This window comes from Kordia zhangzhouensis, assembly GCF_001005305.1.
GTDB classification, from domain to species: domain Bacteria; phylum Bacteroidota; class Bacteroidia; order Flavobacteriales; family Flavobacteriaceae; genus Kordia; species Kordia zhangzhouensis.
On the sequence record NZ_LBMH01000011.1, the window covers coordinates 57,672 to 115,342 of the forward strand.

Annotated in this window: 47 protein-coding genes and 1 other RNA gene (1 of these 48 only partly in view); 25 read left to right on the top strand and 23 right to left on the bottom strand. The window is 33.6% G+C overall.

Translation table 11 applies throughout. The features are described 5' to 3' along the window. Positions 1 to 1,014, top strand: the 3' end of a protein-coding gene (locus tag AA088_RS14715) for a glycoside hydrolase family 31 protein (protein WP_046745791.1). Its footprint begins 1,389 nt before the window's first position; the window shows 1,014 of its 2,403 coding nt (coding positions 1,390–2,403); the start codon falls outside the window, past its left edge; the stop codon is at positions 1,012 to 1,014. Between the two features lie 131 nt (positions 1,015 to 1,145). Here the strand turns inward: AA088_RS14715 and AA088_RS14720 are convergent, their stop codons facing one another. Then, positions 1,146 to 2,018 (bottom strand): alpha/beta hydrolase, encoded by an 873-nt coding sequence (locus tag AA088_RS14720; protein ID WP_046745792.1) that lies wholly within the window; start codon positions 2,016 to 2,018, stop codon positions 1,146 to 1,148. Between the two features lie 149 nt (positions 2,019 to 2,167). On the opposite strand from AA088_RS14720, the gene AA088_RS14725 reads away from it, so the two are divergent. After that, complete coding sequence (locus tag AA088_RS14725; RefSeq protein ID WP_046745844.1) at positions 2,168 to 2,989, top strand: M48 family metallopeptidase; 822 nt, start codon at positions 2,168 to 2,170, stop codon at positions 2,987 to 2,989. A 44-nt stretch (positions 2,990 to 3,033) separates the two neighbouring features. After that, positions 3,034 to 4,461, top strand: a complete 1,428-nt coding sequence (locus AA088_RS14730) for an MFS transporter (protein ID WP_241483426.1) — start codon at positions 3,034 to 3,036, stop codon at positions 4,459 to 4,461. A gap of 35 nt (positions 4,462 to 4,496) precedes the next feature. Here the strand turns inward: AA088_RS14730 and AA088_RS14735 are convergent, their stop codons facing one another. The 5 genes from AA088_RS14735 to AA088_RS14755 form a co-directional block, all read right to left on the bottom strand. Next, positions 4,497 to 5,048, bottom strand: a complete 552-nt coding sequence (locus AA088_RS14735) for a DUF2867 domain-containing protein (protein ID WP_046745794.1) — start codon at positions 5,046 to 5,048, stop codon at positions 4,497 to 4,499. Between the two features lie 525 nt (positions 5,049 to 5,573). Further along, positions 5,574 to 6,311, bottom strand: a complete 738-nt coding sequence (locus AA088_RS14740; protein WP_046745795.1) for a GIN domain-containing protein — start codon at positions 6,309 to 6,311, stop codon at positions 5,574 to 5,576. A gap of 45 nt (positions 6,312 to 6,356) precedes the next feature. Further along, positions 6,357 to 7,451 (bottom strand): hypothetical protein, encoded by a 1,095-nt coding sequence (locus AA088_RS14745; RefSeq protein WP_046745796.1) that lies wholly within the window; start codon positions 7,449 to 7,451, stop codon positions 6,357 to 6,359. Then, positions 7,432 to 7,995, bottom strand: a complete 564-nt coding sequence (locus AA088_RS14750) for a hypothetical protein (RefSeq protein WP_046745797.1) — start codon at positions 7,993 to 7,995, stop codon at positions 7,432 to 7,434. The genes AA088_RS14745 and AA088_RS14750 overlap by 20 nt, the downstream gene beginning before the upstream one ends. Next, positions 7,992 to 8,546 carry an RNA polymerase sigma factor gene (locus tag AA088_RS14755; RefSeq protein ID WP_046745798.1) on the bottom strand — a complete coding sequence of 185 codons (555 nt, stop codon included), beginning with the start codon at positions 8,544 to 8,546 and terminating at the stop codon, positions 7,992 to 7,994. Before AA088_RS14755 ends, AA088_RS14750 begins: the two co-directional genes overlap by 4 nt. Positions 8,547 to 8,794: 248 nt before the next feature. Here AA088_RS14755 and lon point away from each other — a divergent pair, with 248 nt between their 5' ends. The 3 genes from lon (at position 8,795) to cmk (ending at position 13,252) form a co-directional block, all read left to right on the top strand. Continuing rightward, entirely contained in the window at positions 8,795 to 11,248 is a 2,454-nt protein-coding gene (lon, locus tag AA088_RS14760) for an endopeptidase La (protein WP_046745799.1), read from the top strand. Between the two features lie 254 nt (positions 11,249 to 11,502). Next, positions 11,503 to 12,522 carry a type IX secretion system protein PorQ gene (porQ, locus tag AA088_RS14765; RefSeq protein WP_046745800.1) on the top strand — a complete coding sequence of 340 codons (1,020 nt, stop codon included), beginning with the start codon at positions 11,503 to 11,505 and terminating at the stop codon, positions 12,520 to 12,522. Between the two features lie 40 nt (positions 12,523 to 12,562). Next, entirely contained in the window at positions 12,563 to 13,252 is a 690-nt protein-coding gene (cmk, locus tag AA088_RS14770; protein WP_046745801.1) for a (d)CMP kinase, read from the top strand. Positions 13,253 to 13,294: 42 nt separating this feature from the next. Here the strand turns inward: cmk and AA088_RS14775 are convergent, their stop codons facing one another. Beyond that, positions 13,295 to 13,681, bottom strand: a complete 387-nt coding sequence (locus AA088_RS14775) for a LysM peptidoglycan-binding domain-containing protein (RefSeq protein WP_046745802.1) — start codon at positions 13,679 to 13,681, stop codon at positions 13,295 to 13,297. Positions 13,682 to 13,981: 300 nt separating this feature from the next. Between AA088_RS14775 and rpsA the strand changes: the two genes are divergently transcribed. The 13 genes from rpsA to AA088_RS14835 all read left to right on the top strand — a co-directional run bounded on the left by rpsA (position 13,982) and on the right by AA088_RS14835 (position 26,249). Then, positions 13,982 to 15,760 (top strand): 30S ribosomal protein S1, encoded by a 1,779-nt coding sequence (rpsA, locus tag AA088_RS14780; protein WP_046745803.1) that lies wholly within the window; start codon positions 13,982 to 13,984, stop codon positions 15,758 to 15,760. Between the two features lie 219 nt (positions 15,761 to 15,979). Continuing rightward, the gene (gene pyrR, locus AA088_RS14785) at positions 15,980 to 16,531 is read left to right on the top strand and encodes a bifunctional pyr operon transcriptional regulator/uracil phosphoribosyltransferase PyrR (RefSeq protein ID WP_046745804.1); all 552 of its coding nucleotides are present in this window, start codon (positions 15,980 to 15,982) and stop codon (positions 16,529 to 16,531) included. Between the two features lie 2 nt (positions 16,532 to 16,533). Continuing rightward, positions 16,534 to 17,463 carry an aspartate carbamoyltransferase catalytic subunit gene (locus tag AA088_RS14790; protein ID WP_046745805.1) on the top strand — a complete coding sequence of 310 codons (930 nt, stop codon included), beginning with the start codon at positions 16,534 to 16,536 and terminating at the stop codon, positions 17,461 to 17,463. A 138-nt stretch (positions 17,464 to 17,601) separates the two neighbouring features. Beyond that, positions 17,602 to 17,934 (top strand): hypothetical protein, encoded by a 333-nt coding sequence (locus tag AA088_RS14795; protein ID WP_046745806.1) that lies wholly within the window; start codon positions 17,602 to 17,604, stop codon positions 17,932 to 17,934. Between the two features lie 24 nt (positions 17,935 to 17,958). Next, positions 17,959 to 18,867 carry a ribonuclease Z gene (locus AA088_RS14800; protein WP_046745807.1) on the top strand — a complete coding sequence of 303 codons (909 nt, stop codon included), beginning with the start codon at positions 17,959 to 17,961 and terminating at the stop codon, positions 18,865 to 18,867. A 12-nt stretch (positions 18,868 to 18,879) separates the two neighbouring features. Then, positions 18,880 to 20,586, top strand: a complete 1,707-nt coding sequence (locus AA088_RS14805) for a tetratricopeptide repeat protein (RefSeq protein ID WP_046745808.1) — start codon at positions 18,880 to 18,882, stop codon at positions 20,584 to 20,586. Between the two features lie 121 nt (positions 20,587 to 20,707). Continuing rightward, complete coding sequence (locus AA088_RS18450) at positions 20,708 to 20,866, top strand: class I lanthipeptide (RefSeq protein ID WP_157547254.1); 159 nt, start codon at positions 20,708 to 20,710, stop codon at positions 20,864 to 20,866. 152 nt (positions 20,867 to 21,018) lie between these two features. Then, complete coding sequence (locus AA088_RS14810) at positions 21,019 to 21,228, top strand: hypothetical protein (protein ID WP_046745809.1); 210 nt, start codon at positions 21,019 to 21,021, stop codon at positions 21,226 to 21,228. Positions 21,229 to 21,396: 168 nt separating this feature from the next. After that, the gene (gene pdxH, locus AA088_RS14815) at positions 21,397 to 22,044 is read left to right on the top strand and encodes a pyridoxamine 5'-phosphate oxidase (protein ID WP_046745810.1); all 648 of its coding nucleotides are present in this window, start codon (positions 21,397 to 21,399) and stop codon (positions 22,042 to 22,044) included. Positions 22,045 to 22,058: 14 nt separating this feature from the next. After that, complete coding sequence (locus AA088_RS14820; protein WP_046745845.1) at positions 22,059 to 22,544, top strand: SixA phosphatase family protein; 486 nt, start codon at positions 22,059 to 22,061, stop codon at positions 22,542 to 22,544. After that, complete coding sequence (gene ppk1, locus AA088_RS14825) at positions 22,541 to 24,643, top strand: polyphosphate kinase 1 (protein WP_046745811.1); 2,103 nt, start codon at positions 22,541 to 22,543, stop codon at positions 24,641 to 24,643. The genes AA088_RS14820 and ppk1 overlap by 4 nt, the downstream gene beginning before the upstream one ends. A gap of 17 nt (positions 24,644 to 24,660) precedes the next feature. Further along, the gene (locus tag AA088_RS14830) at positions 24,661 to 25,587 is read left to right on the top strand and encodes a Ppx/GppA phosphatase family protein (RefSeq protein ID WP_046745812.1); all 927 of its coding nucleotides are present in this window, start codon (positions 24,661 to 24,663) and stop codon (positions 25,585 to 25,587) included. A 68-nt stretch (positions 25,588 to 25,655) separates the two neighbouring features. Then, entirely contained in the window at positions 25,656 to 26,249 is a 594-nt protein-coding gene (locus tag AA088_RS14835) for a porin family protein (RefSeq protein ID WP_046745813.1), read from the top strand. A gap of 130 nt (positions 26,250 to 26,379) precedes the next feature. On the opposite strand, the gene miaE is transcribed toward AA088_RS14835, so the two are convergent. Both miaE and AA088_RS14845 read right to left on the bottom strand, forming a co-directional pair. Then, the gene (miaE, locus tag AA088_RS14840) at positions 26,380 to 26,961 is read right to left on the bottom strand and encodes a tRNA-(ms[2]io[6]A)-hydroxylase (RefSeq protein ID WP_046745814.1); all 582 of its coding nucleotides are present in this window, start codon (positions 26,959 to 26,961) and stop codon (positions 26,380 to 26,382) included. An 11-nt stretch (positions 26,962 to 26,972) separates the two neighbouring features. Further along, a complete protein-coding gene (locus AA088_RS14845) occupies positions 26,973 to 28,727 on the bottom strand; it encodes a DNA polymerase III subunit gamma/tau (protein ID WP_046745815.1) in 1,755 nt (584 codons plus the stop codon). 173 nt (positions 28,728 to 28,900) lie between these two features. On the opposite strand from AA088_RS14845, the gene rnpB reads away from it, so the two are divergent. Further along, an RNA gene (gene rnpB / locus AA088_RS17780) (RNase P RNA component class A) lies at positions 28,901 to 29,196 on the top strand. A 692-nt stretch (positions 29,197 to 29,888) separates the two neighbouring features. On the opposite strand, the gene AA088_RS14850 is transcribed toward rnpB, so the two are convergent. The 8 genes from AA088_RS14850 to thrA form a co-directional block, all read right to left on the bottom strand. Further along, complete coding sequence (locus tag AA088_RS14850) at positions 29,889 to 30,599, bottom strand: YebC/PmpR family DNA-binding transcriptional regulator (RefSeq protein WP_046745816.1); 711 nt, start codon at positions 30,597 to 30,599, stop codon at positions 29,889 to 29,891. A gap of 42 nt (positions 30,600 to 30,641) precedes the next feature. Further along, positions 30,642 to 31,685 (bottom strand): LIC11966 family surface protein, encoded by a 1,044-nt coding sequence (locus AA088_RS14855; protein WP_046745817.1) that lies wholly within the window; start codon positions 31,683 to 31,685, stop codon positions 30,642 to 30,644. 3 nt (positions 31,686 to 31,688) lie between these two features. Then, positions 31,689 to 33,710, bottom strand: coding sequence for a S41 family peptidase (locus AA088_RS14860; protein ID WP_046745818.1), 2,022 nt, complete (start codon positions 33,708 to 33,710; stop codon positions 31,689 to 31,691). A gap of 109 nt (positions 33,711 to 33,819) precedes the next feature. Next, positions 33,820 to 34,641: a sugar nucleotide-binding protein gene (locus AA088_RS14865; protein ID WP_046745819.1), complete on the bottom strand. Its 822-nt coding sequence runs from the start codon at positions 34,639 to 34,641 to the stop codon at positions 33,820 to 33,822. Positions 34,642 to 34,646: 5 nt separating this feature from the next. Then, complete coding sequence (gcvT, locus tag AA088_RS14870) at positions 34,647 to 35,732, bottom strand: glycine cleavage system aminomethyltransferase GcvT (protein ID WP_046745820.1); 1,086 nt, start codon at positions 35,730 to 35,732, stop codon at positions 34,647 to 34,649. A 133-nt stretch (positions 35,733 to 35,865) separates the two neighbouring features. Continuing rightward, positions 35,866 to 37,146 carry a threonine synthase gene (gene thrC / locus AA088_RS14875; protein WP_046745821.1) on the bottom strand — a complete coding sequence of 427 codons (1,281 nt, stop codon included), beginning with the start codon at positions 37,144 to 37,146 and terminating at the stop codon, positions 35,866 to 35,868. A gap of 12 nt (positions 37,147 to 37,158) precedes the next feature. Further along, complete coding sequence (locus tag AA088_RS14880) at positions 37,159 to 38,079, bottom strand: homoserine kinase (protein WP_046745822.1); 921 nt, start codon at positions 38,077 to 38,079, stop codon at positions 37,159 to 37,161. A gap of 20 nt (positions 38,080 to 38,099) precedes the next feature. Further along, entirely contained in the window at positions 38,100 to 40,547 is a 2,448-nt protein-coding gene (thrA, locus tag AA088_RS14885) for a bifunctional aspartate kinase/homoserine dehydrogenase I (protein WP_046745823.1), read from the bottom strand. 367 nt (positions 40,548 to 40,914) lie between these two features. On the opposite strand from thrA, the gene AA088_RS14890 reads away from it, so the two are divergent. Then, positions 40,915 to 42,462: an NAD(P)H-hydrate dehydratase gene (locus AA088_RS14890; RefSeq protein WP_046745824.1), complete on the top strand. Its 1,548-nt coding sequence runs from the start codon at positions 40,915 to 40,917 to the stop codon at positions 42,460 to 42,462. A gap of 144 nt (positions 42,463 to 42,606) precedes the next feature. On the opposite strand, the gene AA088_RS14895 is transcribed toward AA088_RS14890, so the two are convergent. Further along, on the bottom strand, positions 42,607 to 43,947 hold the full coding sequence (locus AA088_RS14895; protein ID WP_046745825.1) for a TlpA family protein disulfide reductase: 1,341 nt from the start codon (positions 43,945 to 43,947) through the stop codon (positions 42,607 to 42,609). A gap of 122 nt (positions 43,948 to 44,069) precedes the next feature. Between AA088_RS14895 and hutH the strand changes: the two genes are divergently transcribed. Next, on the top strand, positions 44,070 to 45,575 hold the full coding sequence (gene hutH, locus AA088_RS14900) for a histidine ammonia-lyase (protein WP_046745826.1): 1,506 nt from the start codon (positions 44,070 to 44,072) through the stop codon (positions 45,573 to 45,575). 3 nt (positions 45,576 to 45,578) lie between these two features. Here hutH and AA088_RS14905 read toward each other — a convergent pair whose 3' ends face one another. From AA088_RS14905 to AA088_RS14915, 3 genes are all read right to left on the bottom strand, one after another. Next, positions 45,579 to 45,971 carry a hypothetical protein gene (locus tag AA088_RS14905; protein ID WP_046745827.1) on the bottom strand — a complete coding sequence of 131 codons (393 nt, stop codon included), beginning with the start codon at positions 45,969 to 45,971 and terminating at the stop codon, positions 45,579 to 45,581. Positions 45,972 to 46,094: 123 nt separating this feature from the next. Next, positions 46,095 to 46,520: an STAS/SEC14 domain-containing protein gene (locus AA088_RS14910; protein WP_052752923.1), complete on the bottom strand. Its 426-nt coding sequence runs from the start codon at positions 46,518 to 46,520 to the stop codon at positions 46,095 to 46,097. Between the two features lie 186 nt (positions 46,521 to 46,706). Next, on the bottom strand, positions 46,707 to 49,265 hold the full coding sequence (locus AA088_RS14915; RefSeq protein WP_046745828.1) for an ATP-dependent Clp protease ATP-binding subunit: 2,559 nt from the start codon (positions 49,263 to 49,265) through the stop codon (positions 46,707 to 46,709). Positions 49,266 to 49,526: 261 nt separating this feature from the next. Here AA088_RS14915 and gyrA point away from each other — a divergent pair, with 261 nt between their 5' ends. Both gyrA and AA088_RS14925 read left to right on the top strand, forming a co-directional pair. Beyond that, entirely contained in the window at positions 49,527 to 52,064 is a 2,538-nt protein-coding gene (gene gyrA, locus AA088_RS14920) for a DNA gyrase subunit A (protein WP_046745829.1), read from the top strand. A 38-nt stretch (positions 52,065 to 52,102) separates the two neighbouring features. After that, complete coding sequence (locus tag AA088_RS14925; protein WP_046745830.1) at positions 52,103 to 53,386, top strand: tetratricopeptide repeat protein; 1,284 nt, start codon at positions 52,103 to 52,105, stop codon at positions 53,384 to 53,386. A 78-nt stretch (positions 53,387 to 53,464) separates the two neighbouring features. On the opposite strand, the gene AA088_RS14930 is transcribed toward AA088_RS14925, so the two are convergent. Then, positions 53,465 to 54,211, bottom strand: a complete 747-nt coding sequence (locus AA088_RS14930) for a C40 family peptidase (protein ID WP_046745831.1) — start codon at positions 54,209 to 54,211, stop codon at positions 53,465 to 53,467. Positions 54,212 to 54,242: 31 nt separating this feature from the next. Then, positions 54,243 to 55,421 (bottom strand): acetyl-CoA C-acyltransferase, encoded by a 1,179-nt coding sequence (locus AA088_RS14935; RefSeq protein ID WP_046745832.1) that lies wholly within the window; start codon positions 55,419 to 55,421, stop codon positions 54,243 to 54,245. 131 nt (positions 55,422 to 55,552) lie between these two features. Between AA088_RS14935 and AA088_RS14940 the strand changes: the two genes are divergently transcribed. Continuing rightward, the gene (locus AA088_RS14940; protein ID WP_046745833.1) at positions 55,553 to 57,643 is read left to right on the top strand and encodes an HD family phosphohydrolase; all 2,091 of its coding nucleotides are present in this window, start codon (positions 55,553 to 55,555) and stop codon (positions 57,641 to 57,643) included. Positions 57,644 to 57,671 lie beyond the last annotated feature (28 nt).

Genomic DNA, 57,671 nt, shown 5'->3' on the forward strand with positions numbered 1-57,671 from the left:
CCATTTGTCATTACCAGAGCAGCATATTCGGGAACACAACGCTATACTTCAACATGGACAGGCGATAATGTAGCCACTTGGGAACATCTTTGGATAGCCAATGTGCAAGCACAACGCATGGCGATGTCTGGTTTCTCATTTGTAGGAAGTGATATTGGTGGGTTTGCCGAACAGCCTCAAGGGGAATTGTTTACACGCTGGATACAATTAGGCGTATTTCATCCGTTCTGTAGAGTACATTCTTCTGGAGATCATGGCGACCAAGAACCGTGGGCATTTGATGAAGATGTGACAGATGTCGTAAGAAAGTTTGTTGAATTGCGTTATCAATTATTACCGTATCTGTATACTGCATTTTGGAACTTGGTAGATCATGGAACACCATTACTGAAATCATTGGTAATGTTTGACCAAGAAGATCATCAAACGCATTATAGAACAGATGAATTTATTTTTGGAGATTCCATTTTGGTCTGCCCAATTCAAGAACCTAATGCCAAAGGACGTAGAATGTATATTCCGAGAGGAGAATGGTACAACTACTGGACAGATGAATTAGTAGAAGGAGGAAAAGAAAAATGGGTAGATGCTGAAATTGATAGTATGCCAATTTTTGTGAAAGCTGGTGCAATCATTCCAAAATATCCAATTCAACAATATGTAGGCGAAAAGAAGATTGAAGAAGTAACACTAGATGTGTATTATAAAGAAGGAAAAGAACTTTCTCAACTCTTTGATGATGCACACGATGGATATGATTATACAAAAGGGCGCTACAGTTTACGTACGTTCAAACTAACAGGAAAATCGAAAGAACTCATTATTCAACAGCACAAGGAAGGAAAGTACACTGCCGAATACGAAAAGTTCTGTATCAACTTGCATGGGTTGCCATTTGAAATTAAAGAGATTCAATTAGACAATGTGTCAGTTTCATTAGCAGACGTCAAAACAGCTTCTACAGGAGCTATGATTGTTGACAAAGATTTTTCGGAAATCCATATCATTGGATAGTTTATTAAAATCAAAATAATTAAGATATAAGAGTCATGACATATGTTGTGGCTCTTTTTTTTGAAAGTTTTTACAGCGACAATTTAAGATACAAAAATTCGTAATATCTGATTATCTACTGGTTCCACAGACTAATCTTCCAACAAGAACCGCTCAATTTTCTCAATTACTTTTTTATTTCCAAGAATTCTTCGGTGTCCCAACCCTTCTGTTATATGAATGGTCCCATTAGGCAAAGCGTCGTATATAGAATGGGCACAATTGATGTGTACATCCGCATCATTTTTATCGTGTACAACAAACGTTGGAATCTGTACATTTTTAGCTGAATAACTCGCAGATAGTGCATTAATATCACCTCCAAACTTTTCGTCTAAAATAGTTTTCATCTTTTTTGCAACAATGGGTTTAAGAGTCAATGCTTCAATAAAGTGTTGGATGATATCTGTAATAATATCTGCAGCGCCAATTGTGACCAATTTTTTCACATTCACACGTTCACTGATGGCATTTAGTAATGACATGCCGCCCAAACTATGACCAATTGCAAATTCGAAAGGTCCGAACTGTTGATCAATTTCATGAATAGCCGCAATAAACTCAAGTAATGACGTGGTACTTCCTTTTGCTTTTCCATGTGCAGGCGCATCAAAACTAATGGTTTGATATCCCAATTTCACAAAGTGGTCTGCAATTTTAACCAATTGGGTTCCGCGTCCACTCCAGCCGTGCGCTAATAAGATTTTCTTATCACTAGTTCCGTAGCTATATACAACTACTTCTTTGTTAATTTTTGGAATCAAAACACTATTTTGTTTAGATTCTATATCCATATGAAACTCACGCTTAGGCATTGTATGTTTAATAGGCGTAATAAATAAGCGTTGCGCATATTTGGCAGCAAGTGAGGTAGAAAAAGTTTGTAAAAAACGTCCTGTATATACAATTGGTTTTGGTACTTGTACACTAGGTTCAACAGGGAGATATTCTTTTTTAGAATTCATAAGTAGGATGCTATGGCTAAGATTTTTCAAAATTGCTATTTTTTTTTGAGTTAAAGAAATAGATGAATTGGTTTAAGAAGATGTTTGATAATTCCGTAAATTTGAGCAACAATAAATACTACAGAATAAAAACCCTTAAAAGTAAGTTTATGAAGAAAGCAATATTTCTGTCAATTTTTATATTGATATTGTCCTGTGCCACGAATCCTTTTACTGGAAAAAAGACTTTAGCTTTTGTCCCTAATTCTCAATTGTTTCCAACAGCTTTTGCGCAATACGACCAGTTTTTAAGTGAAAATAGTGTTGAAAAAGGAACGTCGAGAGCCGAAATGATTAAAAGAGTAGGTGAGCGTATAGCAGTTGCTGCCGAACGTTGGTTGGACGCTAATGGACAACAAGGTTATTTGAAAGATTACAAGTGGGAATACAACCTTGTAGTTGATGAAACCGTAAATGCTTGGTGTATGCCAGGAGGTAAAATCGTTTTTTATACAGGAATTTTAGATGTTGCACAAAATGAAACAGCAGTTGCTGCTATAATGGGGCACGAAGTGTCACATGCATTGGCTAATCACGGTCAGCAACGTATGAGTGCAGGAATGTTACAACAATTAGGAGCAGTAGGAGGTAATATTTTAATTAAAGACGACCAATCTAGAGCGGCTTTCAATCAATATTATGGAGTTGGATCGACTGTATTAGGCGTATTACCTTTTAGTAGAAAACATGAAAATGAAGCTGATAAGATTGGAATCTATTTAATGGCAATAGCGCGTTACAACCCTGATGAAGCTGCTGAACTATGGAAACGAATGGGAGCTAGAAGCAGTGGGCAAGCACCGCCAGAGTTTTTAAGTACGCATCCATCTAGTGAAACGAGAGTTAAAAATTTACAAGAAGAAGCTGCCAGAGCCAAAGAAGAAGCTAGAAAATTTGGTGTAACCTCATACAGACCGTTAGGTAAATTTTAATTTAACATACAATCAAAAATAAATCTGTATTTTAGAAGCCGTCCATGAAGGACGGCTTTTATTTTTATATTATGGGGAAAAAACGATTACAAAAAGGCGATATGAAACTTATCAATGCTTGGGCATTTTATGACTGGGCAAACTCTGTATATTCGCTTGTTATCAGTACAGCTGTATTTCCTATTTACTATGCAACAATTACAGGTAGTTTTGCGACACGAAGATTAAAAGAAAATCTTACTTCTTTAGATGCTGATTGGAATATGTTACAACTATATGATTATGCAACAGCTTTTTTCAATTATAAAATCTCTTTTTTAGGAACCGATTGGACACCTGCTACATTATACAACTATACGATTGCTTTTTTTATGGCAATCGTGGCTATTACATCGCCTATTCTGTCTGGTATTGCTGACTATTCTGGAAGTAAGCTCAAATTCTTAAAGTTCTTTTGTTTATTAGGCTCACTTTCTATCATGGGCTTGTTCTTTTTTGAGGACGAATCCACACTTTGGGTAGGTATTTTATTAACTATTACTTCTGGAATTGGCTTCTGGGGAAGTATAGTGTTTTACAATGCCTATTTGCCCGAGGTAGCACATCCTGAACAGCAAGATGCCGCTAGTGCCAAAGGATTCATTATGGGATATATTGGGTCAATCATTTTATTGGTACTTTGTTTAGTAATCATCATGAATCCAGGGTTGGTAGGTTTGGAAGAAGGTACGCTGCCAACGCGAATTTCTTTTGTAGTAGTAGGACTGTGGTGGTTAGGTTTTGCACAAATTACCTATCGCAGACTGCCAAATAATGTGCATCAGCGAACACCGCAAAAAGGATATTTAACAAGTGGGTTTAAGGAGTTGAGAAAAGTTTGGGACGAATTGATTGATTATCCGCAACTACGCACTTTTTTAATATCATTTTTCTTTTTCAGTGTGGGTGTACAAACCATTATTTACATGGCAGGAATCTTTGGGAGTTCAGAATTAGGACTGCCTACGACTAATTTGATTGGCGCTATATTGTTGGTGCAATTTGTGGCTATTTTTGGAGCTTATATTTTTTCGAGAGTTTCGAAGAACTATGGAAACCTTACAGCATTAAAAATAACGATTGTGATATGGGGATTGGTATGTTTTGTTGCGTTTTCGCTAGATAAATCTCAAGAAAATATAGAGCTTTATTTTTATGCATTGGGCGGATTGATAGGGTTGGTATTAGGAGCTATCCAATCTTTAGCACGTTCCACCTATTCTAAATTGTTGCCAGAAACAGAAGATACTGCAACGTATTTTAGTTTTTATGATGTTACTGAAAAAGTAGCCATAGTGTTAGGAATGGTCGTTTTTGGAGCTTTAAATGCTTTGACGGGCTCTATGCAATGGTCTGTACTATTTTTAGCAATCTTTTTCTTGATTTCGTTTATAGTATTGACTATGATTAAAAAAACGAAGTACGTTCAGTAATACTTTTTAAACAGGTTCAGATACATTTGAAAGAATCACTTCGATAAAGCATTCGCTTTGTGGTCAATTTGATGGACAATTCCTTTAAGCATTTTGGGAACTATCAATTTATGAAACGGCTTTACAGGTAGGAAATACAATTTTCCAAACCAATTATTAAATGTTACAGTAGTAGATATAGTTAGTTTTTTTTCAGTAACATTGTCCGCATTACTGTCTTTTAATAAAGAAATTCTAAAGTTTAGATGTTTGTCATCTTCTCCCATAATGACTTCATTGGCATTGGTGTGATACACTTTAAAAAGACCAATTCTTTCTCCAGGTTTGCATTGAAAATTGTGAAGTATTCTTTCTCGATCCTGTGTTTTGTTAGGAGTTTTAAGTCCAAAAATGGAAACAATTTTATTGCGTATGCTAAACAATGTTTCGGTCCATTTTGGAGTTCCATTAAAAAAAGCGATAGCTATATCCTTTGAACTAATTTGGTTAAGAGGATCGTGATATATTGTTTGAAAGCTATCAACATATTCAAAATTAGAGTTGTTTAATATGGATTCTTTGGGTAAGGATACTTTTTTTGTTTTCATCAAAAAGGTTCATAAATGACACAACAATTGTTCATGCAAAAAGTCTGTATAAAGCTACCTTAATCTACAATAATATCAAAAGGAAAAAGGATATTTATGATAGCGTTTTATAGTAAAATATCAATGTTGTTTTTGGTATAAAAACTTGTCAAGATTGCAGTAAATTTTCACATGTTTTAATTCAGCGTTGTATCTTGTGCTAGTAGGAATAAAGGAAAGACAGAAAACTACCATGAATAGAAATCATTAAAACATTTCGACGAAAGTGTAGGAGTATTTTAAATCTCGATTATCGAGTAAATATGAAATTTTTAGAAATGAATTTGCATTCCCCCAAAACGTCACAAATTACAAAGCGTCATACACTTGAAACCCTTGTAAACAAAGGTTTTGCAAAGTATGTAAAAAAGCTCAGCAAGTTTTTGATAAAACCTGCTGAGCTTTTGGTCATTTCTTGCTGAGGTTTTACTCAAAACCTCAGCAGCTTTTTTTGACGTCTTACGTTGAATGTATTTTTATCGCTTTTTAATTTGCAGAAATACTTCCAGATCCAGAAACTTTTGTGTCTTCTTTACTTGGATTTCCTTTATAAGTAATATCTCCAGAACCTGCCACGCGCGCTTTTAAATTATCTGTTACATTCACTCGAATATCTCCAGAGCCAGCCAAACTTACTTCTGCATTTCTAGCTTGAAGTTTGTAAGCATGAATATCTCCAGAACCTGCCAATTTAATTTCTGCTTCGTCAGCATTTCCACGAGCTGTCATATCTCCAGAACCTGATACTGCCATTTTTAGTTTTCGGGCATCAACATCAATAATAATGTCACCAGAACCCGCAAGTGCCATGTTAAACTCATTAGCCTTAATGACATCTTTTGTATATACATCACCAGAACCTGCTAAAGCAACCGTGCTAATTTCCTCAAAAGGAACTGTGATAAGTAATTTTTTACCATTACTTACACGTAAGTTATAGCCTTTTTTTACTTTAATTTTTAATTTGTCGTCTTTTACTTCGGTTTCAATGTATTCTAAAAGATTAGATTCTCCATGTAACGTAATACGACCTTCGGTACCTGCTACTAGCTCTACATCAAAAGAGCCTGCAACACTAACAACATCATAATCAGAAGTAGTTCGAGTGATTGTTGTCATGTTTCCATTTCCTTTAATTTTTTTTCCTTTTCCCCAGCCCCATTGAGCGTGTGAAACAGTGGTTGCTAATAAAAGCGCTACGATAAATACTGTTGTTTTTTTCATGATGTTTCTTTTTTTAAGTCTGTTTGTTTTTTGATGATATGTGTATTAAAGTTTTTCAAATCGAACACTTCCGTATTCAGAATCGATAGTGATATTGTTATTACTTTTGCTACTTCCGTAATGCCCTACATAATAACGTTCTCCATCTTCAACTCGTTTTTTGTTAAAAGAAAAATCTTCTTCTCCTTTTATGCTAGCGTATTCTAAAATCAATTCAAAATTGAAGTAGTATTGTGGTTGATAGCCTATTTTAATACCTGCATATTCAGATTCAATACGAATATTTCCTGCATCTTTGGTCATTTCTGCAATTTTGATAGAACCATAATCTGCTACAATTTCAACGTTTCCGGTAATAGTCCCTAAACGAAGAGATAAATAATCACCTGTGCCATTTACGTGATTGGCTTTGTCAATTTGCAAATTGTTATAGTCGCAATTGTATTCTATATTTCTAACTGTGCCAAAGCGTGATTTCGTATAATCTGCATTCAATCGAATATCTTCTGCGGTATGAATCATAAAAGAGGAATAATCTGCATTAATCTTTCCACTTTTCATAGAAGCAACTGTTACAGTACTAGTAGAGTAGTCAAAGTTCAATGTGTTGTGATCTGCAAGTAATTCTCCAATTTCCATTGTTCCATAATCGCAACTTAGAGTAGCTCTATTTTCAGCACGGTCTAAGAAAATAGCGCCATAATCATTGGAAATATTTAACTCATTTCCTTTAGGAAACTTAATAGTATAGTGTACAGTCATACGGATTTTAGAATTGTTATTCCATTTCCACCATTTTTTAGAACCTGTATTAAAATTGGTCTTAGCACTTACCATTGAAGCAGAATTTTCAAAATCAACGTCAATTTGTGATAAACGCTCGGCTACTTTACTTTCAGAATTTCCATTGGTTTTGATAGTCACTTCAATCGCCACTGTATTTTTGTCCCAAGAAGTCAGTTGAATATTTCCATAACTGCTCGATACTTTTAGCAACGCATCTGAATTAACAGAAAACTCTTTAGTAATGGTTTTTTCTTTAGTATATTTTCCAGTAAAATCATTGTCACCATTACTTCCTAATAATAGAAAAGGTAATAATACACTACAGATTATTAGTTTATATAATTGTTTGTTCATTTTTAAATAATTTTAATTCATCGATTTGAGTGAGTACACTTTCTACAAGATCAATCCGTAATTGGAAATTAATGACCATTGCATGTAAAATTCGCTTGTCTTCACCGCGTTCAACGAGTTGTTTTTTTAGGTTATTATAGTCTTTTTCAAGTCGCTCTAGTTGTATCAAAGCATCTTGAATAATTTCTTTAGTATCTTCATTTTCAGCTGCTTTTACTTTAGCGATTTCTTTTTCTAACAAAGAAGCAAAATATACTTGTGATTTTTGTACTTCTGGCGAAAGTGTAACGTTTGTTTCTTCTGCAGAAGTGTTCAAATTGATTCCAATTAAAATTCCAAGACTTACCAAAATCACACAAGCGGCAGCCATTTGTTTCCACCAAGTAAATAAAACTACAGGTTTTGAAGCTTCTTTCTTAGCCCCAGCTTGCTGTTGCTGAATTTTTGCTAAGAAACGATTTTGATGTCCCATGTGTGGTATTTCAATATCAAAATCGTTTTGCAAGCGTTCAAACAAATTTGTAATGTTGTCTTTCTCTTTCATACGTATACTTCTAGTTTTCGTCTCAAACTTTCTTTGGCTCGCGAAATGGTCGTTCTACAACTTGCGTAGCTTATATCAAGTATTGAGCAGATTTCCTCATAATCATAGCCTTCAATTAAATGTAAGGTCAAAGAAACTCTGTAATTGTCTTTCAGTGTTTTCAAAGTTTGCAATACTTTTTGAGCCTGTAAGCTTGTAAACTCTTCATCCGAAGCAATTCCTTCATTATCTTCGACCTTATGTAATAAAGTATCGATAGGAACTTCTTCTTTTCGCTGTTGTTTTTTGTACAAATAAATACTGCGATTCACTACGATTTTTTTTAGCCATGCACCGAAGGAAACTTCTTCGCTAAAAGAATCTAGCTTGGTAAAAGCGCTTAAAAAAGCTTCTTGCATAGCATCTTCAGCTTCTGCGCTATCTTTTAAAATACGAAATGCAGTATTGTACATCGCATGATAATAACGATTGTATACTTCCATTTGCGCAGCTTGATTTCCTTCCTTGCACAACGTAATGAGTTGTTCAGTATGTAACTTTTGGTGGCTCAAAAAGTTTAGTTTATTGTAAAGAGTAATGAGAAATTGAATTGTTACACTTTAGCCTAAAAATATTTAATATTTATTATTTTTTAGGTCTTTTGAGGAGAAAGCTTGGCATAGGAATTGTCTTAAGAATAGTGAAAAATATGTCTAGATTAAGGCTTTTGGCTGATTTTGAGCATATTTGCAAACATAAAGAATAAATAAAATGATAGATCTTATTCTGTTAATATGACAGAATGACTTAGAATATACCTATGAGCGAAACGAAATTTTTAAATATAGACAGTTTGTCATTTCAATCTATTGACGAAGATGCAGAATTAATTCCGTTAATGACACCTGAAGATGAAGAAGAAATTAATAGGGAAGAATTACCTAAAATATTGCCGATATTACCATTGCGCAATACGGTATTGTTTCCAGGTGTAGTGATTCCGATTACGGCAGGAAGAGACAAATCCATTCAACTAATCAAAGATGCCAACAACGGCGGAAAAGTAATTGGAGTAGTTTCTCAAAAAGACGAAGACGTCGAAAATCCTACCTTAGAAGATATCAATACCTTAGGAACAGTTGCACGAATTTTACGGGTTTTGCAAATGCCTGATGGAAACACTACTATCATCATTCAAGGAAAAAAGCGTTTTGAAATTGACGAAATGTTACGGGAAAATCCATACATGGAAGCCACCGTACGGGAAGTGCCTGAAACACGACCAATTCCGTCCGATGATGAATTTGGTGCTATTTTAGACTCAATTAAAGAGTTGGCACTGCAAATTATTAAGGAAAGTCCAAACATTCCTTCGGAAGCTTCTTTTGCAATTAAAAATATTGAAAGTTCTTCGTTTTTGATCAATTTTATTTCCTCAAACATGAACTTGACAGTCAAGGAAAAGCAAGGATTATTGGCAATTCCAGACTTGAAACAACGCGCTTTAGCAACTTTGAAGTTCATGAATTTGGAAAAGCAAAAGCTTGAAATTAAGAATGATATCCAATCAAAAGTTCGTAACGATCTCGATCAGCAACAGCGTGAATATTTCTTGCATCAACAAATGAAAACCATTCAAGAAGAATTGGGTGGAGGTGTTTCGTATGAGCAAGAAGTAGAGGAAATGCGTATTCGCAGTAAAAAGAAAAAGTGGGACGAAAAAGTAAAAAAACACTTTGACAAAGAACTTGCAAAAATGCAGCGAATGAACCCGCAAGTTGCAGAATATTCAATTCAACGAAATTATTTGGAGCTATTTTTAGATTTACCTTGGAATGAGTTCAGCAAAGATAAATTTGATCTTAAAAAAGCACAAACAATTTTAGATAGAGATCACTCTGGGTTGGAAGATGTAAAAAAACGTATCATTGAGTATTTGGCAGTACTCAAACTTCGAAATGATATGAAATCGCCTATTCTTTGTTTATACGGACCTCCTGGTGTAGGAAAAACATCTTTGGGAAAATCAATAGCTGAAGCATTAGGTAGAGAGTATGTGCGTATTTCTTTAGGTGGATTACGAGACGAAGCAGAAATCAGAGGTCATCGTAAAACTTATATTGGGGCAATGCCTGGTCGAATTATTCAAAGCTTAAAAAAAGCGGGCACTTCCAATCCTGTATTTGTATTGGATGAGATTGATAAATTATCAAGCAGTCATAATGGCGATCCTTCATCTGCGATGTTAGAAGTATTAGATCCAGAGCAGAATACCGAATTCTATGATAATTTCTTAGAAATGGGATACGACTTATCAAAAGTCATGTTTATAGCTACTGCCAATAGTTTAAGTACCATTCAACCAGCATTGCGTGATCGAATGGAAATTATCAATGTAACAGGATATACGACAGAAGAAAAAATAGAAATTGCTGGGAAACATTTGTTAGGAAAGCAATTAAAAGAACATGGACTAACAAGTAAAGATCTTAAAATAGAAAAGAAGCAACTAGAAAAAATCATTGAAGGATACACGCGTGAAAGTGGTGTTCGTGGATTGGAAAAGCAGATTGCAAAAATGGTACGCTATGCTGCAAAATCTATAGCGATGGAAGATGCATATGAGAAAAAAGTAACTAATAAAATTGTTGAAGAAGTACTTGGTCCTCCAAAACTTGAACGTAATAAATACGAAAATAATGATGTAGCAGGTGTGGTTACAGGATTGGCATGGACAAGTGTTGGTGGAGATATCTTGTTTATAGAATCAACTCTATCAAAAGGGAAAGGGAATTTGACCATTACTGGAAATTTAGGAAAAGTAATGAAGGAATCTGCAACAATTGCTATGGAATATATAAAATCTAATGCAGATATGTTAGGTGTTGAGCCAGAAGTATTTTCCAAATACAATGTACATATTCACGTACCTGAAGGAGCTACTCCAAAAGACGGACCAAGTGCAGGGATTACAATGTTGACTTCTTTAGTGTCGTTATTTACACAAAAAAGAGTGAAAAAAGATATTGCAATGACAGGAGAAATTACGCTAAGAGGAAAGGTGTTGCCTGTTGGAGGCATCAAAGAAAAGATTTTGGCAGCCAAACGAGCAGGTATCAAGGAGATAATTTTATGTGAACAAAATGAACGTGATATCTTGGAAATCAAACCATCATATTTAAAAGGTGTAACATTTCATTATGTTTCAGAAATGAGTGAAGTAGTCAAACATGCAATTACAGATGAGGATGTAAAAAATCACAAAGAATTGTAATTCATAAAGAATCTTTGTTTAATAAAATACAAAGCGTTTTATAGAAGTTTCTGTTAGCTACTGAAATTTTTATAAAACGTTTCTTTTTTGTACATCTTCGTATTAAAGAAAAGCTTTTCAAAGCGAGCTAAAGTACTTTTGAATTTAATCTTAAAAAATAACAGGCAAAAAGTATATATTCGTGATTTTATAATTGGTGTAAAATATTTACAATATCTGAACGTTTTCAGTAAAGATTTTAGTTACTTTGTCACATGCAGAAAAAAATCCTCTTATCCTTTTTCTTGTTGATTGCTATGGTAGCTTCTGCTCAAATAGGTGGAAGATATACATATCAATTCTTAAATTTGGTTTCGTCACCAAGACAAGCAGCACTTGGAGGAAAGGTTATTACTAATTATGACAAGGATGTAAATCAAGCCTTGTTTAATCCTGCAAGTATCAACTATAACATGGACAATCAGTTATCATTGAATTATGTTAACTATTTAGGAGATGTCAATTATGGTTCTGCGGCATATGCCTACACTTGGGATCGAAGAGTACAAACCTTTCATGCAGGTGTTACTTATGTGAGTTACGGACAATTTGATGGTTATGATGAACAAGGAAATGAAACAGGAAGTTTTTCAGGTAATGAAGTCGCATTATCGTTAGGGTATGCGTATAATATTCCTTGGACAGATATTCATGTTGGAGCCAATGCGAAATTCATAAGTTCTACACTAGAACAATACAACTCTTTTGGAGGAGCACTTGATCTTGGAATCATGTATATTAATGAAAAACTTGAATTCAATGTGGCATTAGTTGCTAGAAATTTAGGAATTCAGTTTTCTACTTATGCAGGTATGCAAGAACAATTGCCTTTTGAACTCATATTGGGTTTATCTCAAAAATTGGAACATGTGCCAATTCGCTGGCATCTAACTTTTGAAAACTTGCAACAATGGAATATTGCGTTTGCCAATCCAAATAGAGCAGAGCAATCCATAGATGGTAGTGAAACACAGGAAAAAGTAACATTTCTAAAAAATTTAATTCGACACACTGTTGTCGGAATGGAATTATTTCCAGACAAAGGATTTAATATACGTTTGGGATATAATTTTAGAAGAGGAGAAGAGCTGAAGATTGTAGATCAACGTAACTTTTCAGGAATTACTGCAGGTTTTGGACTTAAAATCAAAAAGCTCAAATTTGATTATACATATGCGCGTTATGCAATTGCAGCAAATACAAGTCTATTTGGTGTAACAATCAATCTGCAATAAATATATTTGCAAAACCAAACTTCAATAGGGGCTAAAAAAGATGAAAAAAATTACCATAGCCATTGATGGCTTTTCTTCTACTGGAAAAAGTACCATTGCTAAACAATTGGCACGAGAACTAGAATATATTTATGTAGATACAGGAGCAATGTATCGAGCGGTGACACTTTACGCAATGCGTAAAAACTACATCAATACAGATAACTTTTTTGTGAACCAACTAGTAGAAGATCTTGACAAAATTGAACTTACATTTGTATATAATGAAAAAGAAGGATACGCTGAAATGTATCTCAATGGAGAAAATGTTGAAAAAGAAATCAGAACGATGGAGGTTTCCGATTTTGTGAGTAAAGTGGCAGCTGTTCCCGAAGTACGTTACCAATTGGTAAAACAACAACAAAAAATGGGCAAAGGTAAAGGTGTTGTAATGGATGGAAGAGATATTGGAACGGTTGTTTTTCCCAAAGCAGAACTCAAGCTATTTATGACAGCTTCTCCTGAAAAAAGAGCGATACGTCGTTATAAAGAATTGCTAGACAAAGGAGAAAAAGTAAAGTATGAAGAAGTATTGCGGAATATTCAAAATAGAGATTATATCGATTCTCATAGAGAAGATTCTCCATTAAAAAAGGCGGAAGGAGCCATTCCAATAGATAACAGTGATATGGGGCTAAAAGAACAATTTGAACGTATTCTAAGTTTAGCCAAACGAATTATAAATGCATAAAAAAAGCTTCCTTTTAGGAAGCTTTTGTGTGTGATGTATTTCTTAATTAGACAAATGAGGAATAATCAACTCTTGTCCTGGATGAATTACATCTGGATTTTTTAAAATGTGAGTATTCGCATTAAAAATAGCATTATATTCCATAGGATTTCCATAATAATGCTTAGCAATTTTACTCAAAGATTCTCCACTAGCCACAGTATGACGGTGAAAAACAGTATCATCAGCAACTTTAATATCAGCTTCGATATCTTGAGGTAATTCACCTCCAACTTTTTTAATCTCGTCCCAAAGTAGGTTTTTTTCGTATTGTGTGTTAGCGATACCTTTTACTTTCAATACTCCATTTTCTTCTTGTACATCTCCTTCTTGGATTGCTAACTTTTCTCCTAAGTCTAAAACGCTCTGATATTTAGATTTTACGCTCATTCTTTTATTATTTTAATGATTAATACCCTAAAGATAAATCAAAAAAATAGAAACTATGTTATAAAACTGTTACAATCTAATTTTTCGATGAACACCCAAAATCAACGACTAAATTGATTAAAAACAATACATTTGAACACTATTAGTTTGTAAATCAAAATAATAATAGTAATTTTGCACTCCTTTTTAGCATGATAGAGAATCAGAAAGGGAAATATTAGAATGTATAAAATATAACAATCTACTGCTTTTACATGCGAAGAATCTCTAAATGAGCAGTATACAAATTAATATCAGCAAATGGCTGAAGAAAACAAAAACACAGACGTTCAGGACGTTAAAAATCCAGAAGAATTCTTAGCAAACTTTAACTGGCACAATTACGAAGAAGGAATTGACCAAGTAGAAGATGAAAAATTGGAAGAATTCGAAAAATTAGTAGCAGAAAATTTCGTTGATACAGATGATGATGCTGTAGTAGATGGAACTGTAGTAAGAATGACTGACAGAGAAGCAATTATTGATATCAATGCTAAATCTGAAGGTGTAATTTCTTTAAACGAATTTCGTTACAATCCAGACTTAAAAGTAGGAGACAAAGTAGAAGTATTAATTGACGTTCGTGAAGACAGAACAGGTCAGTTAGTATTATCTCACAGAAAAGCGAGAACTATTAAAGCATGGGATAGAGTAAATGCTGCTCATGATAATGGTGAAATCGTGAATGGTTTTGTAAAATGCAGAACTAAAGGAGGTATGATTGTAGACGTATTCGGAATCGAAGCGTTCTTACCAGGATCTCAAATTGATGTAAAACCAATTAGAGATTACGATCAATACGTAAATAAAACAATGGAATTCAAAGTGGTTAAAATTAACCATGAATTCAAGAATGTGGTAGTTTCTCATAAAGCACTTATCGAAGCAGATATCGAAGAGCAGAAGAAAGAAATTATCGGTCAATTAGAAAAAGGTCAAGTATTAGAAGGAGTTGTGAAAAATATCACTTCTTACGGTGTATTTATTGATCTTGGAGGTGTTGATGGATTAATCCACATTACAGATCTTTCTTGGTCGCGCATCAACCATCCAAATGAAGTTGTTGAATTAGACCAGAAATTAAACGTTGTAATCCTTGATTTTGATGATAACAAATCGAGAATTCAATTAGGATTAAAACAATTAAGCGCTCATCCTTGGGAAGCTTTAGATTCTGAGTTAAAAATCGGAGATAAAGTAAAAGGTAAAGTAGTAGTAATTGCTGATTACGGTGCATTTATCGAAGTTGCAGAAGGAGTTGAAGGATTGATTCACGTTTCAGAAATGTCTTGGTCAACACACTTACGTTCTGCTCAAGATTTCGTAAATGTTGGTGATGAAGTTGAAGCGGTAATCTTAACATTAGATAGAGAAGATCGTAAAATGTCATTAGGTATTAAGCAAATGACACCAGATCCATGGACTGATATTACTAATAAATACCCTGTAGGTTCTAAGCACACAGGAACTGTGCGTAACTTTACTAACTTTGGTGTATTCGTAGAATTAGAAGAAGGTATTGACGGATTAATTTATATCTCTGACTTATCTTGGACTAAGAAAGTGAAGCATCCATCTGAGTTTGTTGCTGTTGGTGACAAATTAGATGTAGTTGTACTAGAATTAGATGTAGAAGGACGTAAATTAAGTTTAGGTCACAAACAAACTACAGAAAATCCTTGGGATAAGTACGAAGATGAGTATGGTGTAGGAACTACGCATACTGCTGAAATTACAGATACGAACGACAAAGGAGCAACAATTACATTAAATGATGATGTAGTAGCCTTTATTCCTTCTCGTCACTTAGAAAAAGAAGACGGTAAGAAATTGAAAAAAGGAGATTCTGCAGAATTCAAAGTAATTGAATTCAACAAAGAATTCAAAAGAGTTGTCGCTTCTCATACTGCTATTTTTAGAGAAGAAGAGCAGAAAAATGTACAAGCAGCTGCTAAGAAACAACAAGTTGCAGAAAAAACTACACTTGGTGACTTAGACGCTTTACAAGAGTTAAAAGACAAAATGGAAGGAAATAATTAATCATTCCTAACATTCAAATCTTATATGCGAAAGCCGTTTCATTTATGAAACGGCTTTTTTGTTTTTAAACATTTTATGGGTATCTGTAACTTAAAGTGCATTACGTTCAATTAAAAAAAGTGCATATGCATAAATTGGCAAAATGTGTGTAGCGTGAAAGGAAAAAATCCCAAAAAAATCTGTACTTTTGTGTTCCAAATAGCATTTGGTACTAGCACTATGAGTCAAAAAATCTTATTGAACTCAACTGAGATAGGAATTATTCTTCATCGATTGGCATGTCAGCTTATCGAAAATCATCTTGATTTTTCAAATACAGTCCTTATTGGTATCCAACCAAGAGGAATTTATCTTGCGGAACGTCTTACACAGATTTTACAAAATGATTATCAAGTTAAAGATATAGAATTGGGCTATCTTGATATTACTTTTTACCGAGATGATTTCCGTCGCAACGAAAAAATTTTGGAGGCAAATAAAACAAAAATCAATTTTGTAGTAGAAAACAAAAAAGTAGTCTTTATAGATGATGTTTTATATACAGGTAGAAGTATTCGTGCTGCTCTAACAGCTATTCAATCATTTGGACGTCCTGAAGAAATTGAACTCTTAGTGTTAATCGATAGACGTTTTAGTAGACATTTGCCGATTCAGCCTAATTATCGTGGCCGACAAGTAGATGCCATCAATAAAGAAAAAGTAAAAGTGAATTGGTCTGAAAATGATGGTGAAGACATGGTATATCTTATTAATCAAGAAAAAGACAAGTAGAAATGAGTGAATTGAGTGTAAACCACTTGCTAGGAATTAAATATCTTACAGAAGAAGATATACAACTCATTTTTGAAACGGCTGATCATTTTAAAGAAGTGATCAATCGTCCTATAAAAAAAGTGCCTTCTTTGCGTGATATTACAATTGCAAACTTATTTTTTGAAAATAGTACGCGGACTAAGCTATCATTTGAATTGGCAGAAAAACGACTTTCTGCAGATGTCATTAACTTTTCCGCATCACAATCGTCCGTAAAAAAAGGAGAAACACTTATTGATACAGTCAATAATATCCTATCTATGAAAGTAGATATGGTAGTAATGAGACATCCAAATCCTGGTGCAGGTGTATTTTTATCTAAAAATGTAAATGCTAGTATTATTAATGCAGGAGATGGCGCACATGAACATCCTACACAAGCTTTGTTAGATTCGTATTCTATTCGTGAAAAGTTAGGGGATGTAGCGGGAAAAAACATTGTAATTGTTGGTGATATACTACACAGTAGAGTTGCATTGTCAAATATTTTTGCATTAAAACTTCAAGGAGCCAATGTGAAAGTGTGCGGGCCAAAAACATTATTACCAACGTACATAGAGAGTTTGGGCATTGGTGTAGAAACTAACCTTAGAAAAGCGCTAGAATGGTGCGATGTTGCCAATATGCTTCGAGTGCAAAACGAGCGAATGGATATAAGTTATTTTCCATCTACTCGTGAATATGCACAACAATATGGAGTAACCAAAGCATTGTTGGATTCGCTAGATAAAGAGATTGTGATTATGCACCCAGGACCAATCAATCGAGGTGTCGAAATTACAAGTGATGTGGCCGATTCTAAGCAGTCTATCATTCTTAACCAAGTAGAAAACGGAGTTGCTGTACGAATGGCAGTTATCTATTTGCTGGCTTCTAAAATTAAACAATAAAGACTTTTTTCGATTCTTTTGAGTGTATCTTACAAAAAATCAAATTGTATTTTTTTGTAAAAATATGCGTTAATTTTTGTAAATTGGAAATACGTCTTTCAATAAGATGTTGCCTAAAAACCCTCTAAATTTTTAATTATGATTTTAGACAAGCAAGAAAATGTTCTTGTCATTACACAAGAATCTGCAAATACAGTTGAACTTGTAAAAAAGATTGAAGCACGTTATGATGAAATAAAACACTACAATATCATTGTAAATCTTTTTTCTCTTGGAGATTTGACACGAGAAGATTTAGTCGAATTTTTACAACTGTCAAAAAAGCACCGACAAGAGAAACACTCTTTTGTTATTGTGACTAATAAAATCAGTACCGACGAATTGCCAGAAGCAATCATGACTGTCCCAACATTACAAGAAGCGTATGATATTATAGAAATGGAAGAGATAGAGCGCGATTTGGGATTTTAATTTTTGAATGATTATTAACAACGAATGAAATTAACCATACTTGGCTGTTATGCAGCTACACCTACAAAAAACACTAACCCAACAGCACAAGTTTTAGAAATACGCAATCATATTTTTTTAATTGATTGTGGAGAAGGAACACAAGTTCAATTGCGTAGAAGTAAGGTTAAATTTGCTCGAGTTAAGCACATATTTATCTCTCATTTACATGGAGATCACTTTTATGGGTTAATTGGTTTAATCTCAACATTTATGTTGTTGGGAAGAACTACAGATTTGCATATTTATGGTCCTAAAGGTCTCAAAGAATTAACACTGCTGCAATTAAAACTTACAAAGTCATGGACAAGTTACTTGTTAATTTTTCACGAATTAGAAAGTGACCAAGCAGAAGTACTTTTTGAAGATGATAAAGTAATTGTAACGACGATTCCGCTACAACATCGAGTATATGCTAATGGTTTTTTATTTCAAGAAAAACCAAAAGAACGAAAATTAAATATCAATGCTGTTTTAAACTATGAAATCGATAGATGTTACTATCAAAACATTAAAAATGGCAGAGATATTACCCTGGATTCAGGAGAAGTAATTCCTAACGAAAAACTAACTTTTGATCCGCCAAAACCTAAAAGCTACGCTTTTTGTAGTGATACCGAGTATTTCCCTCAAATAATAAATCAAATAAAAAATGTAGATGTGTTATATCACGAATCGACATTTTTAGATAAACACGATCAGTTGGCAGCAAAAACAAAACATACCACTGCAAAACAAGCAGCAGTTATAGCAAAGGAAGCAAATGTTGGTCAACTAATCTTAGGACATTTTTCTACACGTTACGATGGTCTTCATCTTTTTGAAGAAGAAGCTAAAACTGTTTTTAAAGACGTTATCCTAGCCGACGATGGAAAAGTGTTTGAATTTGATTAATATTTATGGGAAATGATTTTAAATGAAAAAAAAAGAATTTATATCACAAACCTACTTCTTGTAGGTTTTGCCTATCTCATAAGTAACAGTTGTCAACATAGAAAAATTCCTGTTGAAGCAATAGATGAGCAAGCATTAATCCATAAAATTGAGGAAAATCTAAATAAAGACTTTGAAAAAGCCATTCAGTTTTCAAATGAGCTAATGGTATATGCATTTGCCAAAAATGATAGTGCAACCATAGCAAAAGCATACTTGCATAAGGGAATCGTTCTTACGAAAAAAGGAGTGTATCAAACAGCAATTGATACGCTTAATAGAGGATTAAAATTCATGGGAAACAAAAATCTTCCTGACAAAAACCTTCTCTTACTTCGAATCGGAAATGCATATGTATTAGATAAAAAAGACGACATCGCGCTTAGGTATTACACGCAAGTATACGAAGACGCTTTTACACACCATAAGAAAAAAGATCTTCTAAAAGCTGCGATCAATATTGCTAAAATAAAACGCAATGCTGGCAATTACGAAGAAGCGCTGGAAAACTATAAAACATCTTACGAGAAAGCGGTAGAATTAGATATGAAAAAACCGCTAATTGCGCGTACATTAATGGGAATTGGCGGAACGTTCTTAACATTACAGCAACCTGATTCAGCTTTGTACTACAGTAAAAAAGGATACGAGATAAGTCATTCCATCGACGATAAAGTAGGAGAAAGCTATTTCAATGTTGATTTTGGGATTGCTTATTATCTAAAAGATGAATACAAAACTTCGTTGATTTACCTTAACAAAGCTAAAACCTATATGGAAAGTATAGGAAACAAAAAGCGTTTGGCGGAGACACTTTTTTATATGGGCGCTTGTCATTATCGTTTAAAAGATTACGCAACAGCAATTGAGTATTTAAAAAATGTGATATTGGTTGCAAATCAATCTGAAAAAGTAGGAAATGATGAATTCAAACCCTTACAACTGATTGAAACCTACGATTTTTTGTCAAAAAGTTATATTGCCTTAGGCGAAACGACACAATCACGTTTCTATGAAAATGCTCGAAAAGAAATTGAGCAAATCACAGACAAAGAAAACAATAGAATCAATACCACACTACTAAAAAACGAATTGCGCATCCGCGATAAAGTTATTGCGAATATCAATCGTACTACAACGCATTACAAATATACCCTTGGTTTAGTGATGATTATCTGTGTAGCTTCAGTTTATTTTGTCATTTATTACAGAAGAAAAGCAAAGCGTAATAAAGAAAATTTTGAAAAACTCATCCAAAATCAAAAAACAACCACTCAAAATGAGCATATAAAAACAAATAAGATTAAGATTGATGATGATAAAGTTGCACTTGTCTTGAAGAATCTTGACAAAGTTGAAACACAGGAATACTTTCTTGATTGTAACTTTTCATTGGCAAATCTAGCAAAAAAGGTAAAGACAAATCCAACATACTTGACCAAAATTTTGAAAGAGGAAAAAGGGAAAACTTTTTATCAATATCTTAATGAACTTCGTATTAACTATGCAATCAATCGATTAAAAACAGATGGGCAATTTCGAAAATATGCAATTAAGCATATTGCTCTAGAAGTTGGCTACAAAAGTCCAGAATCGTTTACTAAACATTTTAAAAAAGCAACAGGAATCAATCCGTCATACTACATCAAAGAATTAGAAAAGCGTATAGAAGTACAATAATTAAGGATGGCTGTTATGCAATAGAATACCTTAAATTATCCAATTTAAGGCAATTCTAAATTTAAGTATTTGCTAGAATTTATAGTTTTAAGAAATTAAAATAATTCACATTCAATTTATTATGAAAAAAGTAAACAAAAGAAAACTACAATTCTCAAAAATTGCTGTAGCAATCATTCAAGAACTTCAGCTCAAAGCTATTAAAGGTGGTACTGAGCCAGTGTCGGCACCAATGTCACAAGAACCCGATCAAAATGGAATTTGTTTTGCAGAGAAATAATTAAAGGATATTCAAAGGCAACGTAAATCATCTAATTTGGTTTAGTCCTGTTTTTTTGAGAGTACATTCCTTTCTAATTTGGCAATACCAATCGATTGGAAAGGTGAAACCGACAACCTAATAAAATAGCGGTAAAATTAAACACTATAAACATGAAAAAAGTAAAAAAAATCAGGTTACTCTTAAACAAAACTAAAATTTCTCAAGTGAATAAAAATACAATAGTTGGTGGAGGAGAAACATATCCTTGTCCGCACACATATGGACAAACATGTACTTCTACGTTGCCTCCTACGGTATTAAACTGTGATGATGCTCCAAGTGAATTTGGAGGAAGTTGTACATATGAAAAACCAGAATAATCTTTGCGAATTATTAAAAAGACAAGAGGCAACGAAAGTTGCCTCTTTTTTTGTCAATATATTTTGTGAAAACTTAACGTAAAAGCCGACTGTTTTACTTCTCATTACGAATGAAAAACTGTAAATTGCATTCACAGTATCATATGAAAAGCTAAGGAAGAGAAATAGATGAAACAAGACTTAAGTGATTACAGAAAATCGTACGAAAAAAGTGAACTGTTAGAAGAAAACTGCCCTGAAAATCCAATCGAAATGTTTCGCAATTGGTTTTTGGAAGTAGAAAAATCAGAAACTGTAGCAGAGGTCAATGCTATGACCATTAGTACTATTGGGTTAGATGGTTTTCCTAAAAGTAGAGTGGTATTACTTAAAAAATACACATACGAAGGTTTTATATTTTACAGTAATTACACAAGTGAAAAAGGAAAGGCTATTGCTGCCAACCCTCATGTTTGTCTTTCGTTTTTTTGGCCAGCGATGGAACGACAAATTATCATCAAAGGGATAGTAGAAAAAATAGCAACGAATTTGTCGGATGGTTATTTTGAATCACGTCCTAGAGGTAGTCAATTAGGGGCATTGGTATCTGACCAAAGTAATGTGATTCCTTCGAGAGCGTTTTTAGAAGAGAAATTAGAAAAACTGGAAGAATCTTACGAAGGAAAAGAAATAGAGCGTCCTTTACATTGGGGCGGATATATTGTAAAACCTCAGGAAATGGAGTTCTGGCAAGGAAGAGCAAATCGTTTACATGATCGTATTCGGTACCAATTACAAGAAGATTTTATTTGGAAGATAGAACGTTTAGCACCTTAAAAAAAAGAATTGTATTGAAAACTTTAATCATAGTACGACATGCAAAATCATCATGGGAATATCCTGTAGATGATAAAGATCGTCCACTCAAATTACGAGGGATAAAAGATGCACATTTGGTGGCCAATCACATTGTTAAGAAAATAGAAACACCAGATATAATTTATTCTAGTATCGCAAACCGTGCATTGCACACCTGTGCCATTTTTACAAGATGTTTAAATTACTCCTTTAATAAGGTAGTCATAAAAGAAGGAATGTATGATTTTGGTGGTTCTGGTCTACTAGAAACCATAAAAATGTGTAATGATGAAGTAAATACACTCATGGTTTTTGGACATAATCATGCAATCACAGCAGTTGTAAATACATATGGAAGTAAGCTGTTTGAAAATGTACCGACAAGCGGTGCTGTGGTAATTCAATTTGACACTCAAGCTTGGAAAGATATTGACGAAGGTAAAACAATTCTAAAAGTATTCCCTAAAGACTTAAAATGACAACAGACCAAAATAAATACATTAATAGAGAAATAAGTTGGCTACAATTCAATGGTCGCGTATTACAGGAAGCAGCTGATAAAACTGTACCGTTGATTGAGCGTTTACGTTTCATAGGAATATTTTCAAACAATTTAGATGAATTCTTTAAAGTTCGGTACGCAACTGTAAAACGAATTGCCCAAGCAGGAAAAGGAGGAAGAAGTGTGCTTGGTGGAGCAAAAGCAAAAGATTTGTTAGAACAGATTACCAATATGGTAATCAAGCAGCAAACAGAAAGTTTACGAATTTTAAATGAAGTACAAAAAGAACTTGAAAAGGAAAATATTTTTATTATTAATGAAAAAAAAGCCTCTCCAAGTCAAAGTGCTTACATAGAAAAATACTTTATTGAAAAAGTAAGTCCCGCGTTAGTGACGATTATTTTGGATGATATTGATGAAATGCCAAGTTTAAAAGACAAAGCGGCTTATCTGGCTATTCGAATGGTAATGAAAGAACAAGTGAAAAATACCAAAAAAGTCACACGTTTTTTTAAGCCGAAAGTAAAAAAAGTAAAATATGCCTTGATTGAAATTCCAAAAACAATCGATCGTTTTATTGTATTACCTAATGATGGAGACAAAAAGTATATTATTATTCTTGACGATTTAATTCGTCATTCACTAGCGAATATCTTTAGTATTTTTGAATATGAAAGCTTCTCGGCGCATATGATTAAAATTACACGAGATGCTGAATTGGACATTGATAATGATTTAACAAAGAGTTTTATTCAAAAAATATCTACCAGTGTAAAAGGCAGGAGAAGTGGCGAACCAGTACGTTTTGTATATGACAAGACAATAGACAAAGATACGTTTGAGTATTTGCTTCAAAAAATGGGAATTGACGATATTGATAGTCTTATACCAGGTGGCCGCTATCATAACCGTAGAGACTATATGTCGTTTCCAAGTTTAGGAAGAGAAGACTTACTTTACAAAACCTATCCGCCATTACCCATAAAAGGATTGAGCCTAGAAGGGAGTATTTTTGAGAAAATTGCCCAAAAAGATTATCTTCAATTTGCCCCATACCATACATTTAGTTACGTAGTGCGTTTTCTTCGTGAAGCGGCATTAGATCCTAAAGTAAAAAGAATAAAAATTACAGTATACCGTTTGGCAAAAATCTCTCATGTGGCGAGTTCGCTGATTAACGCTGTGAAAAATGGTAAAAAAGTAACAGTTCAGATTGAATTACAAGCTCGTTTTGATGAAGAAGCCAATATTAAATATGCAGAGCAATTGCAAAGTGAAGGGGTTCATTTAATTTTTGGTGTCCCAGGATTGAAAGTTCATAGCAAAACCTGTGTAATTGAACGACAAGAAGGGCGCAAAACGGTTCGTTATGGATTTATAAGTACAGGAAATGTAAATGAATCTACGGCAAAAATTTATACTGATTATACATTATTTACTGCAGATCAAAACATATTAAAAGAAGTCTCAAAAGTGTTTGATTTTTTTGAGATTAATTACAAAGTGGCAAAGTATAAACACTTGATGATATCACCACATTATACACGAAACGCACTATATAAGCTTATTAATGCCGAAATAAAAAATGCTGCCGAAGGCAAAGAAGCATATATCAAAATAAAAGTCAACAGTTTATCAGATTATAAAATGATTGATAAATTGTATGAAGCAAGTAGAGCAGGTGTTAAAATTCAATTGATTGTTCGCGGTATATGTTGTTTAATTCCAGGGGTCAAAGGAATGAGTGAAAATATTGAAGCTATTAGTATTGTAGACAAGTTTTTAGAACATCCTAGATTGTTTATCTTTGGAAACGAAGGTGACCCTAAAATCTATATTTCTTCTGCCGATTGGATGACGCGAAATATTGATAAAAGAGTTGAAGTAACCTGTCCAATATATGATGAAGATATTAAAAAGGAATTGTTGGACACGTTCAATATTGGTTGGAGTGATAATGTAAAAGCTCGTGTGTTTTCTGAAAAACAGGACAATGCATATCGTAAAAACCAATTGATAAAAGTTCGTTCGCAATTTGCTACTTACGATTACTATTTAGAAAAATTATCAAATTAAAAAATAAAAAAGTATCCATTTTGAGAATTAGAAAATTTGCTGCCATTGATATTGGATCGAATGCTATACGATTGTTAGTTGCAAATGTGATTGAAGAAGATAGCAAGCCTCCGAAGTTTAAAAAAAGCTCGTTGGTTCGTGTACCAATTCGTTTAGGACAAGACGTATTTACCAATGGGGAAATTACCAAACACAATGCGCAACGAATGATTAATGCGATGAAATCGTATCGGTTGTTGATGGATATTCACGGCGTTGAAGATTATATGGCATGTGCAACTTCTGCCATGCGAGAAGCAAAAAATGGAGCAGTTATAGCTGAAAAAGTCAGTAAAAAAGCAGGAATTGATATCCAGATTATCGATGGAAAACGTGAGGCACAAATTATAGCTTCTACAGATTTGCATGATGTGATTGAAAAAGAAAAAGATTACCTCTATGTTGATGTAGGTGGTGGAAGTACAGAATTCACTATTTTTTCTAATGGTAAAATAAAAGTTTCTCGTTCTTTCAAAATTGGTACTGTACGATTGCTCAATGAAATGGTAACTCCTGACGATTGGAAAGATATTGAAAAATGGATTAAACGAAACACGAAAGACCTTAAGCGATTGTCATTAATAGGTTCTGGAGGAAACATTAACAAGCTATACAAAATGTCAGGAACAACTATTGGCGAGCCACTCTCATATATTTATCTAAATGCACAATATCAATTTTTGCAGAGTTTAACATATGAAGAACGTATTTCTGAATTGGGACTTAACCCAGATAGGGCAGATGTAATTATTCCTGCAACTCGAATTTACCTTTCTGCATGCAAATGGAGTGGTGCAAGAAAAATATATGTTCCTAAAATTGGTTTGTCAGATGGTATTATAAAGACATTATTCTTCGAAACGTCGAAAAAAGAAAAATCTATCTCTAATATCATTAACAAATAAAAAGCCAATTACTATTTTTAAAAAAAGAATGATTGAATTGTAAGTGAACTAACCCAAAGATTTAAAGGATGAAAAAAATATTCGTATGCTCATTGTTGTTATTTTCTTTTTCTCTGTTTTCACAAGAAATTGAATCTGAAGAAGAAAAAGAGGTTCAAAGTTACGTAAGTACCGATACCGAAACAAAGTATGGTTTTAAAGCAGGCATTAATATTTCAAATTACAACAGTACCAATTTAGACGATATCCAAGAAGGATTGAACGATAGTAGAATAGGTGCTGTATTTGGTTTTTTTATAGATATGCATGTTGCGGGAAAAATACGTTTTCAACCTGAATTCCTGTATTCTGCTCAAGGCGCTAAAGAAGAAAATTTACGTGCCGATTATTTACAGTTGCCACTTATGTTTAAAATTGAACTTACAGAGTTTTTAAACATTCAACTAGGACCACAAGTAGGAGTGAAAGTTCACGAATTTGAAGATAGCTTTAAAAACTTTGATTATGCAGTAAATGGAGGCATTGGATTGGATATTATTGAAAACATCTCGTTAGAAGCTAGATACAGTTTAGGTTTGGCAGATATGTTCGATGAAAATAGAGCGCCAAATTTGGAAGGAAAAAATGCAGTGATTCAAATAGGCGTTACCTATCGGTTGTAACTATAAATATGCATCGTTTTACACAGGTAAAACAGTTTAGTTAAAAATAAAAACATCCAATTTAAAAGGTTTAATTGGATGTTTTTTTATATCAAAACCATAAGGTCTTTATAGAGCTACGTAGGGTTCTCTAGCCATGCATTGTTTCTTTCTTACCTAAATCTTTCATGATTTCTGCTTCAAAATCTAACAAGGATTGCCATTTTTTGTCCACTTCTTCGCGATTACCATATTGTCTGGCAAATCCTAAAAACATAGTATAGTGATTGGCTTCACTAACCATAAGGTTTCTATAAAAAGTAGCTAATTCTTGGTCTTCCATATGTTCTGAAAGTAATTTAAAACGTTCACAACTTCTGGCTTCAATTAAAGCAGCGTATAACAATCGATGTGTTAATTGTGTTGTGCGACTTCCTCCTTTTGGAAAAAACTGAGTTAATCTGACTACATATTCATCTTTACGATCACGACCAAGTGTCCAGCCTCTAGCCAGAATTTTATCATGTACCATTTTAAAGTGACTTATTTCTTCTTTAACCAATGCAATCATGGCTTCTACCAATTCAGGATATTCTGGAAAGCTCACAATTAGTGAAATTGCCGTACTTGTCGCTTTTTGTTCACAAAATGCGTGATCTGTTAAAATTTCTTGAACATTTTTTTCTGCAATATTAACCCAACGTGGATCTGTTGGAAGTTTCAAGCCTAACATGTGGTTGTTTTTTAAATTTCTAAATCAAAATCTTTACGTAAGCGCTCAACTAAAGGATTAATCTCACGTAAGCGTTCGTATTTATCTCTTGCACCAAAAATATATTTTTTTTCAGTTGTTTCGTTGACATCAATTTCTAAAGAAACATCATAATTATTGAGTTCACTTCGAATATATTCTAACAACGGATATTGTGCACGCTCTATCTCAATACGCATAGTTTCATTGGGAAGCTCAAGCCAAATAACAGTTTGCTTTTTTAACTTTGGAACGTCTGTAGCAAGTAAAGAAGCCATGATTTTTTCTCCTTTTTCATCCAATTTTTCTACATATGCATCCCATACTTCAATCATTTGTTCTTCAGTGAAAGAATCTTTAGGAAGATCTTTTTGATCTTTTACTTTACTTTGCTGTTTCTTTAAGTGTTCTTGTTTGGCTTTGATACTCGACAATGACAAGCCAGATACTCTATTTTTCATCATAGAAATATCTATTTTTGGCTTTGGTGGAGTTGGAATTGCTACGTTTGGAAGTGTTTGTTTTACTTCCGTAGATGGTTTCTCAGTTGCAGTTGTTGTAGGAGTAGCTTTCGACTTGGATTCGTGAACAACAGTTTCAATTCGATTTTCATCTTTACTCAACACTTTTTTACTGTGCGAAATAAAAAATGTAGCAGGAATTATAAACCGATTGCTATTTTTTTTTTCTCCATCATAATTGATAGAGGCTAATTGCATCAAACAAAGTTCAACCAGTAAACGTTGATTTCTACTAGTTTTATATTTCAAATCGGAATCATTTGCCAACTCAATTCCTTTCATTAAAAACGAATGAGATGTTTTTTGTGATTGCTCTAAATATTTCTGTTTCGTTTGTTCACCTACTTCTAGTAGTGGAATAGTAGCTTGATTTTTACAGACTAAGAGATCTCTAAAATGAGAAGCAATACCAGCAATAAAATGATGACCGTCAAACCCTTTTGATAACGTTTCATTAAAATCAATCAATAATTGCGGAATATTATTTTCAAGCATCAAATCAGTTGCTTTGAAATAGATTTCGTAATCTAAAACATTCAAATTTTCAGTTACTGCCTGACGTGTCAGTTGTTTTCCTGAAAAACTTACGACTCTGTCAAAAATTGAGAGTGCATCACGCATGGCACCATCTGCTTTTTGAGCAATAATATGTAAGGCGTCATCATCAGCTTCTACACCTTGACTTTCTGCTATGTACTTTAAATATTCTTTAGCATCTTTAACACCGATACGTTTAAAGTCAAAAATTTGACAGCGAGATAAAATTGTAGGAATAATTTTATGTTTTTCGGTGGTAGCTAGAATAAAAATAGCGTGTTTTGGAGGCTCTTCTAAAGTCTTTAAAAAGGCATTAAAAGCTGCTTGAGATAACATATGTACCTCATCAATAATGTATACTTTGTATTTCCCTACTTGTGGAGGAATTCGAACTTGCTCAATAAGGTTTCGAATATCATCTACTGAATTGTTTGAAGCAGCATCTAGCTCAAAAATGTTGAAAGCAAAATCTTCATCTGGGTTTTCAGTACCATCCTGATTAATTTTTTTTGCTAAAATACGGGCGCACGTTGTTTTTCCTACACCACGTGGACCACAAAAAAGCAAAGCTTGTGCTAAGTGACTTCTTTCTATAGCATTTTCTAAGGTATTCGTAATCGCCTGTTGTCCAACAACATCCTTAAATGTTTGTGGTCTGTATTTACGCGCTGATACGATAAAATGCTCCATAGAAATAGGGTAATTTTTTAAGAGACAAATATAGTAATACAATATCAATTGTACCTTGTGCTATAATATGAACTTCTTCTTTTTTATCAACAGTTATACGAAAGAAATAGAAAGTATTTTTTAATTTTTATTTAAAAAAGATGCTCTTTCGTTTAAAGCATGTATTTTTGCGGTTAGCAGGCTACCTTATCGCTGCTTCTAATAGAAGGAGAGGAAAGTCCGAACACCGTAGTGCATTGTAGCGGATAACATCCGTCCGTCGAAAGGCGAGGACAAGTGCAACAGAAAGTATGTACAGGTAATGCTGTAGTGAAATCAGGTAAACTCTACAAGGTGCAATGCCATGTATATGAGCGATTGAGAGCTGCACGTTCGATGCTCAAGGGTAGGCAGATAAAGAGTATTGGTAACAATAATTTTAGATAAATGATAAGGCTTGACAGAATTCGGCTTATAGCCTGCTTTTTTAAGTTATTTTCTTCTATTAACTAGGTGTTAGTTGAATATATGATGAACTCGTGAATTTTACTAATGATAAAGAGATTTTGATGTAATCTGTAAAATAAAAAGAGAGAACCGCATACGATTAAATTTGAAGAAAACTTAGTATTAACTTAATAATTCACATATGAAAAAATGATACAAATTTTGATAGCGAATTCTCTCCTTTATTTTTTGCACTAACATCTAAATTCTTTATGAAAAAGATTTAAATAAACTAATTTATCTTTCGAGTAAAATTAGTGTGGTTTTTCTTGATTTTAAATAAAAAACTTATACGATTTGTAAGGTAAAACCGTATTAATTATCGAAAAATCTTAGCAATACCAATATCCAGTACTTGGGTCATAACAATCAAAACATCTACCATTCTGACAAATTTGGTCAATAGTACAGTCTGATTGTGATGAACATTTTTTAGCAGGTCTGATTCCTCCCAAAATATTTTTTTGAGAAGTCTTGCTTAATTCATTTGTTCCTTGAAGGTTACGAATACTTTTTAACATAATTTACTAGTTTTTAGTTACGTAAGTAAAGGTAAACAATCTATGAATCAGATGTGTACGGTGATTCCGTAGTAATACTATTGTATAAAAAAATCTTCCGAAGAAGACTTTTTTTATACTATCATTATGTAATTGATTTTATTCAGATTGCAATTTACTCTGCCATGGTATGATACACATTTTGTACGTCATCATCTTCTTCAAGTTTTTCAAGAAGTTTTTCAATGTCAGCCATTTGCTCTTCATTTAACGGCTTGGTAACTTGAGGAATGCGTTCAAAACCAGAGGACAAAATTTCGATCTCTCGATTTTCTAATTCCTTCTGAATAGCTCCGAAACTTTCAAAAGGAGCGTAAAGTAAAATTCCGTCATCGTCAACAAAGACTTCTTCTACACCAAAGTCAATAAATTCCAATTCTAATTCTTCAGGATCTTGTCCTTCAGCAGGAATACGAAAGTTACATGTATGATCGAACATGAATTCGACAGAACCTTGTGTGCCTAAATTTCCATCACATTTATTAAAATAACTACGAACATTGGCAACAGTTCTATTGTTGTTGTCTGTTGCAGTTTCAACTAAGACCGCAATTCCGTGAGGTCCGTATCCTTCAAATAATACTTCTTTATAGTTTTCCGTGTTCTTATCAGAAGCTTTTTTTATTGCACGCTCAATATTGTCTTTTGGCATATTGGCAGCTTTGGCGTTCTGAATTACTGCACGCAATCTTGAATTTGTTTCAGGATGTGGTCCGCCTTCTTTTACAGCCATGACAATATCTTTTCCGATACGTGTAAACGTTTTTGCCATTGCAGACCAGCGTTTCATTTTACGGGCCTTTCTAAATTCAAATGCTCTTCCCATGTGCGTGTTTTATTTTAAATTTTTACAAATATATAGGTTGTATTATTCTTTTGGAATATGTCGACTTAAAAATTTTGCAGAAGCTTCATTCCATTGATGAATGATTTGTGTACGCTTATCGTTCAGCGTTTTGTTGGTTTCGTTAAAAGAGATAACTGCTTGATTTATTTCTGTAACCATAGTATTGTACTGATCAATTTCTTTTTGAGAGCGTTGGTTCCGTGATTTTTTTTCTATGGCATCTTTGATTGTGTTAAATTTTTCATTTTTCAGAAAAAATGCTATCATTTCAGGAATTTCTTGTTGTGTTTCTTCTAGATAAAAAGTGAAAGCTTTATGCGTGGCTTTTATTAATGTTGTGTCACTTTTATATAATGAAATTGTATCTAAGGCCTGCAAACCTTCTTTTGCAAACGTTTGCAATGCACTTGCATTTTGTTGCAGTGCACTCATGTCTCCACTTGAAACAGCATTGAGCATTAACCGTTCTTGAATATTGCTTTTAAAAAACAATAGGTAGATTTTATTTTTATGATCAAAAACAGCATTAGATATTTTCATCTTTTTTCCTAATTCTGTTTCAATATCTATTAGTTGAATATGATTTCTTACAGCATATTCTTTTTGTGCATTTGCGTAGGTTTCATGTGCTTCTTGCATTCGTTCATCTGCTAGTTTATGTGCTAAAATATACGCTTCCATAAAGTCGTATGATTGCTCAGCAACTTCTTTCATATCTACAATTTTGGCATATTCATTTTTGAGTAGACTAGCATATAAATCCATGTATTCAAGGACTTGTTTTTTGTAAGTTTCTTCTCCTGTATAGGGTTGTGCATTTTGTATCTTTAAGATTGCACGCTCAATAGATTTTAACAAGCGTTTCCGGTCGCTTTCTATTTTTCGAGCACTTTTACTATGTGCCACAGATTTGGTATAGTTCCACATACTTTTGCTTATTTTTTGATTTTCTTTTCCTATAAAATCAAGATAGGCATCGGCTGTTTTGAAATTTTGTGCACATACGAGTTGTGATACACATACAGAAATGAGGATGAACAGTTTTTGAAGCGGTTTGGTAGGCATGTATTATTGAGCTAATTGGTTGATATAATCGATAAGAATATGATATGCTTCTTCAATTTCATGGTCTTTTTGAGTGCTTTCTAAAGCATAAGAGTTTTGTTTTGCTTTGTCTTTTCTGTACGCTAGGATTTCATGGTAATCTTCCAAATTAACAACCTCAAAGCTTTTATGAGCAATTTCAATTGTGTCAGAGTTTGAAAAAATAGCATCGAAAGCATCTCTATCTTTTTTCATTCCTTCTACAGAGATAGGTATTTTTCGAACACTTTCTAAATAAGATAGCAAATCAGCATTTATTTTTCTTATTGTTGTTGCTGCTTGATTTTGCTTCATTCTAGAATTGCTTTGAGCTTGTATTTTTGAATAATCGGAGAGTTCGGCAATATCAAAATAAACATTCTTGTTAATGGTATCGTTGATGATATGTGTAGAATTATCTGCTTCACCATTTTCGATATTTGTGTAGAAACTAGGAAATTCGATATCAGGAATAATTCCTACTGCTTGATGAGAGTTTCCTTTGAATCCATACATTTTTTCAATCGTCAATTTGACATATCCAGCGTTGTTAGGTAAAGGTACTACTTGCTGTACAGTTCCTTTTCCATATGTTTTGCTTCCAACAATGATTGCTCTGTTATGATCACGTAAGGCGGCAGCTAAGAATTCTGAAGCTGAAGCACTTTCATTATTTAATAAAATAAGTAAAGGTTTGGTAAAGAGTGTACCACGATTGATATCTTTTACGATTGTTTTTTTATCATTATGGTCACGATAAATACCCAAAGGACCTTTGTCGATAAACATTCCGGCTAAATCGATGGCTTGTTTCATAGAGCCTCCACCATTTCCTCGTAAATCCAAGATTAATCCGTCAATATTGACCGCATTTAGTTTAAACAGTTCTTTTGCAATATCATTGGCACTTCCAAAACCGTAATCAACGTTTGTGTAAAAGCTCGGTAGTGAAATATATCCAATGTTTTTTTTACCCTTTAAAATAAAACTATTCACTGCATTGGCTTCAATTTTGAGATTTTCCTTTGCCAATGTTATACTTTCTTGATTATTTTTTTCAGTGAGTACATGAATCGTAATTTGTTGGAACTTTTCATCACTAATAAACTCGTATAAGCTTTGCAAAGACAGACAAGTTGTGCTAATTTTTTCATCGTTAGCTTCTAATGAAAGGACAAGATCGCCTGCACTTATCTTTTTTTCTTTCCAAGCCTTGCTGCCAGTTTGTAAACCAGAAACTATAATTTTACCATCCCCATTTTTTGAAAACCAAACACCAATTGAGTTTGTTTCAGTTCCAATAGAATTCATAAATGCAGTATTGTCGGTAGGATCCATAAAGTTTGTATGCGGATCAAAATATGAACAAACCACATCCAAAAAAGTAGTTTCAACATATGACTCCAATCCGTTTACAGCTTGGAGTTTGTCTACAATAAAGCATTTATTTTCAGCTATTACCTTTGCTTTTAATTCGGCTTTTACCTTACGAAATTTTAATGGATTTGATAAAGAAAGATAATCTGTAATAATATCAATTCTAATTTTTTTCAACCAACGATCTTCCAGTGCTTTTGGCGTTATGGAGTAGGTTGCTTTTTCTCTGAAGCTTCCATATGTGGCAGTATCTTTTCCAGAAAAATCAAGTCTACTCTTTTCAATTTTCTCAATAGTTTTTAATGCCAATTCTAATTGTTGTTTGTACGATTTGGTAATTGCTGAAATAAAATCACATTGTTGATTAATTAAAAAATCATCAAATTGAGTTTTGAACGTTTCAAAGGTTTCAATATCGGTTTCTGAGTAAAGTAATCGTCGAGTGTCCAATCGTTCAAATAAATTGGTGTATACATACTCTGAAAAGTTATCATCAATAGGTTTTGGTTGGTAATGATTCTTTTCCAGCAGTGTTAGAATAGCTGATGATTTTTCACAAAAAGACAGAGTGTTTTGAGCACAAAGTGTGGTTGTAAATAATATGATGAGTACGCGAAAAAATGTATGCATGTAGACTTGAAAAATTTTCAACAGTGAGTGTGTACGAATTTAGCAAATCTTTTGTGTTTCTCGTAGGAATATTTTTAAAAAGCAATGATTTTTAAACTAAAAGAATTGTTTATTCTTTAACCTTTCCTGCAATGTGCTCAAGTGTTTCTTGGTTACTTGTCGCTAGATGTTTTGGAAGTTTGTTATCTTTTGGAAGAACTGCTAGAAAGCGATCAAAATTTGAAGTATAAACATTTTTGAAAAGCGGTTTTTGAATGTTCATTCCTTTTAAAATTTCAGTAAAAAACTCATCATGATGAATCAAATCTTCAGCACCTAAGTGAAAGATTCCATTTTTTTGTCGATTAATCATATAATGAATTTGCTGCGTCAATTTTCGGTCAGAAATAGTATTCATTACTAAATTAGGGAAAACTTCAATAGGTATTTTTTCATGTAGGCATTGCTTGATTTCTTGAATTCTAGGAGAGTTATTCCCAAATACCATTGGCAAGCGAATGATTGCATATTTTTTTTGCGGTAAACGCATTAACATGTTTTCAATGCGAATTTTGAGTTTTCCATAAATACTTTCCGAAAGAGTTTTGTCATACTCATATGAAGGATAGCTGCTGTAAGCATCAAATACATTAGCAGAAGATAAAAAGAAAAGTTTGCATGGACGTGTTCGTATGTATTCGGTCAGAAAAACATGTGCGTCAATTTGCGCTTCAAAATCACCTCGTAAAGCAGAAATAATAATTGAAGGCTGTACTTCTGACACAATTTCGTCAATACCATCGTAATCAAGGTCGTACCGAATGAAATGTGCATTTTTAACAAACGACTTGTTACTGTAAAAGGTACCGTATACATCAAAATAGGAGCAAAGCTCTTTATAAATCGCTTGACCTATAAATCCACTCGCTCCTAGTATTAATATTTTATTCAAAAGAATTACTGTTTTTTATAAAAAGGCAGTTTAATAATTTTGGCAGGGACTCTTTTTTTACGGATTTGAATATAGATAGTTGTGTCTACATCGGCAAAAGAAGTTGGAACATAGCCCATTCCAATTCCAATTTTGATAGAAGGTGACATTGTACCAGAAGTAACCATACCAATTTGGTTTCCTTCGGCATCTACAATTTCATATCCTTGACGTGGAATTCCTCGATCTAGCATTTCGAAGGCAACTAATTTTCGAGTAGTCCCCATCTTTTTCTGGTTTTCGATATATTCACGATTGGAAAAATGCTTTGTGAATTTTGTAATCCAACTCAACCCAGCTTCAATTGGGGAAGTGGTTTCGTCAATATCATTTCCATACAAACAATAGCCCATTTCTAAACGTAAAGTATCTCTAGCAGCCAAACCAATTGGTTTAATGCCAAAATCTTTGCCAGCTTCCAAAACTTTTTCCCAAATTTCTTTTACATCTTCGTTTTTGCAGTAAATTTCAAATCCGCCAGAACCAGTATATCCGGTAGCAGAGATAATTACATTTTCAACTCCAGCAAAAGTATCTATCTTGAATGTATAGTATTTAAAATTTGTAAGATCGACACTAGTCAATGATTGCATAGCTTCGGCAGCTTTTGGGCCTTGAATGGCTAGCAACGAATACGCTTCAGAAACATCACGTAATTCTGCATCTACATCATTTAGACTTGTAATCCAATTCCAATCTTTTTCAATATTTGATGCATTTACAACGAGTAAATATTTCTCTTCATTGATACGGTATACAATCAAATCGTCAATAATTCCACCCGTATTATTTGGCATACAACTATATTGCGCTTTCCCATCTACTAGTTTAGAAGCATCATTAGTAGTAATTTTTTGTATTAAGGCGAGTGCATTAGGACCTGAAACTACAAATTCTCCCATGTGACTTACGTCAAAAACACCTACGCTATTGCGAACGGTTTCATGTTCGATATTCACACCTTCATATTGTACAGGCATATTATAACCTGCAAAAGGAACCATTTTTGCGCCAAGAGCAATGTGAGTTTCAGTTAAAGCTGTATTTTTCATGATTTCTTGTCTTCTTAAAATTGATTGCGAATTTATGAAAATTCGTGATAAAACGATGATGAATTTTCAGTTCCTTTAGAAATTAACATCAGTTTTTGAAAATTTCACAAATAGAGTTGTTTTTGATTATTCTTTAACGCATTAAAAAATGTTTAAGCTCTTTATAGTTGCTAATAGTGATGGCTTTTTTTTCTTTAGTCATAATTTCCTTGATTTGAGAAGGAATATCAATTTTTTGATTCAAGGTTGATTCTACCGTTGGCAAAAACTTGACAGGATGTGCTGTTTCTAGAAATACGCCATATGCATTTTTTAAGTTATGTTTCTTTAATCCTAAATATCCAACAGCTCCATGCGGATCAGCCACATATTGATGCTCATTAAAGAGTAACTTCATAGCGCTCTTCGTTTCTGCATCGGTAAAACTGTACGATGAAAAATGCTTTTTGAGTGTTTCAAGATTATTATTATATAATTCTTGAATACGAATAAAATTGCTTGGATTCCCAACATCCATAGCATTGGAAATAGTTGCTATTGATTTTTGAGGAACGTATTCACCATTTTGTAAATAGTTTGAGACTGTATTATTAACATTTGTTGCGGCAATAAAATGTTGAATAGGCAAACCTAGTTTTTGTGCCATGATTCCTGCACAAATGTTTCCAAAATTTCCACTCGGAACAGAAAAAATAATGTTTTTGTGTTGTTTGTGTAGTGCTTTGTACGCAAAGAAAAAATAGAACATTTGAGGCAGCCAACGTGCAATATTTATCGAATTCGCAGAAGTCAATGTACGTTTGATTTCTGTATCTAAAAAAGCGGTTTTTACCATATCTTGGCAATCATCAAACACGCCATCAACTTCTAAAGCTGTAATATTATTTCCTAAGGTTGTTAATTGTTTCTCTTGAATTTCACTTACTTTACCACTAGGATATAAAATGACTACATCAACACCTTCTACACCCAAAAAACCATTAGCAACGGCACCGCCAGTATCACCAGAAGTAGCTACTAAAACAGTTACCTTTTCAGTAGAATTACGATTAAAATAGCCTAAACAGCGAGCCATAAAGCGTGCTCCTACATCTTTAAAGGCCATAGTAGGGCCATGAAATAATTCTAAAGTAGCAATATTTTCTTCTATGGGAATTACAGGGAAGTCGAAACTCAATGTTTCATTGATGATATTTTTTAATACATTTTTAGGAATAGCATCGCCAACAAATTGTTCAATTGCATGCAAAGCAATTTCTTCATGTGAATACCGATTTATATTTTCAATAAAATCTTTAGGGAGTGGTGTGATTTTTTCAGGAAAATAAATTCCTCGATCAGGTGCCAATCCACGAATAACGGCTTCTTTAAAAGATACATTTGGAGCTGTATGATGTAAACTGTAATAGTTCATTTTTTTAAATTTTTATAGGATTCGACATCCTTTTGTATTAATATTTGAAACATGAACATCAAAATCTATATTCAAATTTTGATACGTTTCAGACATGCTTTTGGCAACTTTTTCGGCAGTCGCTTTTCCTTTACTTAGTGCAAAAATTGAAGGACCAGATCCTGAAATACCAGCACCAAGAGCACCAGCCTGTATTGCATTTTGTTTGACTTCATCAAAGCCTGGAATTAGGATAGAACGTAAAGGTTCAACAATTTCATCGTGTAATGATCTACTAATCAAATTATAATCAGCAGTATACAGTCCGCTAATCAATCCTCCTAAATTTCCAATCTGAACAATTGACTTTTGCAACGAAATGGATTGTTTTAAAACCGAACGAGCATCAGAGGTTTTAACTTCTATTTGAGGGTGAATTACTGTTGCGTATAATTGATCAGGAGATGGAATTTTTATTATATCCAATGGTTCATAACTTCGAATTAATGTAAAACCTCCCAACAATGCAGGAGCTACATTATCAGCATGTGCTGTTCCACTTGCCAATAGTTCTCCTTTCATAGCAAAAGCAACCAGTTCTGTAGCATCAAATGGTCTTTCAAGTAGTTCATTCATAGCCCAAACCGTTCCCGCAGCACTTGCAGCACTACTTCCTATACCACTTCCAGCTTTAATTTTTTTATGAATTTCAATTTCAAAACCAACTTCTGAGTTGAGTCGTTCTAACATCGCTAAAGCGGCAACACCTGCTACATTTTTTTCTACTTCTAGCGGTAAGTGTTGCCCGGTTATTTTTGAAATTCGAATTCCGCTTTCAGGTATTTTTCGAACAATCATTTCGTCGCCAACCGTATCCAAACAAAGTCCTAATACATCAAAGCCACAGGAAACATTGGCGATGGTTGCAGGAGCAAATATTTTAAGTTCGTTCATTTTAGTATAAGATTAGCGATTTAAAATTTACCTATTCGAATAACATCTGCAAAAATTCCAGAAGCAGTTACTTCGGCACCAGCACCAGCACCTTTAATTAGCAACGGCTGTGCTACATAGCGATCTGTAAAGAAAAGTACAATATTATCACTGCCTTCTAAATTATAAAAAGGATGATTTGATGGAATAGGTTGTAGTCCAACTTTTGCATTTCCATTTTCAAACGTTGCTACATATTTGAGTCGGCAATTTTGATCGTTAGCGTTTTTAAAAAGATGTTGAAAATGATCTTCATGCTTAATTAATGAGTTGAAAAAATCGTCATTAGAATTAGTTGCTAACGATTCTTCAGGTAAAAAGGAGTCATTTTTTATATCATTTAGTTCCAGTTTGTATCCACTTTCACGAGCTAAGATTAGAATTTTTCGAGCAACATCAATTCCGCTTAAATCAATTTTTGGATCCGGTTCTGTATAGCCTTCTTTTTGAGCTTGTAGAACAATGTCATGAAATGTGTTTTGATTATTGAAATTATTGAACACAAAATTGAGACTTCCTGAGAGAACCGCTTGAATTTTGTGTATTCGATCTCCTGAAGCTACGAGGTTTTTAAGAGTGTCAATTATAGGTAAACCTGCTCCTACGTTAGTTTCGAATAAAAAAGGCGCATTGTATTTTTGAGAGATGAACTTTAAGTTATTGTAATTTTCATAATCGGAAGCACAAGCAATTTTATTGCAAGTAACTACAGAAATATTGGCTTTCAAATATTGATTGTACACTTTGGCAACTTGATTACTTGCAGTAATATCAATAAAGATGCTATTGCGAAAATTGTACGCTTGGATTTGTTCGTGAAATGCTTCTAAATTGGCTTTTTCTCCATTTGCTAATTCATTTTTCCAGTCATCCAAGTTGATGCTTTCTTCGTTAAAACACATTGTTCTAGAATTTGAAATACCGATAACACGAATGTTCAGTTTTAACTGTTGAATCAAAAATTCTTGCTGTTTTTGTAATTGGGCTAAAAAACGTTCACCAACATTTCCAACACCTACCACAAATAGATTAAGTTGTTTTATTTTCTCTTCAAAAAATTCTTCATGTAAAGCATTAAGAGCTTTTTTTGCATCTTCATGTTTGATAACAGCAGAAATGTTCTTTTCAGAAGCACCTTGGGCAATCGCTCGAATGTTTACATTGTTTTTACCTAACATACTAAACATTTTTCCACTCAGCCCTTGATGGTTTTTCATGTTTTCACCAACTAATGCTATAATTGCTAATTGCTGTTCTACATAGATAGGATCAACTTTTCCGAGAGAAATTTCATAAGCAAAAGTCTTGTCCAGAGCAACTTTTGCAATGGAAGCTTCTTTGTCATTAATTCCTATACAAATTGAGTGCTCAGAAGAAGCTTGTGTGATTAATATTATATTGATTTGCTCAGTTAATAAGGTCTCAAATAAGCGTTTAGAAAACCCAGGAATTCCAATCATACCACTTCCTTCCAAAGTTAATAATGAAATATTTTCGATATAACTGATTCCTTTTACTGCACGTTGCTTTCCATTCGTTTCGTTAGAAATTCGTGTTCCCGCTTCTTTAGGAGCAAATGTATTTTTGACTAAAATAGGAATCTCTTTTTGTAATACAGGTTGAATAGTAGGAGGATAAATGACTTTTGCTCCAAAGTGAGACAATTCCATCGCTTCTTGATAAGAAATATGCGGTATCGGTGTTGCTTGTTTTACAATTCGAGGGTTTGCAGTGTACATTCCGCTAACGTCCGTCCAAATTTGCAATTCTTCAGCATTAATGGCTGCAGCAATGATAGCTGCTGTATAATCAGATCCACCGCGGCCTAGAGTGGTTGTTTCTCCTTCTGCTGTAGCAGCAATAAAACCAGGAAGCATAATGATTTGATTAGTATGTGCCTTAAAAAAAGTTTTACAGTTTGCATTTGTCACTTTCATATCTACTTGTGCGTTCTCAAAACTTTTTGATGTAATAATCAATTCACGGCTATCTTTATAAATACAATCTAGTTTTTGTGTTTTCATTACCTCAGAGATAATATAAGAGGATAATAATTCTCCAAAACTAGCTATTGTTGCCAATGTTTTAGGTGTCAATTCTTTTAATAGATAACAACCTTCATATAGCGTTTCTAAATAGTTTAATAAGCGTTTCGTGTGACTTAATACAGAACTTTGTTCGGTGATAGGAATTAGGTCTTTTACAACTTGAATATGTCTATTTTCAATTTCTTGCAGAAGAGATTTGTAGTGATCATCTTTTATAGCGGCCAATTCTGCTGTTTTTAATAGCATATTGGTTGTATTTCCAAAAGCAGACACAACAACTGCTAATCTGTCTTTTTGAGAGATTTCTTTTATAATGGCTATAACCAGATTTATATTTTGAGCGTTAGCGACAGAAGTACCGCCAAATTTGAGTACTTTCATGATTTTGTATTTGAAAGGTTATTAGTGAGTTTTGCTAAGAATTATGAACTCTTAGAATTTTTTTATGAACGAATACCAAAAATGGTGTATAAATTAGAGAACCCCAAAAGGGGTTGTAGTAGCAATCGTTACAGTGGTTTGATTAACTGTAAAGTTGAGTAAAGAGTTTATATGAGTTGCTACTATTTGCATTTTTATCGCATGATGTTATTCAAAAGTATTATTTTTATCTCCATAAACAAATTATCTACTTATTTTTTACAGATATCTATTCAAAAGTTATTTTTATTAAAAATGCACTAAAAAAATATCAAAATTAACAGGTAATTTCATCAAAAATTCAACATTTACTAAATAGTTAACTTTCATGAAAATATTTTCGGCGTCACAAATTTATGAGGCAATCAATACAACCATTGAAAAAAATCAAATTTCATCTAATGATTTGATGGAATTTGCAGGAACTCAAGTATTCAATTGGTTTCATTCTCGTTTGCATGGAGCGCAAATTCCAATACATATTTATTGTGGTATTGGTAATAATGGAGGATTAGGTTTAGTTTTAGGAAGACATTTGTTGCATCATGGTTACAATGTTCATATATATATAGTTAATTTTAGTGATAAACGAACCAAAGATTTTCTTATTAATTATGATCGAGTAAAAGAATTTAAAATTTGGCCGCGTTTGTTGAGTGCTGGAGAGGAATTTCCAGAAATGGCAAAAGAAGATATTATCGTAGATGCTATTTTTGGTATTGGACTGAATCGAAAAACGTCTGATTGGGTAAAGAGTCTAATTAAATATATTAATGCTTCTAAAGCATTTACAGTGTCTTTGGATGTGCCATCTGGCTTATATCCTGATCATGGGCCTGAAGATAAAGAAGCGGTTATAGAAAGCAATTATACACTTACAGGACAAGCCCCAAAATTAAGTTTCTTTTTGCCAGAAACTGGTATTTATATTCAGCAATGGGAAGCTATTGATGTAGGTTTGGACGCTACTTATTTGAATACCACAGAGACGGTAGCACAGTTAGTTGACAAATTTGAAGTGCTTCCATTTTATAAACCTCGTGAGAAGTATGGACACAAAGGAACTTATGGGCATAGTATGATTATTGGTGGTAGTTACGGGAAAATAGGTGCAGTGACATTGGCCAGTTTGGCATGTTTGCGAACAGGCGCAGGATTGGTAACAGCTTATTTGCCATCGTGCGGTTATACAGTCTTACAAAGTTCATTGCCAGAAGCGATGGTATTGTGTGATGAAGCAGATAAAATGATTACAGATATCTCATTCGATATAGTGCCTAAAGCTATCGGTATAGGTGTAGGAATGGGAACAGAAAAGCAAACAGTTGCGGCTTTAAAAAAGTTTCTAAAAAAGCAAACAACACCTGTTGTTATTGATGCAGACGCATTGAATATATTGGCGGCTCATCCAACGATGTTAGCATCTATCCCGAAGAATTCTATCTTAACACCTCATCCTAAAGAGTTAGAGCGTTTGCTAGGAGAATGGAGCGATGATTTCGATAAATTAGAAAAAGCCAAAGATTTTGCCAAAAAGTATGAAATTGTTTTGGTTATAAAAGGAGCTCATACTATTGTGATACATGATGGTTTTCTATATATCAATAACACAGGGAATCCAGGCATGGCAACCGCTGGAAGTGGAGATGTACTTACAGGAATTTTGACTGGATTATTATCGCAAGAGTATAATCCGATTCAGGCGGCAATTTTTGGGGTATATTTACATGGAAAAGCAGGTGATATGGCGTTAAGGAATTTTGGATATCAAGCATTGATAGCAAGTGATTTGATTGAACATATTGGTGATGCGTATCTGGATTTGTTTGAAAAGCCTGAAGTGTCAAACTCAGCTCAAAAGGAAGATGAAAAATAAAGAAAAGAATAGACAATACAATCTGTTTGTATCATTATAAAATTGATGAATATAGCAAACTAGCTATAAAAATATTTACATAAAAAAACGCTTTGGAAAAACCCAAAGCGTTTTTAGTATAACGTTCTTTTGTAAAGTAAAGAATTAAATCTTTAATTCATTAAATAATTCAATCAATTTAGGACTTGATGGTCTAGGAGCATCGGCATTTACAATGTTTCCTTGAGGATCAATCAAGATGAATCTTGGAATACCTTCAATAGCATAATCTGTAACAAATTTTGATTGCCATGCGTTATCAGCCATTAATTGAATGCCTCCAAGTTCTTTATCCTCTACCATTTTTCTCCAAGTTTCATAAGCATTTTTTTGATCTATAGAAATAGAAACAAACTCAATGTTTTTATCATGATATTCTTCTTCAACCTTTTTTAATGAAGGAATTTCACCGATACAAGGTCCGCACCAAGTCGCCCACACATCTATATATACATACTTTCCTTCAAGATCTTTTAGAGAAGTAGTTCCTCCTTTATGGTTTTCGTATTCAAAAGTAGGAGAAACTTTTCCAGTAGCGAGTTCTTTTACTTTATTATACTTTTCAGTTACTTTTTCTTTTAAATCGTTATCATCAGAAATTGCATTAATCGTATTGTATATTTCTTCTACATTTTCATTGGAAGGTGAAATTGTATACACTAATTCAGCAGCAAGCTCATTTTTGATGTTTTGTGATTGTAAGTTTTGAATCTCTTTCAAGGTTTGAGCAGCCAAAGAATCTTGATACATATTTTGCATATAGTGTCCTAAAACAATCTGCTTATATGGTTCAAAGTTTTTAAAATCGTTAGCATTATCATAATTTAAGTCATTCAAAGGCTTTAAAATTTCTTCAGAAGCTTTATAGTCTTCTTTTTTAGCATAATATGCATGATACATTGGGTAACGTGATAAGTCAGCTAAATATTCGTAATTGATATACGATTTTTCAAGATTCACAAAATCAGCGCTTAGTTCTTTTACAACTTGTAATGCATCTTCAGCTTTTGCTTTTTTCTCGTTGATTATTTTCATGAATTCAGCTTCTTCACTAGCATATACTTCTTGAAATTTAAAATCTTTATTAGCAGCTAATTTGCCAACCAAATAATTATTTTCGTTCGCACCATTGCCTTTAAAAGATAATGAATCAATAAACATTTGCCCATCAGTAGTCATCGTTAAATCATGTCCTTGAGCAACAAAAAGAGGAGAACGGTTTCTACCATGAAAAACAGTATAATATCCAGTATCAACGCGAAGTGTATCTGCAAAAGTTCCATCTTCATTCAAAGTAATTTCTTTCTCAAAATCTTCGCCAGTAACCACTACTTTTTCTCCTTTCGGATTGGTAATTTTACCAGAAAATAGCGCATAGTCTACTTTAGGTTCGTTTGTACATGAAACGATTGCAAATCCTGCAATCAATAGCAATATTTTTTTCATTTATTTCAAAGTTTGTTTTCTCAAATGTACTAGATTCTTTCTTTAATCAATAAATTATTAACAATTATTTGGTTAATACAGATTGAATTTTGACTTTTGGGAGATAATTTGATCTCACCATTATGACACATTACATAAGCGCACAATTTTTAGACATTACGACTATTCAAGAGTTGATTCATTCAGACACAAAACTTGCTTTATCCGAATCAGCAATGAACAAAATCGTTGCCTGTAGAACTTATTTAGACAAGCGTTTGGAAAACCAAAGTACTCCGATATATGGTATTAATACGGGATTTGGCTCTTTGTGTAATGTAAAAATTTCTAATGAACACCTTTCAAAACTGCAAGAAAATTTGGTGATGTCGCATGCCTGCGGAACAGGAGATCGAGTGCCGTTAGAAATTATCAAGTTAATGCTGCTTCTTAAGGTTCAGTCGCTGAGTTACGGACATTCAGGAGTCCAATTGGAAACTGTACAGCGATTGATTGATTTTTACAATCATGATATACTTCCTGTAGTGTTTGAACAAGGATCTTTGGGAGCTTCGGGTGATTTAGCTCCGTTAGCACATTTGTCTTTACCGCTTTTAGGAAAAGGAAGTGTGTATTATAAAGGAGAAGAAGTTGCCGCCGAAACTGTTTTGAAAGAATTTAACTGGAGCCCAATTCGTTTGATGGCAAAAGAAGGATTGGCACTGTTAAATGGTACGCAATTTATGAGTGCATATGGTGTGTATTCACTTTTGAAGGCATATAAATTATCGTACTTTTCAGATTTATTTGCAGCGATTTCTCTGGAAGGTTTTGATGGAAGAATTGAACCTTTTTCAGATCTTATTCATCTCATTCGTCCACATAAGGGACAATTGAAAACAGCAAAACGCATTCAAGAATTTGTGGATGGAAGTGAGTTGATTTCACAAGAAAAGAAACATGTTCAAGATCCGTATTCATTCCGGTGTGTACCACAAGTACATGGAGCGAGTAAAGACACTTTAGATTTCGTTAGAAAAACATTTGAAACAGAGATCAACTCAGTAACCGATAATCCAAACATTTTCATTGAGCAAGATGTGATTATTTCTGGAGGAAATTTTCATGGCCAGCCGTTGGCTCTAGGATTGGATTATTTAGCAATTGCTGTGGCAGAATTGGGAAATATTTCTGAAAGAAGAACATTTCAGTTGGTTTCTGGATTGCGAGAATTGCCGGCCTTTTTGGTAAACAATCCAGGGTTGAATTCAGGATTTATGATTCCGCAGTATACAGCAGCTAGTATTGTGAGTCAAAATAAACAATATGCAACACCTGCAAGTGTCGACTCTATAGTGTCTTCTAACGGACAAGAAGATCATGTGAGTATGGGCGCAAATGCTGCGACAAAAGCTTTGAAGGTTATTGATAACGTAGAACGTGTTTTAGCTATAGAATTATTAAATGCTTCTCAAGCATTGGTTTTTAGAGCGCCTTTAAAAAGTTCGGAATTTATTGAAACATTTTTAGAAATGTATAGGGCAGAAGTTCCTTTTGTTGATGAAGATAGAGAATTACATATAGCTATTGGTGACACGTTGTCATTTTTGCATTATGTGTCTGTTGAAAAAGAGGTTTTGTTTGAATAAAAATCACAAGTGTGTGTGAGCCCATTCAATTGCTTCAGGTAAGGTTTTAAATAAACTCATTGGTTTATTGTAAAAGTGCTTTTCGATTTTAATATTGTGATTATCAATAAATTTATCAGATACGACAGCAATTGCTTTTAAGTTTTCTATTTCAAATACTTTTAAATATAGCAATGGATCAACAGCATAAGAATTTTTGCGAATGGTAATGTAAGCAAATGGTTGTTCAGGAAAGTGGTTATTTGCAATAAGAACAATTTCTTGTACCGTTTCAATGTTTAACGTAATGCCTTCATTGAGTTGAGCTAACATATAATTTTCATAGATGGCCACTTCGCCTATATGCAATGTATACTTTTTTATATAAGAATTTCTATTTCCGTTAGCTATTTGCATGCGATTAAAATCAATGTATCTAAAGATAGTCGTTTTTTAGGAGAAACTACCAAAAAATAGATGAACAGCACAATAATGTTCGTTCTGTAAGATTTTGGGCTGCAAATAAATGAAAAAATTGGATTACATACGCTTATTATCCGAAATATTTGATTGATGATTTTCAAGAGGAACAATAGTATCTAGCCAATTAATTGCCGCATTAATAGTGGTAAATACTTCAAAACGCCCGTTGAAAAAGCTTTTTTCTACTTGAGCATTCAATGTGGAAAATTTTTGGTCAGTTACCACAGCAATCCCTTTTAATAATGTGTTTTCAGGGAGAGCTTTGTATACTTGTGGATCAATAGAATATGAATTTTTTCGATAAGAAATATAGCCAAAAGGGATTTTATAATTTTCTCTGAAAAATTCAAAAAAAGAAAGTAATTCTTCAGTGGTTATGTGAACACCTTCGTTAATTTCACCAACAATGACATCTTCATAAAGATATAAATTCCCCTCTTCAAAAGTATAAGTTTTAAGTAGTTGTTTTCCTGTAATATGCATTAGGTAGTAGTATTATTTACAGCAAAATTATGCGATAGTAAATAGAACAATTTTTTAAAGGTATTATTTGTTAAAATTTTAGATGAATGACCTTTTTTTGACTGTCAATAACCAAAAAAAGAGAGAAAAAGAAAAATCCTGTTTGTAAAAAACAGGATTTTTTATAATAATGTGTAAATGATAAGCTTACGATTCGGTAGGCTTTTCAGTTTTTTCAATTTTTATAGTCAATTCATCATTATCTTCATCAAGATCCATGAAAATTTTGTCGCCTTCATGAATTTTTGAAGTAATGATTTCTTCTGCAAGAGCATCTTCAATATATTTTTGGATAGCTCTTTTTAAAGGTCTAGCTCCATATTGTCTATCAAAACCTTTGTCTGCAATATAATCTTTGGCTTTGTCACTCAATAATAAGTCATAACCTAAACCTTTGATACGCGCATATAGTTTTGCAATTTCAATATCAATGATTTTGTGAATGTCTTCACGTTCTAAAGCGTTAAAGATAACAACATCATCGATTCTGTTTAAAAATTCAGGAGCAAATGCTTTTTTCAATGCATTTTCAATTACACCTTTAGCATGTTCATCAGCTTGATTTTTCTTTGCATTTGTACCAAAACCTACGCCAGAGCCAAAGTCTTTCAATTTACGAGCTCCAATATTGGATGTCATAATAATGATAGTGTTTCTAAAGTCAATTTTACGCCCAAGACTGTCAGTCAAATAACCATCATCCAACACTTGTAATAACATGTTGAATACGTCCGGATGCGCTTTTTCGACCTCATCAAGTAAAACAACTGCATATGGTTTTCTGCGAACTTTTTCGGTTAATTGTCCTCCTTCTTCATATCCAACATATCCTGGAGGCGCACCTACTAAGCGTGATATGGCAAATTTTTCCATATATTCACTCATATCAATTCTGATTAATGCTTCTTCAGAATCGAATAATTCGCGCGCTAATACTTTTGCTAGCTGAGTTTTACCAACTCCAGTTTGCCCAAGAAAAATGAATGAACCAATTGGTTTGTTAGGGTCTTTCAATCCTGCACGGTTACGTTGAATCGCTTTTACAACTTTTCCAACGGCTTCGTCTTGGCCAATTACCTTTCCTTTGATTAAGTCTGGCAATTTTGCCAGTTTATTGCTTTCAGTTTGAGCAATTCTATTTACAGGAATACCAGTCATCATTGATACCACATCTGCTACATTATCTTCGTCTACGGTTTCCTTGTGTTGCTTAGACTCTTCTTCCCATTTTTCTTGTGAAATAGCCAATTCTTTTTCTAGACGTTTTTCGTCGTCTCTAAGCTTGGCAGCTTCTTCATATTTTTGTTTTTTAACTACAGAATTTTTCAATTCACGTACTTCTTCCAACTGACGTTCTAAATCTAAAATTTGCTTTGGCACATCAATATTGGTAATATGAACTCTTGAACCGGCTTCATCTAAAGCGTCAATCGCTTTATCTGGCAAGAAGCGATCCGTCATGTATCTATTGGTCAATGTCACACATGCTTTAATCGCTTCAGGAGTATAATTCACATTGTGATGCTCTTCATACTTATCTTTAATATTCTCTAAAATTTCAATTGTTTCTTCTACAGAAGTAGGTTCAACAACTACTTTTTGGAAGCGTCTTTCCAAAGCGCCATCTTTTTCAATATATTGTCTGTACTCGTCTAAAGTTGTTGCACCAATACATTGAATTTCACCTCTTGCTAAGGCGGGTTTAAACATGTTGGAAGCGTCTAAACTTCCAGTAGCGCCACCTGCACCTACAATGGTGTGAATTTCATCAATAAAAAGAATGATGTCATCATTCTTTTCCAATTCATTCATAACGGCTTTCATACGCTCTTCAAACTGGCCTCGATACTTAGTTCCTGCAACTAGGCTTGCAAGATCAAGAGTTACCACTCTCTTATTAAATAAAATACGAGATACTTTACGTTTAATGATACGATTGGCAAGACCTTCAGCAATGGCAGATTTACCAACACCTGGTTCACCAATTAATATTGGATTGTTCTTCTTACGTCTACTCAAAATCTGAGAAACACGCTCTATTTCTTTTTCACGGCCTACTACAGGATCTAATTTTCCTTCTTCTGCAAGTGCGGTTAAATCTCGACCAAAGTTGTCTAATACAGGTGTTTTAGATTTCTTATTTGCCTTGTTTCCTGAATTAGAAGCACCAAATGGATTGTCTTTGGAAGCATCTTGAGATCCGCCATTATCATCAGAATAGGAAGATTCTGCTCGTGGTGTGTCTATATAATCGTCGTCGTTTGTTATCATATACTTGAATTGCTCTTTAACGTTGTCATAATCAACTTTAAGCTTATTTAAAAGCTTGGTAGTTGGATCGTTTTCATTTCGTAAAATGCACAGTAATAAGTGTGCGGTATTTATAGAAGAACTTTGAAAAAGTTTGGCTTCTAAAAATGTAGTTTTAAGTGCTCTTTCGGCTTGACGAGTCAAGTGTAAATTACGCTTTTCATTGGAAGCTACTGCAACATTAGGATTTGCAGGACTTAAAATCTCTACTTTTCTGCGCAAATGTGTCAAATCGACATCTAATGCGCTCAAAATATTGATTGCTTTACCGCTTCCGTCTCTAAGAAGTCCAAGCATCAAATGCTCAGTACCAATAAAATCATGGCCTAAGCGTAATGCTTCTTCCTTGCTATACGCAATTACATCTTTAACTCTTGGGGAGAAATTATCATCCATATATTCTAGTTCCTTTCGTCATTAAAATTAATACTTCAATCCGAATAATACAAAAATTGTTCCGTGATGAAGACTAATTACAGCTAATTGACGAAAAAAAACAGCGAATTCAAAAATTATAATCTTAAATTATCAAAAAAACTTATTAAAAAATTGTTAATAAAAAAAGCTCAAAATGACCTCTAGAATCTTCGCTGAATACTAGTAAATGTTGTATATTGGCTCGATTTGTAAAACTCGAAATATTAAAACATTAAATACATGGCAGAAGGAGAAAAGTTAATCCCCATTAATATTGAAGATGAGATGAAGTCTGCTTACATCGATTATTCGATGTCAGTCATTGTGTCACGTGCGCTTCCAGATGTAAGAGACGGAATGAAACCCGTACACCGAAGAGTATTGTTTGGAATGCATGAACTTGGAGTAAGATCTAGTTCGGCGCACAAAAAATCTGCGAGAATCGTTGGAGAAGTATTAGGTAAGTATCACCCGCATGGCGATACTTCTGTATATGATGCTATGGTTCGTATGGCGCAAGAATGGAGTTTGCGCTACATGTTAATTGATGGTCAAGGGAACTTTGGTTCTATAGATGGTGATAGCCCTGCAGCAATGCGTTATACGGAAGCAAGAATGCGTAAGATATCAGACGATATGCTAGCGGATATCGATAAGGATACTGTAGATCATTCTTTGAACTTTGATGACACCTTAAAAGAACCTACTGTATTGCCTACAAGAGTTCCAGGGTTGTTAATCAATGGAGCGTCTGGGATTGCAGTTGGTATGGCTACTAATATGCCACCACACAATTTATCAGAAGTGGTAGATGGAATTCATGCGTATATAGACAATAATGATATTGAAATTGACGAATTAATCCAACATGTAAAAGCTCCTGATTTTCCAACAGGAGGAATCATTTATGGTTACGATGGAGTTCGTGAAGCTTTCAAGACAGGACGAGGAAAAATCGTTATGCGAGGAAAAGCAATGATTGAAGAAGTTCAAGGAAGAGAGTGTATTATTGTGACTGAAATTCCTTATCAGGTTAATAAGGCAGATATGATTAAGAAGACTGCCGATTTGATTAATGAAAAGAAAATCGATGGAATTTCTTCTATTCGTGACGAATCTGACCGTAAGGGAATGCGTATTGTATACATTTTAAAGCGTGAGGCTATCCCTAATATCGTCTTAAATAAATTATATAAATACACAGCATTACAATCTTCTTTTAGTGTAAACAATATTGCATTGGTAAATGGTCGCCCGCAATTGTTAAACTTAAAAGAGTTAATTCATTATTTCGTTGAACACAGACACGAGGTAGTTACTCGTAGAACGGAATACGAACTGAAAAAAGCGGAGGAGCGAGCACATATTTTAGAAGGTTTAATTATTGCTTCTGATAATATTGATGAAGTAATTGCTATTATTCGTGGCTCACAAAATGCAGAAGATGCTCGTAATAACTTAATCAAACGTTTTGAGTTAACAGAAATTCAAGCAAAAGCGATTGTGGAAATGCGTCTTCGTCAATTAACAGGTCTGGAACAAGACAAGTTACGCGCTGAGTACGAAGAAATCATGAAGAGCATTGAAGATTACAAAGATATTTTGGCAAACAAGTCAAGAAGAATGGATATCATCAAAGAAGAATTGGCGGTTGTCAAAGAAAAATATGGTGATGAACGTCGTTCAGTAATCGAATATGCCGGTGGCGATGTAAGTATTGAAGATTTAATTCCAGATGAAAAAGTAGTGATTACGATTTCGCATGCAGGATACATCAAACGTACGTCGTTGACAGAATACAAAAAGCAAAATCGTGGTGGTGTTGGACAAAAAGGAAGTGCGACTCGAAATGAAGACTTCCTCGAACATTTATTTGTAGGAACCAATCATCAATACATGTTGTTCTTTACACAACAAGGAAAATGTTTCTGGATGCGTGTGTATGAAATTCCTGAAGGAAGTAAAACATCAAAAGGACGAGCTATTCAGAATTTGATAAACATAGAAAAAGAAGATAAGGTAAAAGCTTTTATTTGTACACAAGACTTGAAAGATGAAGACTATATCAATAGTCATTATGTGATTATGGCTACGAAGAAAGGTCAAGTAAAAAAGACACCTTTAGAGCAATATTCACGTCCACGTACCAATGGAATTAATGCAATTACTATCAAAGAAGGAGATGAATTGCTAGAAGCTAAATTAACTACAGGAAACAGTCAGGTAATGTTGGCTGTAAAATCTGGAAAAGCGATTCGTTTTGAAGAAGAAAAAACGAGACCTATGGGGCGTAACGCTTCTGGAGTTCGTGGAATTACCCTAGCAAGCGATAACGATGAAGTTGTTGGAATGGTAGCTGTGAATGATATGGATAGCAATATTCTAGTAGTTTCTGAAAATGGATATGGAAAACGTTCTAGTTTAGAAGATTACCGTATTACGAATCGTGGAGGAAAAGGAGTGAAAACGATTTCTGTGACTGACAAAACTGGTGAACTCGTGGCAATCAAGAATGTGACCGATGAAGATGATTTAATGATTATTAATAAATCAGGAATCGCAATTCGTATGTCTGTTTCTGATCTTCGTGTTATGGGAAGAGCAACGCAAGGAGTTCGTTTAATTAGCATTAAAGGGAAGGATTCTATTGCAGCAGTTGCTAAAGTAATGCATGAAGAAGAAGATAATGATGACGAAACTATTGAAAACACTGATGTTGTAGAAAATGGCACGGCTGTTGATAATGCTACTTCAGAAAATAACGAAACAGAAGAATAATCATAACACAAACCTCAAATATTTTAAACATTTATAAAATGAAGAAGACAATTTTAATTTTCTCAGCAATGTTAATCACTGCGTTTTCTTTCGCTCAAAAGAAAGAATTAAAAGCTGTTGAGAAAGCATTAAAAAAAGGAAATGCTGTTGAAGCTAAAGAAGTGCTTAACAGTATTTCATCAACAATTGAAAGTGCCGATGCTAAATACAAAGCGCAATATTACTTTTTAAAAGGTCAAACATATCAAGATTTAGCAGACAAAGGAATGGATACTGATGCTTCTCTTAAAACTGCAGGAGATGCGTACAATAAATTATTCGATTTTGAAAAAGAGCAAAGAGATTTTAGATATACAAAAGATGCGAAGCCTAAGTTGCAAACAATGATTAGTAAGTTGGTTGATAAGGCAATTGCAGCACAAAAAGCAAAAGATTATAACAAAGCTTCAGATTTATTGTATTTAACGTATACATTACAACCTGAAAATAAAGACTACTTGTATTTTGCGGCTTCAAACTCTATTTCTGCTCAAGATTATGACACTTCATTAAAATATTATGAAGAGTTAAAAGAAGCAAATTATACAGGTGTTAAAACTGAATATTATGCAATTAATACGGCGACAGGACAAAAAGAATCTTTCCCAGATAAAACAATCAGAGATATTTCTGTAAAAGCAAAAACGCATAAAGATCCTACTACAGAAACATCAAAGTCTAGACTTCCTGAAATCGTAAAAAATATTTCTTGGATTTATACAAACCATGTCAAAGACAATGAAAAGGCATTGGCAGCTGTTGAAGAAGCAATTGCTGTTAATCCAGATGATCCTTCTTTGTTATTAACAAAAGGAAATATCTACTATCAAATGGGAGATACTGCAAAGTTTAAAGAAATCATGCAAGAGATTGTTAAAAAGAATCCTAATGATGTAGATTCGTATTACAATATTGGGGTAATTAGTGCTGAAAATGGTGATTTGGACGAGGCGAGAGCTGCGTATAGTAAAGCTTTAGAATTAGATCCAGGTTATACAAATGCAGGAATTAACCTTTCTAAAACATATTTAGATGAAGCGGCTGATGTTGTTGATAAAATGAATCAATTAGGAAACTCTTCTGCAGACAATAAGAAGTTTGAAGAATATCAAGCACAACAAACAGAATTGTATAGAGAGGCTTTAAAAATCTTGGAAAAAGTAGCAGACAAAGCTCCTGAAAATGTTATAGTATTAAAGCAATTAAAAGGATTGTACTCTTTCTTAGGAGAGGATGCTAAATTCAAAAAAGTAAAGGCTAAACTAGAAGAACTAGGACAATAATTTAGTTAGTTCATACAACTTAAAAACCTCGCAATTTGCGAGGTTTTTTTTTATTCTCTAAAAAAATATATAAAAGCGCTATATTATTTTTTTGATGACACGTAATCGATGCGTATGACGATTGGTTTCAACATTAAAAATTCCAGAATGATCTATTCGATCAATGCGAACTTTTCCATGCGCATGAATGATGTAGTTATTTTCCATAATGATTCCTACATGAATAATGTTTCCTTCTTCATTATCAAAAAAAGCAAGGTCGCCTGGCTCGCTTTCTTCAATAAAACTTAAGGCTTCTCCTTGAGTAGCTTGTTGAGAAGCATCACGCAATAACTTATAACCATTCAGCTTATACACCATTTGGGTAAAACCCGAACAATCAATCCCAAAAGGGGTTTTTCCGCCCCATAAATAAGGAGCGCCTAGATACATATATGAAGTCTTAATAATATTTTCTTTAGGGAGAATCCCAGAAACTGATCGACCATCAAATTGATGTGAAAGTAGAGGTAAAGAATTCAGTACAGAGCCAATAGGAATAGGCATTAATTGTGTTTCTTGTGAAATAAACTCAACCAAATCAGACGATAAACGTAATTCTTCTGAATCTTTTTCTTTGTAAATATCTTCAGAAATTTCTAAATATTGTTTGTTGTCAATCCAACCTTCATATTTATCATAAGCAATACGAATACGACTCCATTTTTTTCGCTGCTCCAATACTTTAAAATGTTCTCCATACAAGACCTGTGATACGAGTTCGCTCATATCACTTGGTTCTGCACGAAGCGGAACAATACTTAAATTGCAAATGCCATATTGCATGAATTATAATCTCTGAAGTGTATTTTAGGAATTATGGTCTTTCTAAAACTAAAGCGGAAGCTCCACCGCCACCATTACAAATTGCAGCTGCTCCAATTTTTGCATCATTTTGTTCTAATACATTAATCAAAGTAATTAAGATACGAACACCAGAACAGCCTAGAGGATGTCCTAATGAAACGGCTCCACCATTTACATTAACCTTGTCATCAGAAAGTCCTAAAATCTTCATATTTGCCAATCCAACTACAGAGAAAGCTTCGTTAAATTCGAAGTAATCTACCTCTTCTAGTGAAATATTCGCTTTGGCCAATGCTTTTGGAAGGGCTTTAGCAGGAGCTGTTGTAAACCATTTAGGTTCGTGCGCAGCATCTGCATATCCTTTAATAGTCGCTAGAGGTTTAAGTCCTAGTTCGGCAGCTTTTTCAGCACTCATTAATACCATAGCTCCAGCACCGTCATTAATAGTTGATGCATTAGCAGCTGTTACAGTACCATCTTTGGTGAAAGCAGGGCGTAAAGAAGGGATTTTTTCCATCTTTACATTTTTGTACTCTTCGTCTTCACTTACAATAATTGGTTCACCTCTTCGCTGTGGAACTTCAACAGGAACTACTTCGTTGGCAAACTTTCCTTCAGCCCATGCCTTTGTAGAACGTTCATACGATTGAATTGCAAAAGCATCTTGGTCTTCTCTAGAAAAATTGTATTCTGTAGCGCAAGCATCAGCACATACGCCCATAGCAACATTGTCATACACGTCTACTAAACCATCTTTTTGCATTCCGTCTTCCATTTGTGCAGGCCCAAATTTAGTAGCACTTCTCGCATGGAAATAGTGAGGAATTAAACTCATGTTTTCCATTCCACCAGCTACAACGATAGCTGCATCACCTAAAGCAATTGCTTGTGCAGCTTGCATTACAGCTTTCATTCCCGAAGCACATACTTTATTAACAGTAGTGCAAGGAACTGTATCTGGAATTCCAGCAAAAATAGCAGCTTGTCTAGCAGGAGCTTGTCCTGTACCGGCTTGTACTACATTCCCCATAATCACTTCTTGTACTTTTTCAGGAGCCAAATTAATTTGTGCTAATGCACCTTTAATAGCGGTTGCTCCTAGTTTTGGAGCTGGTATAGTAGATAAAGCACCTAAAAAACTTCCAATAGGAGTTCTTGCAGCTGCTACAATTACAACTTCTTTACTCATGATTTTAGCTTAACGTTTAATTGCTGCGAATTTAATTATTTTTTAGAAGATATCCGTATAAATTATCAATTTAACCAATCAGCTAAACAACTTAAATTTATTACTTTTGAATATTATCACAATCACACTTAATGAAGCAGCTCGTTACTAAGTTATATCAAAATCAGTCATTTGTATACAAGATTTTCTTATATATACTCACTACATTTTTGATAGTTTACCTTTTTCCTAAAGGAGGAAAATTTCAATACGAATTTCAAAAAGGAAAACCTTGGCAATATGAAACCTTGATTGCGCCGTTTGACTTTCCAATTGTAAAAACTACAGAAGAAATTGAAGCAGAGAAAGCCAATATAACTGCCAATGCCAAAACTTATTACAATTACAATACAGAAGTAGTTACAAGTGTAAAAAATGATTTTAACCAACAATTTGATGAACTGTTTTCTATAGATAGTTTGATAGATAGAGGAACATATTCAACACTCAAATATAAAACAAGTAACTTATTAGATGATTTTTACAAAAATGGTGTCATAGCTACGATTGATGATTCTAAAATCGATCGATTAGTCGTTTTAATAAAAGATAATGTAGAGAGAAATGTAAGTTATAACAGTTTTATAAAACTTAATAATTTACAGCGATACATAAAAGATTTTGTTGAAGAGGAAGTGCTTGAAAATTATGAATCGCAATTATATAATTTGTTTTTTGAAATTATAGAACCCAATGTAGAAATCAACCAAAAATTTACCAATAGTGTTTTAACGCAGGAGCTAAGTGAAATTGCCTATACACGCGGAAATATACAAGAAGGAATCCGAATTATTGCCAAAGGAGAGGTTGTAGAAGGTGAAAAATTCGCAATTCTTAATTCGCTAAAAAAAGAATATGAATCACAGGTCTGGAATGAGTCTAACTATAATTGGATTGTATTTGGATATGTAATATTAGTAGCATTGGCACTTCTAATGCTTTTACTGTTTATTAGAAAATACCGACCAGAAATTTATGAGAATAACAATAAAGTCACATTTATCTTCATGAACATAGTATTTATGATTATACTGACGACTTTAGTGGTAAAGTATAATGCAAATTACGTGTATGTGGTGCCTTTATGTATTTTACCTCTCATTCTCAAAGCGTTCTTTGATGCACGATTGGGATTATTTGCACACGTATTAACTGTGTTATTACTAGGTTTCATTGTGCCAAACAGTTCAGAATATATCTTTTTACAGATTATTGCTGGAATTGTAACCATTCTTACGGTTTCTGAGTTGTATAAAAGAGCCAATTTATTTATTTCAGTAGGGCAAATTACATTGATATACATTATAGCTTATTTTGCTTTTTACATTACTCATGAAGGAGGCATTAAATTCTCAGAAGTATTTAGTAGAAATGAATTAGGTAGTTTGCATGTTACTTGGATATATTTTACACAATTTATTTTATGCGGATTGGCAACTTTATTTGTGCAACCGTTAATTTACATTTATGAAAAGATTTTTGGGTTGGTTTCTGATGTTTCTTTATTAGAATTATCCGATACCAATTCCAAACTACTGAAGCGATTGGCGAATGAAGCACCAGGAACTTTTCATCATTCACTCCAAGTAGCCAATTTAGCGGAAGCTGCAGCTAGCGAAATAGGTGCTAATACTATGTTGGTTAGGGTAGGAGCTTTGTATCATGATATTGGTAAAATGAACAATCCGACGTTTTTTATTGAAAATCAAGCAACATCCGTTAATCCTCATGATGAACTATCACCAGAGGAAAGTGCAGCAACTATAATAGATCATGTGCTGGACGGAATTGAGATTGCAAAAAGTAACAAAATACCAGATAGAATTATTGATTTTATAAGAACACATCATGGAACGTCAACTGTTTACTACTTCTATCAGAAAGCAAAAGAATTAGATAAAAATGTTTCAATAGAAAAATTCCAATATCCAGGACCTATCCCTTTTTCTAAAGAAACAGCTATTTTAATGATGTCAGATGCTGTGGAGGCTGCTTCAAAAAGTTTAAAGGAACCTACGTATCAAAAAATTGATGAATTTGTAGAACGAATAATCGATAAACAAATGGATGAACAGCAGTTTATGAATGCTGATATTACATTAAAAGAAATCGTAACAGTAAAAAAAGTATTAAAAAAGAAGCTCAATAACATCTATCACTTACGAATTGAATATCCAGAATAAGTGATAGGATATTGAAAATGAAATTATT

Excerpts from the sequence above, each read along its gene's own strand:
- pyrR (WP_046745804.1), top strand. The coding sequence starts at position 15,980 with ATGAGTCAAAAAATCTTATTGAACTCAACTGAGATAGGAATTATTCTT.
- AA088_RS14940 (WP_046745833.1), top strand. The coding sequence starts at position 55,553 with ATGAAGCAGCTCGTTACTAAGTTATATCAAAATCAGTCATTTGTATAC.
- lon (WP_046745799.1), top strand. The coding sequence starts at position 8,795 with ATGAGCGAAACGAAATTTTTAAATATAGACAGTTTGTCATTTCAATCT.
- AA088_RS14730 (WP_241483426.1), top strand. The coding sequence starts at position 3,034 with ATGAAGGACGGCTTTTATTTTTATATTATGGGGAAAAAACGATTACAA.
- AA088_RS14800 (WP_046745807.1), top strand. The coding sequence starts at position 17,959 with ATGAAATTAACCATACTTGGCTGTTATGCAGCTACACCTACAAAAAAC.
- gyrA (WP_046745829.1), top strand. The coding sequence starts at position 49,527 with ATGGCAGAAGGAGAAAAGTTAATCCCCATTAATATTGAAGATGAGATG.
- AA088_RS14935 (WP_046745832.1), bottom strand. The coding sequence starts at position 55,421 with ATGAGTAAAGAAGTTGTAATTGTAGCAGCTGCAAGAACTCCTATTGGA.
- AA088_RS14910 (WP_052752923.1), bottom strand. The coding sequence starts at position 46,520 with ATGCATATTACAGGAAAACAACTACTTAAAACTTATACTTTTGAAGAG.
- AA088_RS14930 (WP_046745831.1), bottom strand. The coding sequence starts at position 54,211 with ATGCAATATGGCATTTGCAATTTAAGTATTGTTCCGCTTCGTGCAGAA.
- AA088_RS14845 (WP_046745815.1), bottom strand. The coding sequence starts at position 28,727 with ATGGAGCATTTTATCGTATCAGCGCGTAAATACAGACCACAAACATTT.
- AA088_RS14890 (WP_046745824.1), top strand. The coding sequence starts at position 40,915 with ATGAAAATATTTTCGGCGTCACAAATTTATGAGGCAATCAATACAACC.
- rpsA (WP_046745803.1), top strand. The coding sequence starts at position 13,982 with ATGGCTGAAGAAAACAAAAACACAGACGTTCAGGACGTTAAAAATCCA.
- AA088_RS14735 (WP_046745794.1), bottom strand. The coding sequence starts at position 5,048 with ATGAAAACAAAAAAAGTATCCTTACCCAAAGAATCCATATTAAACAAC.
- AA088_RS14790 (WP_046745805.1), top strand. The coding sequence starts at position 16,534 with ATGAGTGAATTGAGTGTAAACCACTTGCTAGGAATTAAATATCTTACA.
- miaE (WP_046745814.1), bottom strand. The coding sequence starts at position 26,961 with ATGTTAGGCTTGAAACTTCCAACAGATCCACGTTGGGTTAATATTGCA.
- hutH (WP_046745826.1), top strand. The coding sequence starts at position 44,070 with ATGACACATTACATAAGCGCACAATTTTTAGACATTACGACTATTCAA.
- pdxH (WP_046745810.1), top strand. The coding sequence starts at position 21,397 with ATGAAACAAGACTTAAGTGATTACAGAAAATCGTACGAAAAAAGTGAA.
- AA088_RS14740 (WP_046745795.1), bottom strand. The coding sequence starts at position 6,311 with ATGAAAAAAACAACAGTATTTATCGTAGCGCTTTTATTAGCAACCACT.
- AA088_RS14925 (WP_046745830.1), top strand. The coding sequence starts at position 52,103 with ATGAAGAAGACAATTTTAATTTTCTCAGCAATGTTAATCACTGCGTTT.
- AA088_RS14905 (WP_046745827.1), bottom strand. The coding sequence starts at position 45,971 with ATGCAAATAGCTAACGGAAATAGAAATTCTTATATAAAAAAGTATACA.
- AA088_RS14725 (WP_046745844.1), top strand. The coding sequence starts at position 2,168 with ATGAAGAAAGCAATATTTCTGTCAATTTTTATATTGATATTGTCCTGT.
- AA088_RS14835 (WP_046745813.1), top strand. The coding sequence starts at position 25,656 with ATGAAAAAAATATTCGTATGCTCATTGTTGTTATTTTCTTTTTCTCTG.
- gcvT (WP_046745820.1), bottom strand. The coding sequence starts at position 35,732 with ATGAAAAATACAGCTTTAACTGAAACTCACATTGCTCTTGGCGCAAAA.
- porQ (WP_046745800.1), top strand. The coding sequence starts at position 11,503 with ATGCAGAAAAAAATCCTCTTATCCTTTTTCTTGTTGATTGCTATGGTA.
- AA088_RS14860 (WP_046745818.1), bottom strand. The coding sequence starts at position 33,710 with ATGCATACATTTTTTCGCGTACTCATCATATTATTTACAACCACACTT.
- AA088_RS14745 (WP_046745796.1), bottom strand. The coding sequence starts at position 7,451 with ATGAACAAACAATTATATAAACTAATAATCTGTAGTGTATTATTACCT.
- AA088_RS14915 (WP_046745828.1), bottom strand. The coding sequence starts at position 49,265 with ATGGATGATAATTTCTCCCCAAGAGTTAAAGATGTAATTGCGTATAGC.
- AA088_RS14880 (WP_046745822.1), bottom strand. The coding sequence starts at position 38,079 with ATGAACGAACTTAAAATATTTGCTCCTGCAACCATCGCCAATGTTTCC.
- AA088_RS14750 (WP_046745797.1), bottom strand. The coding sequence starts at position 7,995 with ATGAAAGAGAAAGACAACATTACAAATTTGTTTGAACGCTTGCAAAAC.
- AA088_RS14855 (WP_046745817.1), bottom strand. The coding sequence starts at position 31,685 with ATGCCTACCAAACCGCTTCAAAAACTGTTCATCCTCATTTCTGTATGT.
- cmk (WP_046745801.1), top strand. The coding sequence starts at position 12,563 with ATGAAAAAAATTACCATAGCCATTGATGGCTTTTCTTCTACTGGAAAA.
- thrC (WP_046745821.1), bottom strand. The coding sequence starts at position 37,146 with ATGAACTATTACAGTTTACATCATACAGCTCCAAATGTATCTTTTAAA.
- AA088_RS14895 (WP_046745825.1), bottom strand. The coding sequence starts at position 43,947 with ATGAAAAAAATATTGCTATTGATTGCAGGATTTGCAATCGTTTCATGT.
- ppk1 (WP_046745811.1), top strand. The coding sequence starts at position 22,541 with ATGACAACAGACCAAAATAAATACATTAATAGAGAAATAAGTTGGCTA.
- AA088_RS18450 (WP_157547254.1), top strand. The coding sequence starts at position 20,708 with ATGAAAAAAGTAAACAAAAGAAAACTACAATTCTCAAAAATTGCTGTA.
- AA088_RS14850 (WP_046745816.1), bottom strand. The coding sequence starts at position 30,599 with ATGGGAAGAGCATTTGAATTTAGAAAGGCCCGTAAAATGAAACGCTGG.
- AA088_RS14810 (WP_046745809.1), top strand. The coding sequence starts at position 21,019 with ATGAAAAAAGTAAAAAAAATCAGGTTACTCTTAAACAAAACTAAAATT.
- thrA (WP_046745823.1), bottom strand. The coding sequence starts at position 40,547 with ATGAAAGTACTCAAATTTGGCGGTACTTCTGTCGCTAACGCTCAAAAT.
- AA088_RS14775 (WP_046745802.1), bottom strand. The coding sequence starts at position 13,681 with ATGAGCGTAAAATCTAAATATCAGAGCGTTTTAGACTTAGGAGAAAAG.
- AA088_RS14720 (WP_046745792.1), bottom strand. The coding sequence starts at position 2,018 with ATGAATTCTAAAAAAGAATATCTCCCTGTTGAACCTAGTGTACAAGTA.
- AA088_RS14795 (WP_046745806.1), top strand. The coding sequence starts at position 17,602 with ATGATTTTAGACAAGCAAGAAAATGTTCTTGTCATTACACAAGAATCT.
- AA088_RS14805 (WP_046745808.1), top strand. The coding sequence starts at position 18,880 with ATGATTTTAAATGAAAAAAAAAGAATTTATATCACAAACCTACTTCTT.